This is a genomic window from Vibrio sp. bablab_jr001 (genome assembly GCF_016464285.1).
Lineage (GTDB): Bacteria > Pseudomonadota > Gammaproteobacteria > Enterobacterales > Vibrionaceae > Vibrio > Vibrio fluvialis.
Genome location: NZ_JACDWZ010000041.1, coordinates 1 through 57,671, shown reverse-complemented (window position 1 = coordinate 57,671; position 57,671 = coordinate 1). Strand labels below are relative to the sequence as shown.

At 46.8% G+C, this 57,671-nt stretch carries 55 protein-coding genes and 1 riboswitch (1 of these 56 running past the window's edge); of the genes, 25 read left to right on the top strand and 30 right to left on the bottom strand.

Annotated elements, in window-relative coordinates; all coding sequences use genetic code 11:
* Positions 1 to 738 carry the 3' portion of an ATP-binding protein gene (locus JIG40_RS06220; RefSeq protein WP_199464989.1) on the top strand. 993 nt of this gene lie to the left of the window's left edge, so the window shows 738 of its 1,731 coding nt (coding positions 994-1,731); its start codon lies beyond the left edge, outside the window; it ends in the stop codon at positions 736 to 738.
* A gap of 225 nt (positions 739 to 963) precedes the next feature.
* Here the strand turns inward: JIG40_RS06220 and JIG40_RS06215 are convergent, their stop codons facing one another.
* Positions 964 to 1,332 carry a DUF3693 domain-containing protein gene (locus JIG40_RS06215; RefSeq protein ID WP_199465042.1) on the bottom strand — a complete coding sequence of 123 codons (369 nt, stop codon included), beginning with the start codon at positions 1,330 to 1,332 and terminating at the stop codon, positions 964 to 966.
* A gap of 181 nt (positions 1,333 to 1,513) precedes the next feature.
* Here JIG40_RS06215 and JIG40_RS06210 point away from each other — a divergent pair, with 181 nt between their 5' ends.
* From JIG40_RS06210 to JIG40_RS06150, 13 genes are all read left to right on the top strand, one after another.
* Complete coding sequence (locus JIG40_RS06210; RefSeq protein ID WP_199464988.1) at positions 1,514 to 2,077, top strand: 3'-5' exonuclease; 564 nt, start codon at positions 1,514 to 1,516, stop codon at positions 2,075 to 2,077.
* A 3-nt stretch (positions 2,078 to 2,080) separates the two neighbouring features.
* Positions 2,081 to 2,338: a hypothetical protein gene (locus JIG40_RS06205; RefSeq protein ID WP_199464987.1), complete on the top strand. Its 258-nt coding sequence runs from the start codon at positions 2,081 to 2,083 to the stop codon at positions 2,336 to 2,338.
* A 2-nt stretch (positions 2,339 to 2,340) separates the two neighbouring features.
* Positions 2,341 to 2,541, top strand: coding sequence for a hypothetical protein (locus JIG40_RS06200; RefSeq protein WP_055453532.1), 201 nt, complete (start codon positions 2,341 to 2,343; stop codon positions 2,539 to 2,541).
* Complete coding sequence (locus JIG40_RS06195) at positions 2,531 to 3,643, top strand: replication initiation factor domain-containing protein (RefSeq protein ID WP_199464986.1); 1,113 nt, start codon at positions 2,531 to 2,533, stop codon at positions 3,641 to 3,643. Before JIG40_RS06200 ends, JIG40_RS06195 begins: the two co-directional genes overlap by 11 nt.
* Entirely contained in the window at positions 3,616 to 3,954 is a 339-nt protein-coding gene (locus JIG40_RS06190) for a DUF1293 domain-containing protein (RefSeq protein WP_055453530.1), read from the top strand. The genes JIG40_RS06195 and JIG40_RS06190 overlap by 28 nt, the downstream gene beginning before the upstream one ends.
* Positions 3,955 to 3,963: 9 nt before the next feature.
* Positions 3,964 to 4,191: a hypothetical protein gene (locus JIG40_RS06185; RefSeq protein ID WP_081035198.1), complete on the top strand. Its 228-nt coding sequence runs from the start codon at positions 3,964 to 3,966 to the stop codon at positions 4,189 to 4,191.
* A 28-nt stretch (positions 4,192 to 4,219) separates the two neighbouring features.
* Positions 4,220 to 4,435: a hypothetical protein gene (locus JIG40_RS06180; protein WP_244662642.1), complete on the top strand. Its 216-nt coding sequence runs from the start codon at positions 4,220 to 4,222 to the stop codon at positions 4,433 to 4,435.
* A gap of 431 nt (positions 4,436 to 4,866) precedes the next feature.
* Positions 4,867 to 5,952 carry a hypothetical protein gene (locus JIG40_RS06175; RefSeq protein ID WP_199464985.1) on the top strand — a complete coding sequence of 362 codons (1,086 nt, stop codon included), beginning with the start codon at positions 4,867 to 4,869 and terminating at the stop codon, positions 5,950 to 5,952.
* A gap of 8 nt (positions 5,953 to 5,960) precedes the next feature.
* On the top strand, positions 5,961 to 6,302 hold the full coding sequence (locus tag JIG40_RS06170; protein WP_199464984.1) for a DUF2523 family protein: 342 nt from the start codon (positions 5,961 to 5,963) through the stop codon (positions 6,300 to 6,302).
* Between the two features lie 5 nt (positions 6,303 to 6,307).
* Complete coding sequence (locus JIG40_RS06165; RefSeq protein WP_199464983.1) at positions 6,308 to 7,678, top strand: zonular occludens toxin domain-containing protein; 1,371 nt, start codon at positions 6,308 to 6,310, stop codon at positions 7,676 to 7,678.
* A gap of 135 nt (positions 7,679 to 7,813) precedes the next feature.
* The gene (locus JIG40_RS06160; RefSeq protein WP_061056524.1) at positions 7,814 to 8,053 is read left to right on the top strand and encodes a hypothetical protein; all 240 of its coding nucleotides are present in this window, start codon (positions 7,814 to 7,816) and stop codon (positions 8,051 to 8,053) included.
* A 991-nt stretch (positions 8,054 to 9,044) separates the two neighbouring features.
* On the top strand, positions 9,045 to 9,293 hold the full coding sequence (locus JIG40_RS06155; RefSeq protein ID WP_199464982.1) for a hypothetical protein: 249 nt from the start codon (positions 9,045 to 9,047) through the stop codon (positions 9,291 to 9,293).
* Positions 9,294 to 9,363: 70 nt separating this feature from the next.
* Positions 9,364 to 9,591: a hypothetical protein gene (locus JIG40_RS06150; RefSeq protein WP_199464981.1), complete on the top strand. Its 228-nt coding sequence runs from the start codon at positions 9,364 to 9,366 to the stop codon at positions 9,589 to 9,591.
* A 38-nt stretch (positions 9,592 to 9,629) separates the two neighbouring features.
* Here JIG40_RS06150 and JIG40_RS06145 read toward each other — a convergent pair whose 3' ends face one another.
* The 4 genes from JIG40_RS06145 to matP form a co-directional block, all read right to left on the bottom strand.
* On the bottom strand, positions 9,630 to 9,998 hold the full coding sequence (locus JIG40_RS06145; protein ID WP_199464980.1) for a phage protein: 369 nt from the start codon (positions 9,996 to 9,998) through the stop codon (positions 9,630 to 9,632).
* A gap of 113 nt (positions 9,999 to 10,111) precedes the next feature.
* Positions 10,112 to 10,441: a hypothetical protein gene (locus tag JIG40_RS06140; RefSeq protein ID WP_199464979.1), complete on the bottom strand. Its 330-nt coding sequence runs from the start codon at positions 10,439 to 10,441 to the stop codon at positions 10,112 to 10,114.
* Between the two features lie 122 nt (positions 10,442 to 10,563).
* Positions 10,564 to 10,881 (bottom strand): DUF3634 family protein, encoded by a 318-nt coding sequence (locus JIG40_RS06135; RefSeq protein ID WP_020331087.1) that lies wholly within the window; start codon positions 10,879 to 10,881, stop codon positions 10,564 to 10,566.
* Positions 10,882 to 10,892: 11 nt separating this feature from the next.
* The gene (matP, locus tag JIG40_RS06130; RefSeq protein ID WP_020331088.1) at positions 10,893 to 11,342 is read right to left on the bottom strand and encodes a macrodomain Ter protein MatP; all 450 of its coding nucleotides are present in this window, start codon (positions 11,340 to 11,342) and stop codon (positions 10,893 to 10,895) included.
* 166 nt (positions 11,343 to 11,508) lie between these two features.
* Between matP and JIG40_RS06125 the strand changes: the two genes are divergently transcribed.
* Both JIG40_RS06125 and fabA read left to right on the top strand, forming a co-directional pair.
* Positions 11,509 to 13,152: a Lon protease family protein gene (locus tag JIG40_RS06125; RefSeq protein WP_158151052.1), complete on the top strand. Its 1,644-nt coding sequence runs from the start codon at positions 11,509 to 11,511 to the stop codon at positions 13,150 to 13,152.
* Positions 13,153 to 13,223: 71 nt separating this feature from the next.
* Complete coding sequence (gene fabA / locus JIG40_RS06120) at positions 13,224 to 13,742, top strand: bifunctional 3-hydroxydecanoyl-ACP dehydratase/trans-2-decenoyl-ACP isomerase (protein ID WP_047456811.1); 519 nt, start codon at positions 13,224 to 13,226, stop codon at positions 13,740 to 13,742.
* Between the two features lie 132 nt (positions 13,743 to 13,874).
* Here fabA and rmf read toward each other — a convergent pair whose 3' ends face one another.
* The 11 genes from rmf to JIG40_RS06065 form a co-directional block, all read right to left on the bottom strand.
* Positions 13,875 to 14,048, bottom strand: coding sequence for a ribosome modulation factor (rmf, locus tag JIG40_RS06115; RefSeq protein ID WP_020331091.1), 174 nt, complete (start codon positions 14,046 to 14,048; stop codon positions 13,875 to 13,877).
* A 165-nt stretch (positions 14,049 to 14,213) separates the two neighbouring features.
* Complete coding sequence (locus JIG40_RS06110; protein WP_199464978.1) at positions 14,214 to 15,935, bottom strand: DUF3466 family protein; 1,722 nt, start codon at positions 15,933 to 15,935, stop codon at positions 14,214 to 14,216.
* Positions 15,935 to 17,851 carry an ABC transporter ATP-binding protein gene (locus tag JIG40_RS06105; RefSeq protein WP_061056531.1) on the bottom strand — a complete coding sequence of 639 codons (1,917 nt, stop codon included), beginning with the start codon at positions 17,849 to 17,851 and terminating at the stop codon, positions 15,935 to 15,937. The genes JIG40_RS06110 and JIG40_RS06105 overlap by 1 nt, the downstream gene beginning before the upstream one ends.
* Positions 17,829 to 18,071, bottom strand: a complete 243-nt coding sequence (locus JIG40_RS06100) for a glutaredoxin family protein (protein ID WP_143682736.1) — start codon at positions 18,069 to 18,071, stop codon at positions 17,829 to 17,831. Before JIG40_RS06100 ends, JIG40_RS06105 begins: the two co-directional genes overlap by 23 nt.
* 12 nt (positions 18,072 to 18,083) lie before the next feature.
* Positions 18,084 to 20,207, bottom strand: a complete 2,124-nt coding sequence (gene rlmKL, locus JIG40_RS06095; RefSeq protein WP_047456808.1) for a bifunctional 23S rRNA (guanine(2069)-N(7))-methyltransferase RlmK/23S rRNA (guanine(2445)-N(2))-methyltransferase RlmL — start codon at positions 20,205 to 20,207, stop codon at positions 18,084 to 18,086.
* A gap of 473 nt (positions 20,208 to 20,680) precedes the next feature.
* A complete protein-coding gene (locus JIG40_RS06090; protein ID WP_020331096.1) occupies positions 20,681 to 21,223 on the bottom strand; it encodes a cell division protein ZapC in 543 nt (180 codons plus the stop codon).
* A 188-nt stretch (positions 21,224 to 21,411) separates the two neighbouring features.
* Positions 21,412 to 22,422 carry a quinone-dependent dihydroorotate dehydrogenase gene (gene pyrD / locus JIG40_RS06085; RefSeq protein ID WP_020331097.1) on the bottom strand — a complete coding sequence of 337 codons (1,011 nt, stop codon included), beginning with the start codon at positions 22,420 to 22,422 and terminating at the stop codon, positions 21,412 to 21,414.
* 73 nt (positions 22,423 to 22,495) lie between these two features.
* A complete protein-coding gene (locus tag JIG40_RS06080) occupies positions 22,496 to 27,337 on the bottom strand; it encodes an NAD-glutamate dehydrogenase (RefSeq protein ID WP_143682735.1) in 4,842 nt (1,613 codons plus the stop codon).
* Between the two features lie 187 nt (positions 27,338 to 27,524).
* Positions 27,525 to 27,743: a DUF2835 domain-containing protein gene (locus JIG40_RS06075; RefSeq protein ID WP_080728434.1), complete on the bottom strand. Its 219-nt coding sequence runs from the start codon at positions 27,741 to 27,743 to the stop codon at positions 27,525 to 27,527.
* Between the two features lie 41 nt (positions 27,744 to 27,784).
* Complete coding sequence (pepN, locus tag JIG40_RS06070) at positions 27,785 to 30,391, bottom strand: aminopeptidase N (protein ID WP_020432249.1); 2,607 nt, start codon at positions 30,389 to 30,391, stop codon at positions 27,785 to 27,787.
* 216 nt (positions 30,392 to 30,607) lie between these two features.
* Positions 30,608 to 31,282 carry a hypothetical protein gene (locus tag JIG40_RS06065; RefSeq protein ID WP_020331100.1) on the bottom strand — a complete coding sequence of 225 codons (675 nt, stop codon included), beginning with the start codon at positions 31,280 to 31,282 and terminating at the stop codon, positions 30,608 to 30,610.
* Positions 31,283 to 31,563: 281 nt separating this feature from the next.
* On the opposite strand from JIG40_RS06065, the gene JIG40_RS06060 reads away from it, so the two are divergent.
* Positions 31,564 to 32,394 (top strand): HDOD domain-containing protein, encoded by an 831-nt coding sequence (locus JIG40_RS06060; RefSeq protein WP_165881036.1) that lies wholly within the window; start codon positions 31,564 to 31,566, stop codon positions 32,392 to 32,394.
* A 57-nt stretch (positions 32,395 to 32,451) separates the two neighbouring features.
* Here JIG40_RS06060 and prc read toward each other — a convergent pair whose 3' ends face one another.
* From prc to JIG40_RS06045, 3 genes are all read right to left on the bottom strand, one after another.
* Entirely contained in the window at positions 32,452 to 34,452 is a 2,001-nt protein-coding gene (gene prc / locus JIG40_RS06055) for a carboxy terminal-processing peptidase (RefSeq protein ID WP_199464977.1), read from the bottom strand.
* A 17-nt stretch (positions 34,453 to 34,469) separates the two neighbouring features.
* Complete coding sequence (proQ, locus tag JIG40_RS06050; protein WP_020331103.1) at positions 34,470 to 35,099, bottom strand: RNA chaperone ProQ; 630 nt, start codon at positions 35,097 to 35,099, stop codon at positions 34,470 to 34,472.
* A gap of 100 nt (positions 35,100 to 35,199) precedes the next feature.
* Positions 35,200 to 35,673 (bottom strand): GAF domain-containing protein, encoded by a 474-nt coding sequence (locus tag JIG40_RS06045; RefSeq protein WP_020331104.1) that lies wholly within the window; start codon positions 35,671 to 35,673, stop codon positions 35,200 to 35,202.
* 88 nt (positions 35,674 to 35,761) lie between these two features.
* On the opposite strand from JIG40_RS06045, the gene JIG40_RS06040 reads away from it, so the two are divergent.
* The 4 genes from JIG40_RS06040 (at position 35,762) to rsmF (ending at position 43,029) form a co-directional block, all read left to right on the top strand.
* Entirely contained in the window at positions 35,762 to 37,558 is a 1,797-nt protein-coding gene (locus tag JIG40_RS06040; RefSeq protein ID WP_055452237.1) for an ABC transporter ATP-binding protein, read from the top strand.
* A gap of 39 nt (positions 37,559 to 37,597) precedes the next feature.
* Positions 37,598 to 38,854, top strand: coding sequence for a paraquat-inducible protein A (locus JIG40_RS06035; protein ID WP_199464976.1), 1,257 nt, complete (start codon positions 37,598 to 37,600; stop codon positions 38,852 to 38,854).
* The gene (locus JIG40_RS06030; RefSeq protein ID WP_199464975.1) at positions 38,847 to 41,483 is read left to right on the top strand and encodes an MlaD family protein; all 2,637 of its coding nucleotides are present in this window, start codon (positions 38,847 to 38,849) and stop codon (positions 41,481 to 41,483) included. Before JIG40_RS06035 ends, JIG40_RS06030 begins: the two co-directional genes overlap by 8 nt.
* A gap of 121 nt (positions 41,484 to 41,604) precedes the next feature.
* The gene (gene rsmF / locus JIG40_RS06025; protein WP_199464974.1) at positions 41,605 to 43,029 is read left to right on the top strand and encodes a 16S rRNA (cytosine(1407)-C(5))-methyltransferase RsmF; all 1,425 of its coding nucleotides are present in this window, start codon (positions 41,605 to 41,607) and stop codon (positions 43,027 to 43,029) included.
* A 164-nt stretch (positions 43,030 to 43,193) separates the two neighbouring features.
* Here rsmF and JIG40_RS06020 read toward each other — a convergent pair whose 3' ends face one another.
* A complete protein-coding gene (locus tag JIG40_RS06020; RefSeq protein WP_032080168.1) occupies positions 43,194 to 44,030 on the bottom strand; it encodes a S1-like domain-containing RNA-binding protein in 837 nt (278 codons plus the stop codon).
* A gap of 102 nt (positions 44,031 to 44,132) precedes the next feature.
* Here JIG40_RS06020 and JIG40_RS06015 point away from each other — a divergent pair, with 102 nt between their 5' ends.
* Positions 44,133 to 45,482: a hypothetical protein gene (locus tag JIG40_RS06015; protein ID WP_020331110.1), complete on the top strand. Its 1,350-nt coding sequence runs from the start codon at positions 44,133 to 44,135 to the stop codon at positions 45,480 to 45,482.
* Here JIG40_RS06015 and JIG40_RS06010 read toward each other — a convergent pair.
* Both JIG40_RS06010 and JIG40_RS06005 read right to left on the bottom strand, forming a co-directional pair.
* Positions 45,479 to 45,958: a DUF4442 domain-containing protein gene (locus JIG40_RS06010; RefSeq protein ID WP_020331111.1), complete on the bottom strand. Its 480-nt coding sequence runs from the start codon at positions 45,956 to 45,958 to the stop codon at positions 45,479 to 45,481. The two genes, JIG40_RS06015 and JIG40_RS06010, sit on opposite strands and share 4 nt — an antisense overlap.
* A gap of 122 nt (positions 45,959 to 46,080) precedes the next feature.
* Positions 46,081 to 46,968, bottom strand: coding sequence for a putative PEP-binding protein (locus JIG40_RS06005; protein WP_199464973.1), 888 nt, complete (start codon positions 46,966 to 46,968; stop codon positions 46,081 to 46,083).
* A gap of 205 nt (positions 46,969 to 47,173) precedes the next feature.
* On the opposite strand from JIG40_RS06005, the gene JIG40_RS06000 reads away from it, so the two are divergent.
* Together JIG40_RS06000 and JIG40_RS05995 are read left to right on the top strand one after the other, a co-directional pair.
* Positions 47,174 to 48,232: a 3-deoxy-7-phosphoheptulonate synthase gene (locus JIG40_RS06000; RefSeq protein ID WP_020331113.1), complete on the top strand. Its 1,059-nt coding sequence runs from the start codon at positions 47,174 to 47,176 to the stop codon at positions 48,230 to 48,232.
* A gap of 19 nt (positions 48,233 to 48,251) precedes the next feature.
* The gene (locus JIG40_RS05995) at positions 48,252 to 48,734 is read left to right on the top strand and encodes a YajQ family cyclic di-GMP-binding protein (protein WP_020331114.1); all 483 of its coding nucleotides are present in this window, start codon (positions 48,252 to 48,254) and stop codon (positions 48,732 to 48,734) included.
* Positions 48,735 to 48,801: 67 nt separating this feature from the next.
* Here JIG40_RS05995 and msrB read toward each other — a convergent pair whose 3' ends face one another.
* The 3 genes from msrB to JIG40_RS05980 form a co-directional block, all read right to left on the bottom strand.
* The gene (msrB, locus tag JIG40_RS05990) at positions 48,802 to 49,248 is read right to left on the bottom strand and encodes a peptide-methionine (R)-S-oxide reductase MsrB (RefSeq protein ID WP_199464972.1); all 447 of its coding nucleotides are present in this window, start codon (positions 49,246 to 49,248) and stop codon (positions 48,802 to 48,804) included.
* Positions 49,249 to 49,369: 121 nt separating this feature from the next.
* Positions 49,370 to 50,101 (bottom strand): hypothetical protein, encoded by a 732-nt coding sequence (locus tag JIG40_RS05985; RefSeq protein ID WP_020331118.1) that lies wholly within the window; start codon positions 50,099 to 50,101, stop codon positions 49,370 to 49,372.
* 20 nt (positions 50,102 to 50,121) lie between these two features.
* Positions 50,122 to 50,280: a hypothetical protein gene (locus tag JIG40_RS05980; protein ID WP_020331119.1), complete on the bottom strand. Its 159-nt coding sequence runs from the start codon at positions 50,278 to 50,280 to the stop codon at positions 50,122 to 50,124.
* Positions 50,281 to 50,587: 307 nt separating this feature from the next.
* Positions 50,588 to 50,692: riboswitch (glycine riboswitch) on the top strand.
* 104 nt (positions 50,693 to 50,796) lie between these two features.
* On the opposite strand from JIG40_RS05980, the gene JIG40_RS05975 reads away from it, so the two are divergent.
* Positions 50,797 to 52,182 (top strand): sodium:alanine symporter family protein, encoded by a 1,386-nt coding sequence (locus tag JIG40_RS05975; RefSeq protein ID WP_020331120.1) that lies wholly within the window; start codon positions 50,797 to 50,799, stop codon positions 52,180 to 52,182.
* Positions 52,183 to 52,211: 29 nt separating this feature from the next.
* On the opposite strand, the gene JIG40_RS05970 is transcribed toward JIG40_RS05975, so the two are convergent.
* The 5 genes from JIG40_RS05970 to tssI form a co-directional block, all read right to left on the bottom strand.
* Positions 52,212 to 52,850, bottom strand: a complete 639-nt coding sequence (locus JIG40_RS05970; protein ID WP_020331121.1) for a LysE family translocator — start codon at positions 52,848 to 52,850, stop codon at positions 52,212 to 52,214.
* A gap of 154 nt (positions 52,851 to 53,004) precedes the next feature.
* Positions 53,005 to 53,718 carry a DUF2931 family protein gene (locus JIG40_RS05965; RefSeq protein ID WP_244662643.1) on the bottom strand — a complete coding sequence of 238 codons (714 nt, stop codon included), beginning with the start codon at positions 53,716 to 53,718 and terminating at the stop codon, positions 53,005 to 53,007.
* A gap of 37 nt (positions 53,719 to 53,755) precedes the next feature.
* A complete protein-coding gene (locus JIG40_RS05960) occupies positions 53,756 to 55,912 on the bottom strand; it encodes a DUF2235 domain-containing protein (protein WP_199464971.1) in 2,157 nt (718 codons plus the stop codon).
* Positions 55,909 to 56,703, bottom strand: coding sequence for a DUF4123 domain-containing protein (locus JIG40_RS05955; protein WP_199464970.1), 795 nt, complete (start codon positions 56,701 to 56,703; stop codon positions 55,909 to 55,911). Before JIG40_RS05955 ends, JIG40_RS05960 begins: the two co-directional genes overlap by 4 nt.
* Positions 56,700 to 57,671, bottom strand: a 972-nt coding sequence (gene tssI, locus JIG40_RS05950; protein ID WP_199464969.1) for a type VI secretion system tip protein TssI/VgrG, incomplete at its 5' end; no start/stop codon positions are given. The genes JIG40_RS05955 and tssI, both read right to left, overlap by 4 nt.

Here is a 57,671-nt window from a genome sequence, read left to right as displayed (position 1 = left end):
ATCATTGGCAATGCCATCAAATTTACTCATCAGGGGTTTGTCGATGTATCGTTGGTTACCGCCCGGGATCGTCTTGAAATCGAAGTCCGTGATTCCGGTATTGGTATCGACAACGAGCGTATTGAACATCTGTTTTCACCGTTTATTCAGGCTGATACGTCAATCACGCGTAACTATGGGGGAACAGGCTTGGGTCTGGCGATTACTAAACATCTGGTTGAACTCATGGGTGGCACCATAAAAGTAAACAGCAAACTAGGCGAGGGAAGTTTGTTTACAATCTCGATTCCGTTGGAATCGAGAAGCACTGCAGCCGCCAATGAGAATGCGGGCCAACTGAGTGATACCAAAACATACGATGCTCTTGATAACAGCAAGCACATTCTGGTTGTAGAAGACACAAAAACGAACCAGATGGTTATACAGTTATTGTTAAATCGAATGGGTTACAGCGTAACTATTGCTAACAACGGACAACATGCTTTAGAGCTCATTGAAAAAAATAGAAGTTTTGATCTTATTTTTATGGACATTTCGATGCCCATTATGGATGGAATTCAGGCAACCAGAATCTTGCGATCTCAAAGACTGACCACTCCAATCATTGCGCTGACCGCACACTCCATGAATAGTGACCATCAAAACTGTTTGGCCGCTGGTATGAACGATATTGTGTTAAAGCCCATTCGTAGCAAGGAACTACAACGAATCTCAGATCGCTACCTCAATCGCCGCTGATAGAAGATACCTATCCCGGTTATGTCGCCATTTTGATGCTCAACAAGAAAGAGCAGAAGCCATTAGATATGACCACATAATTACTGTATTGATTACACGTGTTTCACGTTAATCAATATAGTAATTATATACTTTATGGTAAATTGATTATGTTCAATGAGTTAGAGCATTATCAAGTAAGCTAGGGGCATACGTAATGTATGTTGTTATTTTCATATATTTAATTTAACATAATATACATAATGCGCACTGAAGTAGTAGCTCTTTAAGCTGTACCGCATACAACATTAGTCCGCCCAAAGCCATTGATATACTTGAAATTCCTAGCCCGTTAAACTTTTTTCCGATGCTTTGCCATAGTGCTTGGGCTTCGTAGGTTTTCGCTTTATCCATCGCTAAACCGATTAGAGCCTTTTCTTTGTCTTCGCCTACAGCTTCCGCCAACATAAGTATTTGATTTTCGCTAAGAAAAGTTCTGCCTTTTCTTACTTCCGTAATCATTTGTGGGCTTACACCCAAATCGTGAGCTATCTGCTTGTATTGCACATAGTTCATCTGCGTTTTGTACGCATCTAAGAGTTGGTTTGTGTACATTTTCATGCTCTCGAAATTTCCTCTCTGACCTGATTCTAGTCTTTTAATACAAAATTTGCTGTGTTGACAGTACATAGAATTCTGTATTCAATCACCACAGAAATTACTGTACTCGGCCGCCTTGGATGCTCGACCTTAACTCGACTCCTTGGTGGCCTCCCAACTAGTTAAGGTGGTTGCTATGTCTATTCACGCTTTACCTCTATCAGATGCTGTCATTCTCGACACGGAAACTACGGGCTTAGATTCGAGTGCACGTATCGTCGAAATCTCACTCATTAATGCTGAATCCGGTCGGACTCTCTACAGCGGCCTGGTGAATCCCATGATTCAGATTCCTGCTGAGGCTACGGCTATTCACGGCATCACCAATGAAGATGTTGCGGATAAGCCAACGTTTGATGTCGTTTGGAATGAAATCAAAGGGTTAATCTTTGATAAGCAAGTTATCGTTTACAACTTCAATTACGACTACCGACTCATCAAACAATCGCTCTCAGACTTCGACTACCCGTTGGCGAATTTGATTCATTTCTTTGGTGGCTGTCATTGTGCAATGGCTTGGTATGCGGAGTTTTATGGTGATTGGAATGATTTCCATGAATGCTACAAATGGCAACGTTTGACCACTGCCTGTGCACAACAAAATATCGATGTGTCTGATCTAACTGCACACCGCGCTCTGGCCGATTGCGAAATGACTCGCCGACTGATTCACGCCGTTAACGGAAAACTTGAGGGCTGAATCATGACTGGCGACTTCATCCTATTGACCACTGAGGACATTGAAAGCATCACGTTCATTCTGGCCGTGTATGTCTCGATGTTCTGTTTCGCTGGGTTCATGGGCGCACGCATCGTCAGTTTTATCCTAGATGCAATAGAACGTTACACCGTGACATTTGAAGTTAAGCGTTTGATTGTGCGTCGCAACCAGTTAGCCCGTGAAGTTTTTCAGCTTGAACAGCAACGTCACGCGCTTAAACGTCAAAGTCTGGATGCGTGATTATGGATACCATCTACTTCGACAACGAACCCAACATCGGACTCAACGTCTATTTCCCTTGGGGTCATCGCTTCTTCAAATCTCAGTTTGAGTTTGACCTGTATCTGTCGACGCATTACGGCACCGACCCATATCAACTGGTCGAAATCACTGATGAAAACTACCAGGAGCTGCTGCTCAAGGGGGTTTTCCATGCCATCTAAAGCGCATCCGTTCCACGATTCGATTCGTCCGGTCAAGGTTGATCACCTGGCGTTTACCTTTGCGTATTCCGACCTGCGTCACTTAGACCGTTCAAATGACCAGGACTTCGTGAATCTCCAGTTCCCTGAGTATCGAGAGCCACCACTCTCTACACCAGAGCAGCTGGAACACGCCATCACAAAATACAAGAACAAGGTGCGCAAAGTCTTAGCGCATCGCCTGGAGGAATTCATGCAAAAAGTCATGGGGTTCCGTCTGTCACCGATGCGTGGTCGCGGCCTGCATGGTTACAACGATTCTGCGGTGATCCTTGACCCAACGGGCACCCAAGAATGTGGCCTGATAGGTATCGGCGGCAATAACGACACGGTATTCGTGCAAATCAACGGTACGGGCTGCACTCGTCTGTTTGAGCGTATTTCCCACACCAAACTGCATTGGTGGTTGGCCACGATTTTGGGTGTCACTCGCCTAGCCCGTCTTGACCTGGCGGTGGATGACTACACCGGAATTTTCAACGCTCAGTACGCTGAGAAGTGTTTTTATGAAGGCGCATTTCGCACGGCCAATCGTGGTCGTGGTCCGTCAATGGTTCCTCATAAACGCATTACCGAAAGCGGCGAACTGATGGAAGAAGCCACCATCGTGGGCTCTCGTTCGTCGTCGGTGTACTGGCGTATCTACAACAAAAAGCTGGAGCAGAAAATCTCTGACCCTGAGCTGGTTTGGTATCGCAACGAAGTCGAGCTGAAGAAGTGCGACATTGATTTGCTGGCCACGCCCGCCTCGGCCTTCGCTGGCCTGTGTGATTTTGCCGCCTCAATTGAGCCAGCGGCACCAGTGAAATTCAGCAAGAACAAGAAAGCGCAAGGTCTGGAATTCTTCGCGCGTATCGCCTGGGTGCGTCGTCAATGTGGCGTTGCCCTGGCTGAAGTGATTGCAATGACGGAGGGTGACCTGGGCGAAGCCTTTGGAATGCTCATTCCTCATAAACATCGACGGGACGACTTTGACCAACTCGGCGTTCCCGACTCTTACACCCAACTGAAACACACCATAACGGAGTTAAGGCAATGGCAACCATTACAGGTATCGCAATAAAGACGTTCCCGAAATCGGGCACAAAAATCGCTGAACTGTGCGTATTACGTCCGGTGGAAACCGTGAACGCTGAGAAGTTTGAGCAATACGGCATCGGCTTTAACACCGATATTCCTTACAACAAACAACCGCTGCGCGTGAACCTGGAGTACGCCCAAAAGCTTATCCAGTCCCGCGCCTTTGTCCCGAACCGTGACTACGACATCAAGTTTGGCAGCAATCCGGAAGATCCGCTTGAAGTCGTGGTGACTGACCTGGTTCCGGTCGACGAAGACATTAAGAAATACTTTGCTGAACAGCTCAAGAAATAAGGGGCTGTCATGAGCAAGTGCGTAATCGACTACAACGGCTATGTGATGACGTCATCGACGGCCTGCGATTACGTGGTGTTAACGTCAGACGAAGCCAACAACCTACTCAATAACACTTCGTCTGATTCGTTAAATATCGACCCTGCTTTGTACTCCACCGTGTCGGGCTATCTGCTGTTGTCCCTCATTGGTGGCCACATCCTTGGTCGAATCGTTAAAGCCCTCGGTAGAGGGTGACACTGTCACTAACAACGGAGATACACCCATGAAATACATGAACCTTCTGAAACAACACTCTGCAAAAATCGCGGCGGGTACTGGTGCCCTAGCCCTGTCTGGTGCGGCTCGTGCTGACGTTGCCGAATCCATCACTACGGCGGTCTCGACTGGCCAGGCTAACTACACGCTGGTTGTGGTTGGTCTGATTGGTTTGGCGGCCATCGGTTTTGGTCTGCGTGCCATCATCGGCGCGATGCGTTAAGCCATGGTCGAGCTGATATCTAACGTCATCACCATACTCTTAGCCCTGGCTAATGGTGGGGCGTTCATATACGGCTTCTACACTGGAATCAACGCCTCCTAACGGGGGCGTTTTACTTCATGGGGTGGCTTATGCAAACTGCAATCAATACCTGTCTGACTCTCCTACTCTTGCTGACCACTTTTTTGGCCGCGTCTTCTTATGCATCTGAAGAGATAAGTTGTCCGATTGGTGTTAGCAGTGGTAGCCGAGTTTGGGACCGTGCTCTGTATGGCGATGCTCCTTACATATGTTTAGGTTCCTCGGGTAATTGTAAATATCGTCTCGATTTCACTTCTATTTGTCCTAATGATGGTAGTAACGAATGTTATGGTACGTTTGTTTCTACAGGTGATGTTTGTACAGAGTCCGAGGGCTCAAACGGGGATGTGATGTGGCCCGGTGGTGATTTCGGTGACCCTGATGGTGGTGATGGCGGTACAGACCCGACAGACGAGCTTGACCCTAAGCTGGTTTCCTATGACGTGGCGTGTGGGTCTTACTTCTATGACTACGGCAATACCAAAGGCTGGAACGGGAAATGTGACGGCACGCTGTATGTGCCCGATTACACGCAACCACTCAAGAACATTAAGAATACCATTGAAGAGGCTCGACAATTGTCTTTTGGCAATTCGGCCAAGCTCGATACCCTCAGCGAGTCAGTCACTCAGCTTTCAGCCGATACCGCGCAAAAACTGGCGGAGACTGAAGAGAACCTGTCCAAGAAAATCGATGAACTGTCTGTCCAAGTGGAGAACGTCGACCTGTCAGACTTAGACCCTAAATTTTCTGAACTGAAATCCAGCCTTTCCAGCTTGAACGGTATGTCAAATTACTACTTCAACGCGATCATGGGTAACGTCTCTGGCCTGAGTGGGAATTTCAATCAGGTTAACAGCAATATCAACGGCGTGTCAGGTCAACTGAACACACTCTACAGCTCTCTGAATAGCCAAATGTCCTCGGTCGCCGCTTCCGTGAATACTGCCAACGGTAACATCACAACCCTTTCTGGTGATGTCGCTGCATTGTCTTCTCAGGTTTCTGACCTGTCCGGCTCATTAGATGGTCTCGGAGAAGTCGACCTGTCCGGTGTTGAATCCAAACTGCAAGGCATCCAAGAAACACTCGACGGTAACGGTCTGGTTGGTCGTCCCTTTGAGGGGCAAGTCGATTTTGAAGGTAACGGCCTTTACGGTTCGGACGCGATTGACAAGCTCCAGGGCGAAATCGAACAGCTTCAGGAGCAATACCAGGAGCAGATGGGACAGTTTAAGTCCCTGTTCACGTTCGACGAATCTCAGCTTAACTCTGGCGAGTACGTCAAACACGAATGGACGTTCACCTTTGCCAATGGCCGCACCAACTCATTCAGTTCAGGTGTGTTCCCTGCACTACTCCAGAACGCCAACTTCATCGCCGCCGTGCTGCTGTTCCTGGCGGTACTGCTTGGCATCAAAGCCCTGACGGATTAGGAGGAAGTATGCAATTTCTCATTGATCTCATTAGCTCACTCGGCGACTTCGGCCAAACCATCGTCGACTTTCTGGACTTCGTCCCAACCTACTTCCAACAGCTCGTTGCCTACATCAACGTGTGGTACATCAAACTCAAACTCGTGGGTCTGATTTGGACAATGCAGGTCTACTACGCCACCGCCAAGATACTGCTGGAAGAAATCGGATTCACCCAGGCGATTGCCTCGGCCTTTAACGCGCTGCCGGATGAACTGCGCTACTACGCGCATGCCTTTGGCCTGCCTCGTGCTATCAGTGTCTATTTCAACTTCGTCGCCACGGGCTTCGTCATGAAAATGCTGAGGTAACACCGATGGCCATCACCATTCGCACGGGCGCGAACGGCGCCTACAAATCTTCCTACGTTGCCTACTTTGTTATCCTGGAAGCGCTCAAAGCGGGTCGCGTGGTCGTGACCAACATTGAAGGCATGCAACCACTGGAAGAAATCGCGCGCCGGTTCGATATCGAGTTCCCCAGTACGACCCGTTTGATCCGCATCTTCAGCCGTGACAAGAACGGCATCGACCTGTGGCAGCACTTCTTTTGCTGGTGCCCACTGGGGGCGCTCATTGTCATCGACGAATGCCAGGATATTTTCTCTAAGAACATCGGCTTTCGTATGGAGAAAATCACTCACCGTCCTTTGGCCGAGTTCCTGCCGCATCTGCCGAAAGACTATGAGAACTTCTTCAACTCGCGCCACGTCCCTGTCGATATGTCCAAGCTCGACGCCTCGGAGATAGACGACCGCGGCCAGGCAGAATTCGACGAAAACGGGCGCATCATCTACCCGCTCACGTTTAACGAAGGCTTCACCCGCCATCGCAAATACAACTGGGATATAGAGCTGCTCTCACCGGATTGGGCGCAGATTGATACCGTCATGCGCGCCTGTTCGGAGCAGTGCTTCTTTCACAAAGGCAACGACGGTATGTTCTGGGCGAAGCGCAAACCGCTTATCTACAAACACGCGAAGAACACCTCAACGCCTGTCATCCCCAAAGGCAAAGACCCCAACGTCATGTCGGTCAAAATCCCGCTTGATGCGTTCCTGCTGTACAAGTCCACGGCCACCGGAAAAGCGCAACAGTCCGGCGCCGTGAACGTCCTTTATAAAAACCCGAAATTCCTGACGGCCTTGGCCGCGGGTATCGGCTGCATAGGATACTTTCTCTATGGTTTATCCGGTTTGGTTCTTGGTACTTCTGAGGAAGTATCGGACGCGCCCACGGCGCACACTCAATCTCAGGTTTCTCAATCGACCCAAGGCGCTGGTCAAAAAGATGCTGAAGGTGCTGGCGTTCTACCTGCTCGTGGGGCTGGCCATCCGGCTAACAGCGGTGCCGCTGATTCAGTTGCTCTTGCATCAAGCCGGGTTGAACTGATGCGTCAAATGTTGGGACTCTATGAAATACAGAGCCTCTACTACACTGGCCACACAACCAGGCAAACCAACAAAGGCTTTAAGTTCATGGTCACGCTGGAAGCCAGGACGCCGGAAGGCACCTATTACTTTGATGACACCTTCCTCAAGGCCAATCACATCAGCTTTGTGCACTACGACGATTGCCTGTTGCAGCTGACTAAGGAAGCGGTCAATCTGAACGTGTTCTGCAAGCCTCGCCAGGAGCAACAACGCGAACCCGAACGCGCTGAAATCAAGCTGAACTCGATATTCTAGGACTGCTATCATTTTTCGAACCGGCGAAGTATTTTCCCGGCGAACGATGCAATCAAAACAGCGATTTTGCCTGGAACAATCGAGTTATTTTGCTATCATATTTCGACCAGGTAAAATCTGCAGAAAGGAAAAGTGATGGCGATAACCATACGAGATACAGAGCAGCATGAGAAAATGCTGTCAGACCTGAAAGACCTGACCAACATCCCCACCATGTCCAAGAGTCTTATCCAGGGCGGCTACCTCGCGCTGCGCTACCATAACCTGTACGAGCAAGAACGCCGAGAGAACGAGAGACTGAAAGCGGAGCTGCGAAGCCTTCGCGGTAAGGTCGATGTGTTCGTGACGGCCTTTGATGCGCTCAAAGCCAAATAACACGCCCTGAGCTGCTGCGAAGGGATAAGCGCCCTACTCAGAACGCCAAGAAACCCGCCAGGCCACTGGCGCGAGACAAGCCCACTTCGGTGGGCTTTGCTGTCTCCAGGGAGAACAAAAACAGCCGCCTCCCTGCCAGGCCATTGCTGCTGGCCAGCGAAGATGGATCTTCAATGATCTCTATTCTTAAAGCGCCTGGTGTTTTGGTGTTGGCGAAGGCCGCGGACGACGACGAAGACTGAGGAGGAGGAGCAGACGCAGCCAACCCCCGTTCTGTATCACGGGGGTAAATTCCACGTAAACTCATGGCGTTAAAGGGGCTCAGACAAAAGCTAACCGCCCTTTCGGGCGGTTAGCTTAAAGTAAGCAAAGGTTATTCAATTCTATTCAATAGGTAAAATATAACGACTATATAGATGACTAAGTCTATTAAATCTTCGGTATGTTCTGATAGATCCCACCGTCGAATTCAAATGTCAAACTTATTACATCCCCCCTCCACATTAGGTATTTTCATTTTCACTAATAAAAAACCACTATATAACGATATTTTTTTTGAAACCCAACTCATAATTTAAACTAATAAAAACAATAATATAACCCAAAAAGACCACAATTGAGGCACAAAAAGGGACAAAAACGCCCCAAAAATACTTGCATTTAACCCACTTTATGGTTAGAATGGTATCAGAACGTGAGAAAAGCGTTCTTAAATGCATAAATGTAAACCAGAGCATATAACTAAGTGCTCATTAAAAATGTATTTAGGCCAATAGTGCTTATTACATTCAAGCAATCAACTATGGAGGAAATTCTATTTAATGAAAAATATTAATGATCTAGCTGATCTATTTGTTCTTATAGCTTTTAGAGCAAAAAGAATATGTATATTTCGGGCCCTTAGTTCTCACATTAATTAAACACGCGGCGAAAGGGGCCTGAAGTACCTTTCTGCTGTGAGAACGATGCTGCTTATTATAAGGATAATCTTATGAAGCATAAGCAGTACAACAGTGAAGAATTCACCATCACAATCACCGTTTCCAAACAGGTTTGCCATGATGATGAGTTTATTGATTTGAACGATGTAAAGTCTGAAAAGATTTACCCTATTTCGGACGCCAACAATGGAGGGAAACCTAAAAAATGGTATAAGACTTACCTGTCACCTTTTGTACTGTATCAGGCTTTTTTGGGTGCATTCATTAGCTTGGGTTTGACTTATTTATTTCTTAGTTAGTTTGTAGTACACCGAGACGGTCGACATGCGGGTATCATGTCGACGGTGCTCTCGGAATAGGAGCGACATTATGGCAACAATTTCAAAAGTATCTTCCGCTGAAAAACGAGTAAGGATTACTGCAGAGTTAGAGGAAAAGATTTTAAATGTTGCAGGTACAAATAAATTTAACGATGCACTACCCACTCTTGATAGAGCATTGAACCTGTACAAGATGGTTATGGATGCCCAGAACTCAGGTTCAAAGTTCTATGAGGTGGATGAAAATGGTGAGAAATACACTGTTAAATTTGTATGATAAATAAAAAGGCAGTAGTTTTTATCTACTGCCTTTTTTTATCTTTTACAATTGCAGATAGCTCTACTTATTTTTAATACTCGAGTCATAATATTGTTTTCGATCGGTGAATTAATTTCCAATAAAGCTATTCCAATTAAAAGCTGCTGGGGAGAGATCATTGCTCCAGTTGGTAATTCGAGTTTATCGTAATGCATTTTAAATCCGTTCCATTCTTCTGATTTTGACAGCTCTCGGCCTTTCATCAACCTCATCAGCCTTTTGCACTCAGGTGGAATATTTTTCCCCTTATCCCATTCCGTGACTGTTCTCACACTTTTAAAACAAAGTTCCGCTGTCTGTTCTTTGGTTAGGCCACATTCAAATTCACGAAAAATGTAATTCTTGGTCATCTCGTGATACTTCACTGTCAATACTCCGAAAAGGAGTATTATTGCGATATGTGATATGCACCCAAGGATTATACATAATGACGCTAATGCGCACTAAAGTGGTGGAGCTTTAACATCGTGTATCTGACCTAAACATCGCCTGCACTGATGTGGATTCTTATAAATCGCTCTGGTATTTGATACTTGTACTTTGTTCCAGCCTTGATCACTTTCTTGATTCGCATGCACAACTGACCATCGCCTAATGTTGAGACTTTGACTATCTGTGTTTGCTTGTCGTTGTTGTGTTTCATCTCGATGAATACATCACAAAAACCCTTTGTATCGATGTTCTGCTTGGAAAGCACTTTGATTATTTGAGATTTTATTTGTCTGGCTACAGCGTTAGTTTCCGAATCATCCGCAAATGCAAACTGGGAATTCAATACGATCAGCGCGGTTAGTAACTTTACTTTCATTTGTCGCTCCATAAAAAACGGCTGAATACTACATTGAGCATTCAACCGTTTCAGTCTGAAGTTTCTTTGTTCCGTAACGCTTAACGCACTACTGAAAATTCGATGTATACAGAAACCTATATTCAGCGACTCTTTTTGGTTTTATCACCATTCGTCTTGAAACCTTGATGTGGGAAGACATTTCGAATTCTTTGCTGTACTTTTTTCGGTACCTGATTCGAGAACACCAACTTCATGCCACTTCTTCGATGATAGACTTTAAGCTCACCATCAAACGGTGCATGCTCACCAATTTCAGCCACATTGTGCTTAAACGATGGCGGGAAATGCCCTTTTGCATCGGTTACTGCTCCGTCTTTAAACTTAACTCTCAGAACAGGCCTGTCGACCGCAACCAACCAGAAAATGACGATTGCAGCAATCAAAATCACATACAGCATCTTGCTAACTCCTAATCAGACAGCAATTTACTCAAATCTTCTTTCAAACTTGAAACCGTTCGACTCGCTTTCTCGCTGCGAGATGCCTCACTCAAGAGATATTCAATGGCATCAGATAGCGTACATCCGAGTTCATTGGCTCGCACAGACAATTTTTCCCAAACCCGATAGTCAAGATCAATCGACTTCTTACGTGTATGAAGCTGTTCAGCATTAAAATGGCGCTTTCGCTTGGCGCGAATTGCCTGTTTGAGCTTATTTTCCAGCTCTGGTGCCATATGCTGCTCAATCCATTCAAGTACCAATGTCGGCTCATGTTCAATGGATTTTAGCTCACGGACAGCGTTATCGGCTTCACTGCGATCAATATGATTGGTGATCGCTTCGCCATCTTTCCATTTTTTGATTAAGTACTGCCACTTCCAACCGCATTCCAAGTTTTCGAGTTGTTGATATTTCATGTCTGGCAAACCTGTTAAAAATTAGGGTGACAGCGTAACCCAAATCGTACTTTGTTTTCAATTCAATCCGTTAAAAACAAGACTAAGATCATCCCAAATATCAAAGCTATTCGCGCTTTAGGTTTTTCTATATAATTTACGTCCTTTTCACCATTTCGATGATTCAATGACACAAGATATCTGGCGTTTAGTCACGCCCCAGTATGATCAATTCAATGCTGAGTTTTCTCAATACCCTAGCCTGCCTCCTGTTTCTCTGTTTGGTACTCAAACTAGGCTTTCACAAGCGATTGAAAGATTCATACACATCAATGGATTTAGTCGTGTTCTGTTGATTAATGCTCCAGACAATTCCATTTATCGCTCTCTGATAAAGGAACAAATGGATAGCCTCGTCACAACGGCTCCGGTTGTCGTCACTGAAACATTGAATATGGTGACTATTTTTGGCCAGGTTAAAGCCGAAAATGGCCAAGTCGTCAATGAGACAAGCGGATTACTGGACCAAGCAAACAATGGTTATCTTATTGTTTCAGCGAACCTTTTACTGGCCAATCCTGCCACTTGGCCAATGCTGAAATCAGCCATTCTTGGTGATCCCGTTTCGCCACTCAACTGTGACCCTAAGTCACCAATCCAAACACCATTAAACAAGCGCTATAACATTAAGTTAGTGGTGGTTGGCGATAGAAATCAATTGGGTGATGTGGACTTCCTTGATGCCGATATACACGCAGGACTTTGTTTGTTCAGTGAACTCGAAATGGATATCAAGATTGAGCCAGAAACGATTACAACCTATCTTGGCTATTTACGATGGATCGCTAATCGATACCAGCTGCCGGATCTTAGCCAGAATGCCATCGAAGCCGTGATGACTGCCGGAGCACGTTATACAGAAGATCAGCACTACGCTCCGTTGTGTGTCATGTGGCTACGCGCTTTACTCGAAGAAGCATCACTCATCAGCAGTGGACAGCGTATTGAGGAAAACCATGTCGAGCTAGCGCTTAACCAACGTTATTATCGTGAGTCTTATCTGCCTGAAAGAGCGCTCGATGACATTCTTGACGGTCAAGTAATCATTGAAACTCAAGGTGAACAGATAGGACAGGTAAACGGCTTAACTGTCATTGATATTGCTGGACACCCTGTTTCTTACGGCGAACCTGCACGTATTTCGTGTGTTATCCACTTTGGTGACGGCGACATCTCAGATGTTGAGCGCAAAGTTGAACTGGGTGGCAACTTACACGCCAAGGGTATGATGATTATGCAGGCGTTTGTAAGCAGCGCCCTGAACCTTGACGTACCACTTCCTTTTTCAGCATCCGTTGTGTTCGAACAGTCGTATAGCGAAGTCGATGGTGACAGCGCATCGTTAGCTGAACTGTGTTCTTTAGTCAGTGCTCTGTCCGAGTACCCTATTGATCAGCAAATTGCGGTAACTGGCGCTGTTGATCAATTTGGCCGTGTTCAGGCCGTAGGCGGACTGAATGAAAAAATTGAAGGCTTCTACCGTGTTTGCCAACATCAAGGTTTTACAGGGGAACAAGGTGTGATTCTGCCAAAAAGCAACCTTAAACACCTTGCGCTTCATAAATCTGTCGTCGAAAGTATTAAAAATGGTGAATTCAATATCTGGCCAGTATCCAATGTTGATGAAGCTGTACCGGTGCTCATGAACAAGCCGTTCCGTGGTGATGATGAAGAGAGCGTGATCAGCCGGATAGCAGAACGAATTGAAAACTTTGAAAAACACGTTCAGCCACAAGGATTTGTGGAACGCGTCAAAAACTGGTTTGTCTAGTACTGATCGGAGTTGTTTGGCGTACACGTGTTCACTAACATGCACCCTATCAAAAATTGGAGTAATTGATAATGCAGAACAAACGCGACTCTTATAACCGTGAAGATCTTTTAGCTTCTAGCCGTGGCGAACTTTTTGGCCCTGGTTACCCTCAACTACCAGCACCAAACATGCTGATGATGGACCGAGTGACTAAGATGTCTGAAACTGAGGGTGAATTCGGTAAAGGACTTATCCTTGCTGAACTAGATATCACTCCGGATCTATGGTTCTTCGATTGTCACTTCCCTGGTGACCCAGTCATGCCTGGCTGTCTTGGTTTGGATGCCATGTGGCAGCTGGTTGGTTTCTTCCTTGGCTGGGTTGGCGGTAAAGGTAAAGGCCGCGCTCTGGGCGTTGGTGAAGTAAAATTCACAGGGCAAATTCTGCCAACAGCCAGAAAAGTCACTTACGAAATTCATATGAAACGTGTTGTGAACCGTAAACTGGTTATGGGTCTTGCTGATGGCCGCGTACTGGTGGATGGAAAAGAAATCTACGTTGCTAAAGATCTGAAAGTTGGCCTTTTCCAAGACACTTCAGCATTCTAAAACGCTGCGATTGAATCTAGCCGCTCAGTTGAGCGGCTTTTTATTAGTGCAATATTTAGTTATAGTGCGTCAGGGTGTGTGTCTATATAAAAAGCCCCTTTCGGGGCTTAGATCCTGTGTTGTATGTGGAGGTTATTTATAGAGACCAGTCTGTTTGTCTTCTCTCGCTTCACGCCAACCACCTAGCCAGAAGGAACGAGCTTCCATTTGCTGATAGGGACACTCTTCTTGCGATCGACCATTCAGGCCAGCTTTGTATCCCTGAGATTGTGCTCTTTCCAGGCGATCACGCTTTTGTCTCTTCATAGTGAAGTCCTCATACAGTAGCTTGTGTCTAACTTACAACTATTAAAATGGCGTGGCATTTTTATTACCACACCATTAAGAATTGCTCAAAAAACCACCTTCATCAAGGCAAAAAAAAGCACAAGTCCAGATCTGTGAACTTGTGCTTCGTTTGACAAAAATTTGCTATTTTCTACGGAACCCTAAAAAACCTAGTACAGCAAGCATCCATAAGCCGATGCTACCACCACTACGTTCAGTCGAAGTATCATCTGTACCACGCTCAGAGATGTCGTCACTTGTCGCTCCAACAATAGGTACTAGCTTAATCGCTACCGTAGTTTCGTCCTGACTGCCTCCACCACAAGTGGCATTGTATGACGTTGTATCATAACCACCGTCACATTTTAGAGCGGTCGCAGAAATCACACCGGCATCATTAATGTCCGTTGCGTCAATGATACGGTATTGGTTATTGTTGCTTGAATAGGTGCCACCGTTCGTCAGGTTATCCAACCACCAGCCTTGATTATTAAACACCGCGCGGCGATCAGAATCGGTGCCAGTGCCGTTGTATGGATAGATGAAGCCACGTTTACGACGAGGTTTACCACTCGCTTCACGAGTTGACTCAGCATCAATTTGCCCAACAATTTCGTTGTAGTTGTTAATCGCGCCGGCTTTACCACCAGCACCATCAAAGAAAATGCCATCAGACAGGAATGTAGCAGATGGTGAAGAAGCCGAAACATCTGAAACGACAAACAGACGGTTTGCTGCTGCACCGTTTGATGGAGCGCTACCTTGACGTTTGGCTTCGCCGATTGCAATTAGGTTACTGTTAACCGATGTTAAGCGAGTGTTTGAATAGATGTGGTCACCACTGGTTCCACCATTGGTATACACTTTTGCATTCGTTACACCCACAGTTGTCCAACTCGATGCTGTATCAAAACTTCCTTCCGCTACTTTGGAGATACTTGCTTCCATATAGTTGCGATTGCTGTAGAAGCTGTTATAACCCACGGCATAGATGGTCCCATCTACAATGACAAAATCACGTAGACTGCCTTGTGCGATAGAGCTGTTATTGTAAACTTCCGTCCCACTTGGCCAGTTTAACTCAACTATATCACTAGCATTCCACATTGCCGCCTTTGAGGAATAGTAGGTGCCATTAGTATTTGTTGCGGAAGTCGAAACACTACCTACAGTATACGTACCATCAGTTTTCCAAGCGCGAGATTGCAGATAGCTGCTAGTTGTAATGTTGTCCGCCAATGCATCAACTGTATTGCGGCGGTAGCTGGTCACGTCACCCGGTGTCAACTGAATACCAACAGGATCACCGCTGCTATCAATACTGTTGATAACAGTATTATAGGTAGAGTTCACTAACGTTCCTGATGTTGAACTACCTGTAAAAGCGTAAGAGTTTACCGTTGTATCACCAGTAATCTCTTTGTTCCACAGGTTCCAGCGCAATGAAGCCCAGGTTTCACATGTTGAGTACAACAATTGGTTGTCACAGTAGTTCTCAAAATCGTCAGAGTCTTGGATGTAGTAAAATGCGTTGTCCATGGCGAATGGAGCTTCTTCACGGAAGCTCAGACCGTCAACCGCTTCGCCAGCATTGGTTTCAGTCACTCGGGTTTCACCACCGAGAGTATAAGCGGAACAAGTTACACTGTCACCAGAAACCGTCGAACTATTAAAACAGTTATCAGAAGCACCAGTAGTTGTGGCAGACTGAATTGCGACGCCATAACCACTGACATAATCACTGTTGTAAGTGAGATCAGGCGTGACTTCCACCACCTGATACAAAGCTGCTGACGCGGAAGTCGACGATAAGATCGCGGCGGTAATAAAGGTCAGTTTAAAAGTGTTACTACTCATTGGTTTCATTAACTTTCCTGTTGCATTGCTTCAAGCTCTTCCCAGCGCTCGAATGCAATTTCAAGCTCCTGCTCTGTTGCAGCTAACTTGTCTAAAATGGGTTGTGTTGCTTCTACAGGCTGACCAAAAAAGTCCGGGCTATTCACCTGTTCCTGCAGAGCTTCAATCTCAGCTTCTAATTCTTCGAGTTTGACCGGCAGAGTTTCCAGCTCGCGCTGAAGTTTATAAGATAACTTCTTAGACTTAGCCTTAGAAGACGCGGTTTTGGGAGATTCCTCAACCACTTTCTCTGCTTTGACTACTTTTTCGGCATTACGGGACTGCAGAACCTGCTGACGCTGTTGCTGGGCATCGTGATAGCCTCCAACAAACTCTTCAATGACACCGTCGCCTTCAAATATCCAACTCGATGTTACGGTATTATCAACAAACTCACGGTCGTGGCTTACTAACAATAACGTGCCTTGGTAATTGGCAAGCAAATCTTCCAAAAGTTCCAAGGTTTCGATATCTAAATCGTTAGTTGGTTCATCGAGCACCAATAAGTTGTTCGATTTCAGGAAAATTCGCGCTAAAAGCAGACGGTTTTTCTCACCACCAGACAGAGCCTTAACTGGCGTACGAGCACGTTTGGGAGCAAAAAGGAAATCCTGCAGGTAACTCAGCGCATGACGCTGACGGCCTCCAATCGTGACCTCTTGCTTACCATCTGCCAGGTTATCAATGACCGACTTTTCCGGATCCAGCATTTCACGATACTGGTCAAAGTACGCCACTTCCAATTTGGTGCCGCAATGCAGACGGCCCGAATCCGGTTGAAGCTCACCAAGCAGCAGTTTCAGCAATGTACTCTTACCACAGCCGTTAGGGCCAACCAGCGCGATACGATCGCCACGCATGATGTTAAAGCTGAAATCTTTAACAATAGATTTACCATCGATGGAATACTGCAGATTCTCCGCCTCAAAGACGATCTTGCCTGAACGAGCCGCGTCATCGATTTGCAGATTTACTTTACCTTGCACTTCACGACGCTCGCTACGCTCTTCACGCAGCTTTTTAAGCGCTCGTACGCGGCCTTCATTGCGAGTACGTCGAGCTTTGATTCCCTGACGGATCCAAACCTCTTCCTGAGCCAGTTTCTTATCAAACTCGGCATTCTGCATGTCTTCAACGCGAAGCTGCTCCTCTTTCTCGACCAGATATTTATCATAGTTGCCCGGGAACGAGTTCAGCTTGCCGCGATCCAAATCAACAATACGCGTCGCCATTGATTTGATAAAGGCACGGTCGTGAGAAATAAAGATGATAGAACCACGGAAATCTTTCAGAAAACCTTCCAGCCACTCAATGGTCGTAACGTCCAGGTGGTTGGTTGGTTCATCAAGCAGCAATACGTCCGGATCACAGACCAAGGCGCGCGCCAGAGCCGCTTTACGCTGCCAGCCACCTGATAAATCCGTCAGTTTCGTATGGCCATCAAGCTTCAGAGCACTCAGAACATTCTTGATTCTGTCTTCGAAACGCCACGCGCCAGCATGCTCAAGTTGTTCTTGAATCGCAGATAAACGCTTTATATTGGCTTCTGTCGGCTCTACCGCCACCAGATCCAACAGATCCTGATAGATCTTCAGTTGCTGACCGACTTCTTTTAGGCCACCAGCGACATAGTCGTAAACGTTACCTTCCTGATCGCGAGGCGGGTCCTGCTCCAGGCGCGAAACGACAACATCCTGCATAACCTGCATTTTGCCATCGTCCATGATGGTTTCACCCGCCAGCACTTTCATCAATGTCGATTTGCCCGCGCCATTGCGGCCAACAAGACAGACGCGTTCATTTTCCTGCAGCGCAAAATCTGCATGGTCCAGCAATGGGTGATCACCAAATGCCAGTAACCCGTTATGGATGGTAATTAATGCCATTATTTTCTAACCATTGAGTTAATTCGTTGATATCAAAAGGCCAATTCAGTTCAGAGTTCTGATAGGAAAGTACGGGGATTGTGACCCCGTAACGAGAAAACAGTTGGTCGTCGAACGCAATGTCGACGACGTTAACCTCTTGAACTAATTGAACTTGTTTAAGCAAGTCATAGGCCATTTCACATAAATGACAGCCTTCCGTGCTGTAGAGAGTTATCACATCCGTGCCCTATTAGTTTTTGTGCGTCACGATCCAGCAGTTGTGAATGTGTTTGTTACGCTCGAAATCAAGAGGCAGTGTCTGAGATGAAATATTCTGAGCCTGAAGACCCAGCGCCTCCATCTGATCCATATCCATCTTGAAGTGACGTTTATTATTTGAGAACACAATCGTGCCCTCTGGACGCAAAATACGCTTCAGGTTCGTCATCAACTGGATATGGTCGCGCTGAACATCAAAAGACTGTTCCATGCGCTTTGAATTCGAGAACGTCGGAGGGTCAATAAAGATTAAGTCATACTGACCAGTCGCCTTCTCCAGCCACTGAAGACAGTCTGCTTGCACGTACTGGTGCTGACGACCCACCTGACCATTGAGTGCCATATTCTCTTTTGCCCAATCCAGATAGGTTTTAGACATATCCACGGTAGTCGTCGATTTTGCACCGCCACAAGCTGCGTGCACGGTGGCAGAACCGGTGTAAGCAAACAAGTTCAGGAAATCCTGACCTTTCGCCATTTGGCCCAAGCGGCGGCGAGTCAACTTGTGATCTAAAAACAGGCCGGTATCAAGATAATCAAAAAGGTTAACAATCAGTTTTACACCGTATTCTTGGGCATACATGGTTTCTGATTGTTGGCCAAGCTTCTGGTATTGCGAGGCTCCTTTCTTCTTCTCACGAACTTTCAGCACGACTTTGTTAGCATCAACACCCGTCACCTGAATGGCAGCGCGAATGATGTCAGTCAGACGGCGTTTTGCCGTCTCTTCAGGAATGCTTTTCGGAGCTGCATATTCCTGAATTACCAGATGATCGAGATAGATGTCGATGGCAACATTGTATTCCGGTAAATCGGCATCATAAATGCGGTAACAATCCAATCCTTCGCGTTTAGCCCATTTACCGATCTTGCCCATGTTTTTCTTAAGACGGTTAGAAAAATCAGGAGCAACCAACGATTCCTGGCGACCTTCTGTTAGCTCCGATTCTGCTCGAACGGCAATACTGTAGTTCTTTTGGTGACACGGTAACGCACCGTTGTTCAATTTGAACTGCTTTTCAGCACGCATGCGTAAACACGCAAGCAGCTCATCAGAGCTGGAGAAGATGGAAGCTTGGCAACCACCAAACTGCGCCTTCAACTGGGCGCCAAAAGCGGTGTATAGCGCGATGAGACCGGGATGCGTACCTAAACGCTCACCGTATGGCGGGTTACAGATGATCACGCCGTTCTCAAAGCCTGTAGGACGCACCAGTTTTGCTGCATCACCGACCGTGAACTCAATCAAATCACTCACACCAGCACGACGCGCGTTATCTTTAGCAACCTGAACCACTCGAGAATCGTTGTCAAAGCCATAAAACTTAGCGTCAACTTTTTTGGCGCCTCTTCTGGCCTGTACATTCGCCTCAGATTTAATGGTCGCCCACAGCTCTTCATCGAAGTCTTCCAGCGCTTGGAAGCCCCACTTCTCGCGCTTCAAACCAGGGGCAATATTAGCCGCCATCATGGCAGCTTCAATCAATAGCGTACCGGAACCGCACATTGGATCGAGCAGAGATTTAGACTCATTCCAACCACTGCGCATAACAATCGCGGCAGCCAGTGTTTCACGCAGTGGCGCTTTGCCCGACTCTGGGCGATAGCCGCGCATGTGCAAGCCACCACCAACCATATCGATGCCTAGAAGTGCTTTGTCATTGTGTAGGCGCACATGGATACGAAGATCTGGATGATCTTTACTGATCGACGGGCGTGGTAGATTTTTCTTTTCAAAACAGTCCACTACCGCATCTTTAACTTTCATTGCGCCATATTGGCTATTACGAATTTCGCGGTTGGTACCATTAAAGTCGACCACAAACTTTTTAGTACTGTGGAAATGATTTACCCAATTGATGGCTGTCGCTGACAGGTACAAATCCATGTCGTTCTGACAGTTAAACTCGGCAACCACACGTACGAATCGAGAAGCAAGGCGGCTCCACAAGCAACAACGGTAAATCTGCTCGTTGGTTGCTTTAAATTTCACCCCTGCCTGTACAGGCTTGGCATCGACAATCCCTAAATTTGTTAATTCTTCGACTAATAGGTTCTCAAGACCGTTTGAGGTAACCGCTAGATACTGATTCATAGTGTTCTTTGACTGGTAAAAATGGCCTCAGATTATAACTGACAATGCGGACCATTCCTAAATCTAAACGAATCATTTCACTAAAAATCCCTACAAATGGCGATTAGTCCAACAGACGTAACTGGCGAGCTTCCTCAGTGAGAGTTTCCGAATCACCTCACCTATTTACAGCACTCAGAGACGAAGTGAGTATTTATTCACCCTAAAATTGGACTATACCAGAGAAACTTTTACACTGTAAATTAGTTACAAAATGACGTAAAACGGGAATAAATAGGTGGAAAGATACGCAACAAGCACCAGAAAGCCTGTCACTTTTGCGCTAAAAAATATTCGATTTTTGCTTAAATCTCAGACGTAAGACGCCACTATTCCATCGAAGATGAGAACTTGGACCTAGATTGGAGGCAAAAAAAAATCGGCTTACGCCGATGGGAAATGAAAAAAGGAACGAAAATAACTTAGGGAAAAGATTAACCGACCAAAGCCATTGGCTCTGATACAAGAATATGATTAGCGTTGGCCATGCGATCATGCATCACCTTAATCACCTGACCAAAATCGAGTGACTTAGATCCATTCAGCACAAATGCCTCGAGATCAACCAAAGCGCACAAGCTAGCGTTATCGCCCACTTCAAGCACAATAAAGTATCCTTGGTTGAAACTATTCACGAGACTGACAATGTCACCCTCTTCCGGAGCGACATCCCCGCCCTGATAATCAAAGAACCAACTCTTAGGCTGAACTGGTTTGTGAAAGCGTTTTGCCGCTACACAATACAGCGCCAGCTCAACTTTGCGCGGCTCACTCATATCCAGGCAGCTGATTCGTTCTTTGTAGGTTTGGTAGTCAGACGCATCGTCAACAGTGAAGTGATTGTCAGAAAAGGCGCAATCGACTAAAAGGTTGCGGCTGAGATTCGTGCGAAACACCATCTCCTCGCCCAGGTCTAGCATCAAATAGCCTTCGCTATCTGAGTAGTACCAACTCCATTTGTCACTTGGTTTAAGCATTGTTCCGACTCTCAATTTACTTATTATCAAACGATTAGGTAAAACGCTTAAATTACCTTTGCCAACGAATATCTGTAATTCTAAGAACGGAAAATCAAAAAAAAAGAGGAAATGATTATCTCATTCCCTCTGTTTGTCACCTTGTCACTTTTTCTAAATGATCATGAAACTCAATATATTGCGATCATTTATAGATTTTTGACGATGTCACTGACCAGTTTCGGACCGTGGTAGATAAAACCGCTGTATACCTGTACTAACTTCGCACCAGCCATCAGTTTCTCTTTCGCCGCAACATAAGAGTCAATACCACCGACACCAATGATTGGGATCTCATCACCCAGCTCCTGATACAGACACTTGATCACTTCAGTACTGCGAGATTGTAACGGACGACCACTCAGCCCACCCGCTTCGTTGGCATTTTTCATTCCTTCCACCAAAGAGCGATCCAGTGTGGTGTTCGTTGCGATAACACCATCAATCTTGTTCTTCAGTAGTGACTGGCAGATCTGTTTGATCTCATCATCGCTAAGATCTGGTGCGATCTTCAGAGCCAGCGGTACATACTTGTTATGCTTTTCAGCCAGTTCCGCTTGTCTTTCTTTCAGCGCAGCCAGAAGTTCATCCAGTGCCTCACCGTATTGCAGCGTTCTCAGCCCAGGGGTGTTTGGTGATGAAATATTCACCGCAATGTAACCGGCATATGGATATACCTTATCCATACAAATCAGGTAATCATCCGCACCTTTTTCAATCGGTGTATCTTTGTTCTTACCGATGTTAATCCCGATGATACCGTCGTAGTTCGCCTTCTTAACATTCTCAATCAGGTGATCAACACCTTCATTGTTGAATCCCATGCGGTTGATAATACCTTCTGCTGGGATAAGACGGAAAAGACGCGGTTTGTCATTGCCCGGTTGTGGACGAGGAGTCACCGTCCCTACTTCTACGAAGCCAAAACCCATTGCGCCAAACGCATCGATACATTCACCATTTTTGTCCAGACCAGCGGCCAAACCAACAGGGTTTTTGAATGTGAGTCCCATGCATTCTACAGGACGGTTTGGAAGGTGTTGACGATAGAAGAGATCGAGAGGAGTACCAGTGAAACGTTTGAAGTTTTGAATGGCGAGTTCATGCGCCTTTTCAGCATCCAGTTGAAAAAAGCCAGCTCTGGCTAAGCGGTAAAGCATTGTGCCTCCGAAAGAAAAAAGCCCCGAATAAACGGGGCGTTATTATTGACGTATTTGTCTAACAATTCAATGCTTATTCCGCCGCCTGGCAGTTTAAGTTGAGGAGCATCAATTCCCGCATGGCAACTGAGAACTTCGCGAACTCATGAACCGTACCAACTTTGAACTCGTTCAGAATGTTTTCCCAACGATGCAGAGAGGTTTCGTTGTTTTCGATCCACTCTTCCAGCGCTTTCATGACGTCAAGTTTTTCTGGTTCACATGCACAGTTAAGCACTTGCGCAGTCAGCTGGCGTTGCTGCCAATCCAGATCTTCACGGAATGCCGCACGGGCCAGAGCTTGCCAGTTGTTATCCACAGCCTGGCCATTGATCTGTTTCAGGAACCAGTGCAGTGACAAACGGTCGCCCAAGTTGAAGTACAGCTTCGCTGTTTGTTCAACGGTTTTGCCTTTTTCACGAGATACTGTAGAAATATCCAGTACTGAGTACAAGCTAGACAAACGAGCAACATAGTTGGCCAGTTCAGCATCGATACCCTGCTCGGTCCATACTTGAGCCATGGCTTTGTGTTCTGCGACTTCATCAGAAACCAACAGTTGATCCAGCTCTTTCGCTATCGCTTTCACATCTGACTGGTAGCAATCGATCAACGTTTGCACTGACTGTTTACCCGGACGGTTGCGCAGGAACCAACGAGACAGACGACGCAGCGTACGACGCACATGGAACATAACGTCATATTGTGCGTTCGCAGTGGCTTTGTTGTCGTGCGTGCGAACTTGTTCCAGAACTGCGCCCAAACCGTAGATCTCGCGAGCTGCCGCATAGGCATTAACGATATCCACTGGGTTCGCGCCAGTTTCTTCTTGAAGACGAGTCACGAAGTTACAGCCCATTTCGTTAACCATCTGATTTGCAAGCGCTGTTGCGATGATTTCTTTACGCAGAGGGTGATTCTTCATTTGATCTGAGAAGTTACGACGTAACTCAGATGGAAAGTATTTCACCAGTTGAGTCGCATGGAATTCATCATTTGCGATGTCATCACACGCCAACTCTTCTTTCAGCACCATCTTACCGTAGGCAACCAGAACAGCCAGTTCGGGACGAGTCAGACCCATGCCTTGTTTTTCGCGTTCCAGCAGTGTTTCGTCATCTGGGATATACTCCAGTGCACGATCCAGGTGACCTGCTTTTTCCATGTGGTGGATAAAGCGAATCTGCTCTTTCACCACATCAACACCTTGTTGCGCGGTTACAGAAATCGACTCAGACTGGGTGTAAGCGTCTTCAATAACGATTTCGCCGACTTCGTCTTCCATTGATTCCAGGATCAGGTTGCGTTGTTTAATGGTCATATCACCATTTGCAACCAGGCCATTCAGGAAGATCTTGATGTTCACTTCGTTATCCGAACAGTCTACACCACCCACGTTATCGACGAAGTCGGTGTTAACTCGGCCACCAGTCAGTGCGTATTCCACGCGACCTAGCTGAGTCATACCTAAGTTACCGCCTTCACCGACAATCTTAGCGTTCAACTCACGACCATCAATACGCAGCGCATCGTTTGCACGGTCACCAACGTCAGTATGGGTTTCAGCCGACGATTTCACGTAAGTACCGATACCTCCGTTCCACAGCAAATCCACTTCCATTTTCAGGATCATTTTAATCAGATCGTTTGGCGCTGCAGATGTCTTCTTCGTGCCAAGCATCTTCTGGATTTCAGGACTCAAAGTGATCGACTTCGACTTACGAGAGAAGATGCCGCCGCCTTTAGAAATCAGTTTCGCGTTGTAATCTTCCCAGCTTGAACGAGGCAGATTGAACAGACGGTTACGCTCTTCCCAACCGCTTGCTGCATCTGGTGTCGGGTCAATAAAGATGTGCAGGTGGTTAAATGCGGCCTGGAGACGAATGTGTTTCGACAGCAGCATACCGTTACCAAATACGTCACCAGCCATATCACCGATACCAATCGCGGTGAAATCCGTGGTTTGGCAGTCAATACCGATTTCACGGAAGTGGCGCTTCACTGATTCCCAACCACCTTTTGCCGTGATACCCATCGCTTTGTGGTCGTAGCCGTTTGAACCGCCTGATGCAAACGCATCCCCCAACCAGAAGTTGTATTCAGCAGAAACCGAGTTAGCCAGATCCGAGAACGTTGCTGTACCTTTATCCGCTGCAACAACCAAGTACGGATCATCTTCATCGTGACGAACAACGTTTTTCGGTGCGATCAGTTCGCCTTCAATGATGTTGTCAGTCACATCCAGCAGCGCACGGATAAAGCGTTTGTAGCAACGTTGGCCTTCGGCAAAGATCTCATCGCGCGTTGTAAACATGTACTGTTTCTTACACACAAAGCCACCTTTCGCACCCACAGGTACGATAACGGTGTTTTTCACTTGTTGCGCTTTAACCAGACCTAAAATCTCTGTACGGAAGTCTTCCTGACGATCCGACCAACGCAGACCACCACGTGCAACTTTACCACCACGCAGGTGCACACCTTCGATATCCGGTGCGTACACGAAGATCTCAAACGCAGGCACTGGTGCTGGGATATCCGGAATCTCGCTCGGCTTCATTTTCAGAGCCAGCCAAGGCTTAGGTTGCTTGTTTTCGTCCAATTGGAAGTAGTTGGTACGCAGGGTTGCTGCGATCATTTCCATGTAACGACGCAGAATACGATCGTCATCCAAGCTTTCCACATGATCCAACTGCTCAGTCAGTTTCGCGACTAGATCAGCCTGACCTTTCTGCGCGCCTTTGAATTTAGGATCAAAGCGACGAACAAATAGTTCCACCAGCCCTTTCGCCAGATCAGGATAATGGTTCAGTGTCTCTTCGATGTACTGCTGACTGAATGGGAAACCAACCTGGCGCATGTAACGAGCATATGCACGCAGAATAGAGACTTCACGACCAGTCAGAGATGCGCCCAGTACCAGACGGTTGAATCCGTCATTCTCAAGACCACCATTCCAGATTGCGGCAAACGCTTGTTGGAAACGATCGCGCGCTTCGCGAAGATCCACTTCTTTGTCGCTCTTATGCAGCATTGAGAAATCCAGGATCCAGTATGTCTGGCCGTTAGATTTCACTACTTCGTATGGTGATTCACCAATGACGCGCAGGCCGAGATTTTCCAGCATCGGCATAACATCCGACAAATGGATAGGCTCATCGCGGTGATACAGTTTCAAGCGAACCGCTTTAGAATCTTTCTTCTCTTCCTGTGGGCGGTAGAACAACATGCCAAGCTTGTTATTTTCGTTCAGCGCTTCCAGGCTTTCGATATCAGAAACCGCAGAACCCGGCATCACATCTTCTTTGTAAGAACGAGGGAATGCGTGCAGATACTCTTTAGAAAGCGGTAGACCTTTGCTCTCGCCAAAGTTTGCCACGATCGCTTCAGATAGGCGATCATCCCAAGTTGTTGATGCTTCCATTAGGTTTTGCTCTATTTTCTTAACATCGACGTTCATGTTGTTGTTATCAACACGAACAATGTAATGCGTTCTGGCAAGTGGGCTTTCTGAGAAGTAAGTGGTGAACTCCACTTCTTGCTGACAGCCAAAGTAGTGTTTCAGAATTCGTTGTGTATGGCGGCGCAGTTCGGTGTTGTAACGCTCTTTGGTGACATACACCATGCAGCTGAAGAAGCGACCAAACGGGTCTTTGCGCACAAACAGACGGATCAAATCACGATCCTGCATTTGTACCACGCCCATACCGACTTCCAGCAATTCTTCTTCACGCGCTTGAAGCAGTTCATCACGCGGGTAGTTTTCCAGAATATTATGCAGCGCTTTATAAGCGTATGAGCCGACGCGGTAACCGCTGGCTGCCAGAATACGCTCAACTTTCTCGCGGATCAGTGGAATGCTTTCCACGGCCTGGTTGTACACCGCCGAGGTGTAAAGGCCAGTAAAGCGATGCTCACCAATGACCTTACCTGTTTCATCAAACTTCTTAATGCCGATATAATCGGTGTATGCCGGACGGTGAATACGTGACTGCTTATTGCCTTTTGTCAGGATCAGCAGGAACGGTTTTTTCGCTTCCAGACGTGCAGAATCCGGGAAGTGGGATAGCTTAACCGTACGAACACGTTTCGCATCGGAAAACAGGCCAAGGCCCGATTCTTCTGTTGGACGCAGCTCGGTATCGCCTTCAACATTCACCAGGTCAAATTCTTTGTAGCCCATGAACGTAAAGTTGTGGTTACCCAACCAGCGCAAGAACTTCAACGTTTCTTCGCAACGATCCGCTTCTACCGGAATACGATCTTTTTGCTTTTCCAGTTGCGCGATCACTTGATCCAACTTGCTCGCCATTGGTTTCCAATCCTGAACCACCAGCGAGGTATCATTCAAAATATCCAGCAACTCATCCTTAAGTGCGGTCATCTCTTCTTTGCTGCTCAGGCGGTCAACTTCCAGATGGAACAGTGACTGCAGCGGACCTTCGCCGTCGTTGATGCTTTTAATTGTGCCATCGGCGTTTCGCGCGATTTGAGTCGGGCCATTGAGCATCAGGTGAGAAGTCAGATCCAAACGGCTCAGAGCCATTTTGATGGAGTCAACAAGGAAAGGACTATCCGGGATAACGATTTCGACGATGGTATGGGTTGATTGCCAACCTTGTTTACTCACCGTTGGGTTAAACACTCGAACTGAGCGCTCTTCCGGTTTCTTCTCGTTGATATGGTGCCACAGGCTGACGACCGCTCCGTATAAGTCGGATTCATTTCGTTCGATCAGATCGTCTTGTGCAACATTACTAAAAAGGTGTTGTGCGAGTTGAGTGACTAGGGGTTGATGAGCAAGCTCAAGTTTGTCTTGAATTAGCTGATACACTTTTTCAAGCAGAACCGGCATTAAACTTTCACGCGCGGTCATAGGCGACTCCAGAGATTAGAATTATGGCTTTGTAGGGTATGGCGTAAGCATAGAACTTACACTTGGTAATGCAGGACTATTGTAAAAGCTTTATTGACAAAAAGTTAATGATTTTACGGCTGGTAGGAGGTGAAATGTCTGAGAATGTGACTAATGTACCTATTTAAATTACTGCAAAAAACCGAACTCACAGAACTTCTAACTTTAGGAACTTATTGTTTTGGTCAGTAGTTAGGCGAAATCGACCTTTTACTCCAATCTGGCTAAGAAATGGCCGAAATTTTGCTGCCGGCAATTGGAGGCGCAGGCCACATTCTGTTAACACTAATACCGTGCTGGCGGCACCAGAATAGTGTGACAAAAATGCCTGATAAGAAATGTTGAGAGAAAAGAGATAACGGTTCATCGTTTGAAAATGGTGACACCGAAGTGCCACCTCATCATTTGTTAGTCTTCGAGCGCTTTGGTAACTTTCTCGTACAGATCACGAGCCAGATTATCCATCGCTTTCAACCCTTCCAGTTCTGCTTTGATCATAGCTTGACGCTCTTCATCGTACAGACGGAATTTTAGCAGCGGATCAATCAAGCGTGATGCAACTTGCGGATTGCTGCTGTTCATCTCACGCAGAATCTCACCGGCAAAACGGTAACCTTCACCACTCTTCGCGTGGAATCGAACCGGGTTCGCACTCAAGAATGAACCAATCAGGCTGCGCGTACGGTTCGGGTTTTTCAGGCTGAACGCTTCATGATTCATTGTCTGCTTGATCACTTCCAGCGCATTTTCCGCAGGGTTAGAACCTTGCAGCACAAACCATTTATCCATAACCAGACCATCGTGTTTCCACTTATCGCTGTAATCCGCCATCAGTGATTCACGACATGCCAGGCCAGCAGAGTTCGCTGCAGACATGGCCGCGATAGTATCAGTCATGTTGTTGGCTTGCGCATACTGAGTTTTCACCAACTCGTTGCCTTGCTCAGTGTAAGCCAAATAGGCCAGACAAGTGTTGCGCAGTGCACGACGTCCAATCGCCGCATGTTCAATGGTGTACTCTGCTTGCTTTAATGTATGGTAAGTGGCGCTCAACTCATCTTCCAGCTCCGTAGCCAGAATCACTTTGATCGCTTTTAGCACTTGAGCAATTGCATCAACGTCGACACGTTTGTACCAGCCCGACACTTCATTGTGGCTTGGAAGCGACAGCATCTCCGCCACAAACGCAGGTTCCAGAACATCGCTCAGCAACACACCGCGGAATGCATCCACTACCGCTTCAGACAATTCCACGGACTTGCCCTGCTGCACGTTGTCGACGTTCGCGCGAATGTATTTCGCCAGCAACATCTGTCCTGCATCCCAACGGGCAAACTCGTTAGTCGCATGCACCATGAGGAAAGTCAGCTCTTCATCACTGTAGTCGTATTCCAGTTTAACTGGCGCAGAGAACTCACGCAGCAGTGAAGGAATTGGTTGCTCTGGAACATTTTCAAACACAAACGTTTGTTTCGCTTCCTTCACGTCCAGTACATTCGCTACCATCTTTTCGTGACATTGTAACGGAATGATTTCACCACTCTTTGTATACAGTTCGACATCGAATGGGATGTGCAACGGCTGTTTCTCTTTCTGCTCGTGCGTCGGCTCAGTGTGCTGTTCAATGGTCAGTGCATAAGTTTTCGCTGATGCATCGTACTCACTGCTCACTTTCACCGTTGGTGTGCCCGATTGGCTGTACCATAGACGGAATTGTTTCAGTGAAACGCCGGACGCATCTTCCATTGCAGAAACGAAATCTTCACACGTCGCCGCCGTGCCATCGTGACGTTCGAAATACAGCTTCATGCCCTTCTGGAAGCCCTCTTCACCCAACAAAGTGTGCATCATGCGAATCACTTCACTGCCTTTCTCGTAAACGGTCAGGGTGTAGAAGTTATTCATCTCGATCACTTTATCCGGACGGATCGGATGCGACATCGGGCTCGCATCTTCCGCAAACTGTGGACCGCGAATAATGCGTACATTGTTGATTCGGTTTACCGCGCGAGAGCCCAGATCCGATGAGAATTCCTGATCACGGAATACGGTTAAACCCTCTTTCAGGCTCAGTTGGAACCAATCGCGACAGGTTACTCGGTTACCCGTCCAGTTGTGGAAATATTCGTGTCCGATCACCGCTTCGATACCCAGATAATCGGTATCGGTCGCCGTTTTCTCGTTGGCCAGCACATACTTGGAGTTAAAGATGTTAAGACCTTTATTTTCCATTGCGCCCATGTTGAAGAAATCAACCGCCACAACCATGTAGATATCGAGGTCGTATTCCAGATCGAAACGCTCTTCATCCCACTTCATCGCATTGATCAACGACGCCATCGCGTGATGCGCACGATCCAGATTGCCTTTGTCGACAAAAATTTCCAGATCAACATTGCGGCCAGATTGGGTTACAAACTTGTCGCGCAGTACATCAAAATCGCCAGCCACTAAGGCAAACAGATACGCTGGTTTTGGATGTGGATCCTGCCATTTTACCCAGTGGCGACCATTTTCCGCTTCGCCCTGTTCAACTTTATTGCCGTTGCTGAGCAGGAATGGGTATTGTGCTTTATCAGCAATGACTGTGGTGGTGTATTTCGCCAGCACGTCTGGCCTGTCGAGATAATAAGTAATGCGGCGGAAGCCTTCTGCTTCACACTGAGTACAGAATGCACCACCAGACTTGTACAAACCTTCCAGCGCGGTGTTCGCTTCCGGATTGGTTAAAGTAACGATGGTGAGTTCAAAAACTGCCGGTAATGCGCGAATCTCAATGCCCGCTTCCAACAGTGTATAATCTTGCCAGTCTGCGCCGTTAACTTGCAGCGCTTTTAATTCCAGTCCTTCGCCATCCAAAACTAACGTTGTACTGTCACCTTGCTGCTTAACTTGAGAAACAGCGGTCACTGTTGTCGCTGTGTCATGAAGATCGAAGGTCAGTTCAATGTCGGAAATGGTATGTGAAGGCTCTTTATAATCTTTACGATACTTGGCCTGTGGAGTTTGAGCCATTGTCGGAATCCTTTTGACGTAATGATATGTGACTATTCCCAATTACTTGGTGATACAGATCTTAGGCTTGTTGGCGCTAATAACAACCCCTGAAAAGAAAAAACGAGGTATTTGCATTAAATACCTCGTTATCTTGCTAGCGAGTAAGAACGGAATAACAGATTTCTCTAATCATCAACGACTAGGCAGTGGTTCAGAAAACTTCTGGCGTTGCTGTTAACGGATGCGATCCATCACCGCATACATCGAGCCATCTTCCACTTCCAACGTCAGCTGGTCCTGATTTAGGGTGTAGCGTGTGTCCTGTTCACCATCTTCATACATCAGTACAAGATGATTCCCCTCTGTGTAATAGACTCCACGGTGAATGGCTTCGATACCATTGCTCCCACTGGCCCGGAACAGAAACACAAAATCGGGTTGGAGAATCAGGTCAACACTCTGAATGTTTCCTGAAGAGAGATCATCACCAGACAGCGACGTACTGGACCAAATTCCTGCCAGCGCATTCGATAAAGCTTTAGTGAACGTAACGCCATTGAGATGCAACAAATTATGATTGCCTTTATAGGCATAAACCTGAGGTTCGTCGGAGTTCAGCCCAAGAATAATGGTGTCATTGTTGGCTGCGTACATACCTTCCCAATGATCCACACTGTAGTCTTTCTTTTGTATATCAATAGCAAAGGTGTAGTCAGACTCTAAGTTGAGCTTAATCGCCAGAAAATTCTCCCGCGATTCTTCCGGATTAGGATTAATCAGATACCAGTCACCCAATAAAAAAGGCTGGTCAAACTGTGTTAAATCTCTGTTATCAGAATCATTTACGCTAAACGCTGGGCCGGTGGAAACCAAGCTCAGACAAGCGAAAATCATCATTACCCATTTCATCGCGCTTCCCCTCACTTTTTTCTTTAATCTTAGGCTGACCGTACACATAACGCTAAATTATTTGACATAAATCACAATAACCATTCTTTTCAACGACTTTTTACTAATCTTTCTGTTGATAAATGGGCCTGTCTAAGTGGATATAAAACTTGGTTTTCTTCTCCGTTTTAAACAAAAGATAACGGCCGAACTATTGTTAAAAAAGTGTAACCGTCAATTTTGTCTTATTGAGAACGGCTGAACTATAGTCAGAAAACTAAATCCTCAAGGAGACAACAAACATGAGTCAGGTGGCACTAATTTCTCGTTTAAACGAACTTCCCCGCATTCAAAGTCTGCTGCACGAATTACTTGAAATGGTGAATCAGGACGATGTCGATTTTCACCAACTCGCCCATAAAATTGAAATGGATCAGGTACTCAGCGCTCGCTTGTTACGTATGGCGAACTCTGCACATTTTGGCGGCAACAAAACCATTGCGACCGTCAATGATGCCTTAATTCGAGTGGGAACGGGGCCAGTCAGAACTCTGGTCGTAGCGTCCGTGCTGTCGAGCGCTTTCCCGCATATCACGACACTGGATATGGAAAAGTATTGGACAGACACCTTTGAAGTGTCGGTGATTTCAAGCAAGCTTGCAGCGGAAGTCGGTATGGACACCAACGAAGTATTCACCACTGGCATTCTGCACAACATCGGCGAGCTGATGATTCATACGCTGGTTCCGGAACAGGCCATGATTATCAATCAAAGAACTGAGTTAGGAGAAGAGCCGTTTTCTGTTCAGGAAGAGTTATTGGATGTCTCCTCTCCGACCTTGGGCGCACGGCTTGCACGCAGTTGGAAATTTCCGGAAGAGATGGCCGATGCCATTGAACATTTCAACGAACCGAGAGACGCCGAGGTATCACCCAAACTGGCAACGATTCTGCACTTTGCGCGATCCATCAACGAACGTTGGGATTCGTTTCAGCAAGAGTTGGATAAAGCAAACTTTCTTGCCGAACATCCGGATTCACGACTACTCAGAGTATCGGCCAGTTTCGCGGCAACGATTGATCGTATTCGCGGCAATGGCCGCGATATCGCGATGCAAATGGTGCATATCTAATAAAACTCAACGGACAAAAAAAGCGGGCTTAAAGCCCGCTTGTTCATTATTTGCATCTTACGATTGCTTGATCATGTCCACCATGATGGCGACCGATTCATCCAGATAAGCATCTGGTGCTTCGTAATCTTTTGGCACATCTTGCAACGTCTTAAACTCTTTCTTGCCCATCGCTTTCTGACGAGCATTGATACGATCTAAGCGTTCCTGATCAGATTTCTCACTCTGAGCTTTACGTACTTTCTCATTTAAAGACAGGTAGTTATCGTCTTTCTCTGCTTTGTACTTCGCAATATCCTGCTGGATAAAGCTAAACTCCATATCCTTAGCGATGCGCATCTGATGTTCCGCACTCAGTGTCGTGATCATCTTGTGAAAATCATGCAGCTTTTCATACTTCGCTTTATCGATACTGTCCCAAGGCAGCGCATTCGATTCCATACTTTCACCCGTTTCAGCAGCATCAACCGCTGTCGGGAAAGCAATATCCGGAATGACACCTTTGTTCTGAGTACTGCCACCATCAATACGGTAGAACTTTTGAATGGTGTACTGTACGTAACCCAGCTCTTTATCAAACAGATCGTAAATATGATTTAACGAGCGATGTTGCTGAACCGTACCTTTACCAAATGAGTTTTCACCCAAAATGATCGCACGGCCATAATCTTGCATGGCTGCGGCAAAAATTTCAGACGCTGAAGCACTGTAGCGGTTGATCAGAACAGTCATCGGGCCGCTGTAACTCACCTTGCCGTCCGTATCACTGTTCACATTCACTCGGCCGTAGCTGTCTCGTACCTGAACGACCGGACCACTGGTAATAAACAGACCAGATAACGCTGTTGCTTCTGTCAGCGCGCCGCCACCGTTATTACGCAGATCCACAATGATGCCATCTACATTCTTTGCTTTCAGCTCAGTGATCAGCTTGTCAGTATCTTGAGACAGACCAACATAGAAACTCGGAACTTCAAGCACGCCGATTTTCTTGCCATCTTTTTCAATGATCTCTGACTTAACTGCGCGGTCTTCCAGACGAATCTTGTCACGCACAATTGTGACAACGTGACTTTTTGCATCTTTGCCGTCAGGCAGAACCTGCAGCTTCACTTTGGTTCCTTTCGGTCCCTTAATCAGCTGTACAACATCGTCCAAACGCCAGCCAATGACATCGACAATATCTTCACCGTCTTGGCCCACACCGATAATGCGGTCACCCTCACCCAACTGTTTGCTGTTCGAAGCCGGACCACCGGCTACCAGTGAACGAATCACGGTGTAATCGTCTGTCATCTGCAGCACAGCACCAATACCTTCCAGTGAAAGATTCATCTCAGACTGGAACTGCTCGGCATTACGAGGTGATAAGTAGCTGGTATGCGGGTCAATCTGACGCGCAAACGCATTCATGTAAAGTTGGAATACATCTTCACTGTGCGTTTGAGTCAGGCGTTTAATCGCATTGTTGTAACGTTTCGCCAGCGTTTCTTTGATTTCCGGCCACTCTTTACCCGCAAGCTTGAGGTTCAGCGCGTCGTATTTAACGCGTTTACGCCACAATTCATCGACTTCTGCCTGATCTTTTGGCCACGCCGCTTTTGAACGGTCAAGCTCAATCGATTCATCGGTATCAAAGGTGATTTCGTGGTCTAACAGAGACAGCGCATATTGAAAACGGTCAAAACGCTTTTCCATCGACAGGTTATACAAATCAAAGGCGATTTGGTTATTACCTACCTTGAGTTGGTCATCAAGTTGAACTGACCAGTCATTGAAAGAATCGATGTCAGCCTGAGTAAACAGGTTGCGATTGTAGTCCAGCATTTCGATATAACGTTCAAAAATCGCTTGGGAAAACTGATCGTCGAGATTGAAATGTTTGTAATGAGAACGAGTAAAACGAGACGTAACGCGTTTGCTCGCGGTTTCATGCTGAACTTCAGGGGAAAGAAGAGGAAGATCCTCTTTGTGGATATTGGCTTCGAGAGCCTGAACTGAAAAGGCTGCTAGCCAAAGGCTAGCAGCAATCAGAGATAATTTTGAACGGCATTTCATGCGTAGGAATTTCTCCTTTATGCGCGCAAGTGCTCCGCTTTCACAACCATTTGCAGGCCGTTGCCGAGTTGAACACGCACATCTTCCTTATTGATTTCAACGATGGTCGCAGCCATGTTGCCTTTGCCCATGTTCACGTTCACTTCTTTGCCAACATTCAGTTCATCAGCTGTCAGAGCACGTGTTTCTACAGGCTTTTTATCCGCTTTTGGTGCCGCTTTTTGCTGAGGACGACGAGCTTGAGGCTTTTTCGCTGCCTTCGGCTTCGCTTTGGCGTCTTCACGCACCTTTTTTCCTTGCTCTTTACGACGGGCGTCTACACGAGCTTTGCTCTCTGCCAACGCCGCTTTTGCGTGTTCTACATGTTGCTCTTCCAATACACCACATGCATTACCATCTAGATCGACACGAACCGCACCAGCTTTAACACCGTGCAGGTAACGCCAAGACGAAGTGTACTGTCTTAGTGCTGCACGAAGTTGAGTTTTGCTTACTTTAGAGTCTTCACTTAGGCGCTCAGCAAGATCTTGAAAGATACCAATTTTTAGAGGCTTAGCCTCACCTTCTAAAGTAAAGCAGTTAGGGAAACATTCAGCAATGTACGCAATCACTTCTTTGCTGTTTTTTAACTTTTCAGTGTTTTCCATGAGGATTCCTGGTTGATGCGGCTGGTCCGCGAAGCATTAAGTATAAATATGTTCGGTATTATAGTGACCTGACTACGAAAAACCACAGGCAAAGACCAATTTATGCCTTGTTCGCGTGTGAATTAAGCAGCTTTTCTACTTCAGTCATCAAAAACGTGAGTCCTTCTTCGTCAGTTTCTGAAAAACGGCCAACACTTGGGCTGTCAATATCTAACACGCCTGCAACTTCACCGTTGATAGAAAACGGAATCACGATCTCAGAGTTGCTTGCCGCATCACAGGCAATATGACCTTCGAACTCATGGACGTCATAAACACGTTGAACAGAATTGGTGGCAACCGCAGTACCACATACACCACGTCCGACAGGAATGCGCACACACGCAGGTTTACCCTGGAACGGACCAAGTACCAACTCACCGTCACGCATCAGATAGAAACCCACCCAGTTCAGGTCTTCTAACTCCATGTTGAGCAGTGCGCTTAAGTTCGACAAGTTTGCGATCATATCCGGTTCAGACTCTAATAACGCAACAGCTTGCTTGGTTAAGCGGTGGTAATGTTCTATTTTCATATTAACTTCCAATTGAAAAATAACGACTTCACTAAAGGTTCTACGTACAATGGCACCCAGAAGTTAAATAGGATGCATTCTCATTATAATGACGTATACCAGTGACACTATTAGCCGTTCTTGGCTCATAACTCAAGTTAAAAAACATAAGTCTAAGTTGTTGTACGCTAATGCGATTGCGATCGCTGCAACTTTAATCAGTGTACCCATCCCGCTACTTATGCCACTGATGGTTGATGAGGTTCTTCTCAATCAGCCAGGCACAGGTCTGGCGGTCATGAACAAGTGGCTCCCATCCGACTGGCAAACGCCAACCGGTTACATCATGTTTACCCTGCTGCTGGTGGTATTGATGCGTGCGGCCAGCCAACTACTCAATATCGTGCAGAACCGGCAGTTTACTCTGGTTTCCAAAACCATCACTTTCCAAATGCGCAGCAAGATGATTGATAAATTGGGGCGCATCAGCATAAAGCAATATGAAACCCGGGGAAGCGGCGGGATTAACGCCCATTTAATTACCGATATCGAGACGATCGATCAATTCATCGGCACGACATTAAGTAAGTTCCTCATCAGTTTCCTCACCGTCATTGGCACCGCGATCGTTTTGCTGTGGCTCGAATGGCGGTTAGGTTTGTTTATTTTGCTGGTCAACCCGATTGTGATTTATTTTTCTCGCAAGCTCGGTAGCAAGGTCAAACACCTCAAGAAACGAGAGAATCAGGCCTTTGAACGTTTCCAAAATCGTCTGGTCGAAACGCTGGATGGCATTTATCAGTTGCGCGCGGCGAACAAAGAGCGGGAATTTCTCGCCCAACTGACCTCGCATGCAGACGAAGTTCGCAACCACGCTGACAAATATGCCTGGCAATCGGAGGCCGCTGGCCGTCTGTCCTTCTTATTATTTCTGCTGGGCTTTGAACTCTTTCGCGCCGTCGCGATGCTGATGGTAGTTTTCAGCGACTTAACTATTGGCCAGATATTCGCAGTGTTCGGCTACTTATGGTTTATGCTCAGCCCGGTTCAGGAACTGCTCGGCATTCAGTTTTCATGGTACAGCGCCAAAGCGGCCCTCACTCGCATCAACGAGTTGCTTCAGCTAGAAGAAGAACATCGTCCGCCCAGTAAGGTCAATCCGTTTACCGATGATCGCGAAGTGGAAGTGTCCATTTCACACGTTAACTTCTCTTACGACGGCGAACACAAAGTGTTAGATGATCTGTCACTTGAGATCCCGGCTGGTAAAAAGGTCGCATTGGTGGGTGCCAGTGGCGGTGGCAAATCCACCCTGATTCAATTGCTGATTGGCGTATACCGGGCAAATTCCGGAGAGATTCGCTACAACGGAGAGACCTGCGATGACATCAGCTTTGATGTGATTCGAAGCCAGATAGCCGTGGTATTACAACAACCTGTACTTTTCAATGACACTTTAAGGCATAATCTCACCCTCGGAAGCGATTACGACGAACTGTCCTTGTGGCGTGCGTTAGATATCGCGCAGATGCAGGACGTGATCACTAAACTCAATCAGGGCCTCGACACCCAGATCGGACGCAACGGCATTCGTTTATCGGGCGGCCAGCGACAACGCTTAGCGATTGCGCGTATGATTTTGAGCAATCCGAAATTTGTGATTTTGGATGAAGCGACCTCAGCGCTCGACACCGCCACCGAAGCGGCATTGCATAAAGCGTTAACGGAGTTTCTGCACGGAAGAACAACACTGATCGTGGCGCATCGTCTGTCAGCAGTAAAACAAGCCGATTTGATTTACGTGCTGGAAGATGGTCATGTCAGTCAATCCGGCACTCACGGAGAGCTGGTTGAACAAGAAGGTTTGTATCAAACATTGTATGGTTCAATACAATCGCACGCATAACGGTGACAACGTCACCCTGTATAATAAGGAAACGCTGCGATGAAAATCAAAGCGTTAAAGCAACATTTAACTGACAGCGGCTCTGTTCGCTTGTGTCAGGGATGTGAGCTGCCCGTTGATGTCATCTCGGTCGAACGAGGGAAAAGCGCTTATTGTCCGCGTTGCGGCACTCAGCTGTACCGCGGCGGCAGCCCTTCGTTATCCGGCAACTTAGCCGTTGCGATTACTTGTTTGTTACTGTTTATTCCGTCGCAGTTTTTCGATTTTATCAGTATTCGCCTGGTCGGTGTTATGATCCCGGCCTCATTGCCTGCCGGCATCATCGCATTAAGTAATGAAGGTTACTTCGCCCTCGCCTTATTGGTTTTCTTCTGCAGTACGCTGGCGCCGTTTCTCGTCTGTGGTTCGGTCGTGGTAGCACATATATCGCTTCACCATCGTTGGTTTACCGGGCTTCGTTACTCGCTGACCCTGATACAGAAACTCAAATCATGGGCGATGATGGATGTGTTCCTGGTCAGCGTGGCTGTTTCTTGTTTCAAACTCAAAGACTATTCCGATGTGTTTATCGGCCCAGCCCTGTATAGCCTGGTGCTGTTGCAGCTGTTTACGGTGCTGCTCATCAGCCGCATCAGCGTGCGCCGCTACTGGGAAGCTTGGAAACCGGAGCGTGATTACGACGCGCACAATAAACAGGTTCACTGCCATAACTGCCATTTATCTCAGGAAGAAGGAGCTCGCTGCACTCGTTGCCATAACAAACTTTACCATCGCAAACCGCAGTCGATTGAACGCACTTGGGCGTATGTGATAGCAGCCAGCGTGGCCATTTTCCCCGCCAATATCATCCCGATTTCAATCCTGATCACCAATGGTCAGCGTTTGGAAGACACCATTTTTTCCGGTGTTGCCTCATTGGTGAACAGCGGCATGATCGGCATTGCTATTATTATTTTCGTTGCCAGTATTGTCGTCCCGGTAGCGAAAATTCTCGGCCTCATCTATTTATTGCTGGCGATACGCTTTAAGCGGCAGGTTTACCACCGCCAGAGAATGTTCATTTTTTATGTGATTAAATGGATTGGCAAATGGTCCGTCATGGATCTGTTTGTCATCTCCATCATGCTGACTTTGGTCGATCGCGGCCAGATTCTTGATTTTACGCCCGGGTATGGCGCCGTTGCTTTTGGTATGGTCGTCGTATTGACGATGCTCGCCGCAGAAAGCCTCGACCCTCGTCTGATATGGGATAACTATCCGGGTGCCGTTTCTAAGAACGAGTCTGATAATGAGTAACGAACCAACAAAACAAAAAGCCTACTCGCCGGACGTAAGGCGTAATAAGGGCATTTCACCGTTATGGATTTTGCCGATTCTGACCATGATTCTGGCCGGATGGCTGGTGGTTAAAGCCATTCACGACGCAGGCGATCGCATACAGATCTACTTCTCCGATGCGCAAGGCCTGGTCGCGGGCCGTACCACCATTCGCTATCAAGGTCTGGAAGTGGGTATGGTCAGAGACATTAAGCTCTCCTCCGATCTTAACAGCATCTATGTGGAAGCCGATGTCTACCCTGAAGCTACTCGCCTGCTCTCTGCCGATACGCGATTCTGGCTGGTCAAACCGACCGCCAGTCTGTCCGGAGTTTCCGGTCTTGATGCGCTGGTGTCAGGTAACTACATCGCAATTCAACCTGGCAGCAACATTGATGGACAAAGTGATCATCCCGATGAATATCATGCTTTAGACTCTGCACCCTCGGATCTGCTGGCCAACAGCGGGCTGACCATTTCCCTGAAAGCCAGCGATCTCGGCGGTATTTCTATCGGCTCTCAAATCGTCTACAAGAAAATCCCGATTGGTGAAGTCTACAGTTATCAGCTCGATGAAAGTGCAAAATCCGTCATCATTCAAGCCTCCATCAAGAACGAATATCGCCACATCATTACCAGCGAAAGCCGCTTCTGGAACGTCAGTGGCGTTGGAACCACGGTTGGTTTTGATGGCATCGATGTTCGTCTGGAAAGCCTGAGCGCTCTGATTGGTGGCTCAATTGCGGTCGACTCCCCCGATGGTGGTGAACCCGTCGAACAGAATACCCAGTTCCGGCTCTATCGCGATTTAAAAACTGCAGGCCGCGGTATTCCGGTCAAAATTGATCTGCCGGATAACAACAACATTAATCCGTCAGGTGCGCCGATCATTTATCGCGGAATTGAAATCGGTCAAATCACTAACCTTCAACTCAACAACGACAAAATTGTCGCATCAGCGGCAGTTCAGCCTGCGTTCAGCGATTTGCTGAATTCAGGCAGCCATTTTGTCCTCGAAGAAGCTAAAGTATCGCTGACTGGCGTAGAAAACCTCGCTAATTTGGTGAAAGGCAATTTTCTTACTCTGGTGCCAGGCAAAGGCGACCGTGCGCGTCATTTTACCGCCGTGCGCAAAGCTGAATTTAGCCAGGAGCAGTCACGCTCAGTCGCGCTAAAACTGATTGCTGAAAGTTCATTTGGCTTGGAAAAAGACGCACAGATCCTCTATCGCGGTGTCGCCGTCGGCTCGGTAACCGCCGTGAAGCTTGCCGCTGATAAGGTGGAATTTGATGTGCTGATTGACAAGCAGTACGCCTCGCTTGTTCGATCGCAAAGCCGTTTTTACGTGACAGGTTCCGCCAGTGCTGCATTGACGGAATCTGGCCTGAGCGTTTCGATTCCACCGGCCAAACAGTTGTTAACCGGCTCAATCAGTTTTGTCAGCGAAGGCAGTGAGAAGACGCAGCAATCTTACCGCCTGTATCAGAATCAATCTTTGGCTGAAATCGCCAAGTACAATCAGTCTGGTTCACAAACCCTGCAGTTATTCGCGCCAGAACTGCCTCCGGTGAACGCAGGCAGCCCGTTGTTGTACCGCAATCTTAAAGTCGGCACGGTATCCAGCTTCAAGCTGACACAAAGCGGCGTTGTGATTGAGGCAAAAATTGAGAATCAGTACAAGCACTTGATTACATCACAAACCGTGTTTTGGAGCCGATCCGGTGTTGAAGTGAACGCATCTTTGTCCGGCGTCAGTATCAAAGCTGCTCCCCTGCAAACGCTGATTCAGGGCGGCATAGAGTTCGACAACATCAACGGCGTCGAAAACAAACAGGGCGAACTATGGAAGCTCTACCCGGATTATCAACAAGCGCAAAAATACGGTGAAGAGATCATGCTGGTCGCCCAAGGCAATACTGGCATTACCATCGGAACACCAATCAAATACAACGGTGTTCAGGTGGGCGAAATCACCGACGTGCTGCCGGATTTTTCTTCACCACAAGTGCGCTTCAAAGCCCGGATTCAACCGACCTACGCGCCCTATATCACTAAAGCGGGATCCGTATTCTGGTTGGCTGAAGCGAAGGTAGGACTCAAAGGCGTCTCCAACTTGCAGAACCTGATTTCAAAGGCGATTGAAGTGAAACCGGGCAGCGGCAAAGCGACCAAACAGTTTACGCTGTCTGCTATGCCCTATCAGGCAAAAGGCATCACCTTTAGCCTGCAAAGCGAGACCCGAGGTTCAATTGATGTGGGTACGCCTGTACTTTACCGCGACATCGAAGTCGGCCGCGTAACGGATATTCGCCTGGGCAACTTTGCGGATCGCGTCATCTCCACCATCGAAATTGAGTCGAAGTACGCTTATCTGGTGCGTGAGAATAGCCTGTTCTGGAACACTTCCGGTTTAGACGTTTCCATCGGCCTGAGTGGTGCCAATGTCAAAGCCGGCACGCTAGACAGTATTGTGCGCGGCGGGATTACCTTTGCCACCCCAGAACAAAAACAGCTGACTGCCGCAGCCAAAGCGGGTCAATCGTTCTACCTCTATCCGACCCCTCAGGAAGAGTGGAAAAAATGGCGAACTGCCATTCCTAAGCCCTGACGATATGAGCTAAAAAAGGCAGCCTGATGGCTGCCTTTTTATATCCAGCGTCTCTGTAACTTCAAGTACGGCAATGATAGGTATATAATTCCGCCCCAAAATCCAAGACTGAGACACCATATTGCATTCGAATATCTCTCTCCCAGAAGAATTTCTTACTACGATCGCTGATATCCTTCCGGCATCCCTCAACATGGAAGATTTTATCGCAGCTTGCCAGCGACCACTGCGCAAAAGTGTTCGCGTCAACACGTTAAAAATCAGTGTGGAAGAGTTTCAGCAACGCGCCAGTGAGAAAGGATGGGCATTAGAGCCTGTACCGTGGTGCGAAACCGGATTCTGGATCGAAGCCGATGAAAGCGAAGTGCCACTTGGCAACACCGCCGAACACATGGCTGGTCTGTTCTACATTCAGGAAGCCAGTTCCATGATGCCAGTTTCAGCGCTGTTTATGGATGAAGCAGACGCTTTCCACTCAGTACTGGATATGGCGGCAGCACCGGGGTCCAAAACTACTCAGATGGCTGCGCTAATGCACAACCAGGGGGTTCTGGTCGCGAACGAATTCTCAGCCAGTCGCGTAAAAGTGCTGCATGCCAACATCGAACGCTGTGGTATTCGCAATGCAGCGCTGAGTAATTTTGATGGCCGAGTCTTCGGCGGATGGTTACCGGAACAGTTCGATGCCGTATTGATTGACGCGCCCTGCTCTGGCGAAGGCACGATCCGTAAGGATCCGGATGCCATGAAAAACTGGAGCAAAGAGTCTGTATTATCGATTGCAGATACGCAGAAAGACTTGATTGAAAGTGCTTTTCAGGCACTGAAGGTCGGCGGTGTCTTGGTGTATTCAACCTGTACATTGAGTTGTGAAGAGAACCAGCAAGTGTGCTGGCACTTGAAAAACACCTACGGCGATGCGGTGAGTTTTGAGCGCCTCGACTCTCTGTTCACCGATGCCGACAAAGCCATTACTGAAGAAGGTTTCCTGCACATTTTCCCTCAGGTTTATGACTGTGAAGGCTTCTTTGTAGCGCGTATGCGTAAGCTTGCCGCCGTTGCGGCTCCACCAGTCAAAAAACGTTTGGGCAAGTTCCCGTTCGAGAAAGCGAGCAACAAGATCCAGGCCGATGTGGAGAAACAGCTGCAAACCACTCTGGGTATCTCGCTACCTGCTGACAGCAGCATCTGGCTTCGAGACGCCGATGTGTGGCTGTTCCCTAATGCGTTGGAACCGATGTTGGGCGAACTGCGCTTTTCCAGAATGGGGATCAAAATCGCCGAAACGCACAAGAAAGGATACCGCTGGCAGCATCAGGTGGCGACCGCACTAGCTACCGGGCAAGAAACCCGTTGCGTTGAACTTTCGGTTGAAGATGCACGCGAATGGTACATGGGACGAGATGTCCGCCCACAAGGTCAAAGTGGCCAAGGCGAAGTGATTGTTCGTTATGGTAACGATGTGATTGGACTGGGGAAATGGGTGGGCAATCGCGTCAAAAACGGTCTGCCTCGTGAACTGGTGAGAGATAAAAACTTATTCTGAACCGCTAAACGCCAGCATGAAATGCTGGCTGCTTGTCGCGAAAAAATGAGTCTGTACTACACTTAACGTTAAGCAGTCTCAGACTCAATTCTATTAGCGCAGGCTCTTTGGAGCCATTCCCCTAGGCCCGAAACGCCTTACGTTTCTGGCCTTTTTTTTGTGGATTATTCAGCCAGACGAATGCCGTCTTTTTCAATCAGGATTTTGCCCTGTTTGAACAGACCGCCAATGGTCTTCTTAAACGTGCCTTTACTGGTACGGAAAGTTGCGAAAATTGCTTCTGGAGTTGATTTGTCACTCAGTGGCAGGAAGCCACCTTTCTTCTGCAACGTTTCCAGAATTTTCTCGCTCAGATCATCCATCTTCGCTACGCCCACTTTCTGCAGCGCCAGATCGATTTTGCCATCTTCACGAATATTCTTGATGTAACCTTTCAGCTTCTTACCGATGAAAAGCTTACCAAATACATCGGATGGGAAAATCATGCCCCAATGCTGGCCATTGATGATCGCTTTGTAGCCAAGGTCCGAGCGTTCAGCGATGATCAAATCAACCTGTTCATTTTGCGCGTACTTCGCTGGCGTTTTATCCAGCAGTTTGTTGAACTTCGTTGTTCCCACAATACGGCCCGACGCTTTATCGGTGTACACGTAAACCAGAATGTTCTGACCCGCAGCAAAACGCGCACGTTGTTCACTGTAAGGCACAAGCAAATCTTTGTCTTTGATTCCCCAGTTGACGAAAGCACCCGTGGTGTTAACGCCTTCAATTTTCATCAGGCCCCATTCACCCACTTTGGCGATTGGCGTTTCTGTCGTTGCCGCCAGTTGGTTTTCTGAATCAAAGTACAGGAACACATCAACAAAGTGTCCCAGTTCCACACCTTCTGGTGCAAATCGTTTTGGCAGTAACGTCGTACCAAACTCCCCGGCGTCCAGGAAGACACCAAAATCGGTAATTTTTACGACTTCTAGATTGTTAATCTGACCAACGTTAATCATTTAAAACTGTCTCACATCAAATTTGCAGAGATTATACGTGATCTCTGTTATGCTTTCCCCCATTCAACAGAGAAAATTAAGCAATTTTTTCAGGAGTTTTCGTTGATCACTGTCGATAAGCAAGATGCCGTCACCCTAAAGATTTCGTCGGAGATGTCCGACAGTAAAAAGCTCGATCTTGATATGTATCTGTTTATCCCCGGGGAGTTGGGACTGACACCGGAAGTGATATCAGAGTCTGAGTTTTTTTACAGTTCTATCCATCAAAAGCGTTCCTATTACAGTGACCAGATTCTGTTGCCACTGGTGCACAGCCGACTGGCGCAGCGCGGCCGACTCTCTTCTACCCAATACCGGGTCAGCTTAAGTTTGTTTGCTTATCAATACGTTATTGCACTCGATAAGGCCGTCAATCAGCTCAACAATACGAGTGACAGCGTCACCTCTGAAGAAGTGGATACGGTTATAGAGTTGGCTTTGGATATTCTCAAGCGCCTGCGCAGAACAATCCCTTATGAAGAAACACTTAAACGTTACTACGCCAACATCGACAACTACCTTTCGTGGTACACCGAGCAGAAGTTCCTTTCGATGGTGTCGAACCTCACACGCGATAACGAATATAAAACCATCAAAGAACGCTTGATCACGCTGGTGGAAAAAGAACAGGCACATCGTGCCTTGAACCACTATAACTCAGATAAAGCCGATAACGACATCACCAGACTCAGCAACAAAATGCGTCTGCTGCGTCGTCTGATTGAGCACCCAATCATTCTCAACGAGAAAATCACCTCCCTCGGCAAAAATATGAAACGGGCCGTGAAAGGGATTGCGACCGGTTTGGTCATGGTGGTGGTGACCATCACGGCAATTTCCGCACGTGACTACTGGGGAGAAATCACCGCTTCTTTCATCATCGCGATGTCATTTATTTATGCATTGCGGGAAATTTTTAAAGATGACTTGCGCGACATGTTGTGGCGCTGGATCCGCAAGGGCAAACCAAAGTGGCGCCGTCGCTATTTCGATCCCAGTACGGGTAAGCAAGTCGGTCAGAAAGATGAATGGTTGGATTATAAAAGCCTGAGCAATTTACCCGACAGCATTCAGAACATTCGAAAGAAGCGTGTTGTACAGCGCGAAGAGCAGATTCTCCATTACCGCTCAGAAACCGAGATGACCACATCGCGATTTATGAGTGGCTATGAAGCCACTCGCGAAAGCATGTTGATTGATCTTCGGACTTTAACCCGCTTGATGGATAAAGGCTCAAACCGGATTTATCAGCTCAATAACGGACAAGTCAGCCGCGAATCGGTAGAAAAGCGTCACTTGATTAATCTGATCGTTAAAGAGAAAAATCACAAAAGTAAACCGCGCTATTACCGTTGGAAAATCGTGCTAAACCGAAGCAAGATCGTGGATATCGAATCCATCGAACTGAGTTAACGCTTCGAGCATTTCAGCGACAGCGTGAGCCAGAATTCCGCCATCGGTTCATCACCATGCAGAGATGGGCAAGTGGCGGTAATTTTTACCGCTTTGTTTACCCGCTCCCCGGTTTGAATGGTTTCATCGAGCATCGCATCGATGGCCTCACCTTCATCACAATGAAAATACACATCCGCTTCCGGACGTTTTAGAAATTCACCTTTCACCGCTTTGAATGCCAGTGAAACTCGCTCGCCACGCTGTTGCGCTTTCTGCATCGCCATAAAACCACCGGCAACGTCTGCACCGACCGCGAGAACACCAAAATACATGCTATTGAGGTGATTCTTGTTACGACGCTTCAGCGGTATACGGACCACCACCGATTGGTCATTGAGCGTGATGAGTTTTGGCCGGCAATACCAGATGAGTGGAACTTTCATTAAGCCAAAGTAATTAAGGTAAAAATTCGCTTTTGTGAGTGCGGAGAGCATAGGTCAGACCTTCGTTTATAGTTGTCAGACCAGTTGACTAAACCGCATTTGAATTGTCAATGAGATGTTACAGAAAACAAGAAGCCAGCCTTCTTATTGGCTGGCTTTTGCATTGCTTAACTTCAGAAGTTGAAGATGGCTTCCGCCTGAGCGTTTTCCAATAAGTAGTTTTGCAGTTTCGGGTACTGTTCAAGTGATTGTGTGACCACTAATACCGGCTTCTTAGCTTGTTGCGCAGCTTTAATCGCAATATCCGCCAGTTGAGTAATCGCTTCGCTGTCCGGGTTGTAGAGGTATTCCAGCGACGGGTTCAGCTTGTCGATGCCAAGCGTAAACTGCGCCAACGATTCCCAATCTAAAACAACACCGTCGAAATAGTGCAGCAGGCGATCCGCGACCATAACGCTGGACGGCACATTACAAACGTAAAGTACCTTCAGGCCGTTCAAGCCACGCGGTAAGCCCTGGACTGCCAAACGGTCAATAATCGTGGCTGCATCACTCAGTGTGCGGACAAACGGCACCACAATTTCAATATCCAACCCTTTCGACCGAAATTGTTTAATCACTTCACACTCAAGTGCAAATGCTGCAGCGTAAGACTCAGAAGCATAACGCGAAACCCCTCTCAACCCCATTGCCGGGTTGACTTCATCAGCCTCCAGAGAGCCGCCCAGCAGAGTCTGATAGCCGTAACTATCGGCACAACTCAAACACACGCGAACCGATTGATGATGCGGTTCAATGGCCTGTTCGATTTGCGTAACCAAGGTTGCAACAAAGTGCTGCTCCAGCGGAATGCCACCTAACATGGCATCCAGTGAACTTTTTTCCAATTCTGACAGTTGGTCTGTGCCACTCACCAAAGCCGGATGATAAAACACACTTTCCGCAATGAGCTCAGAAAGAGAGACAAACAAATAAGAACTCGGTGCTTGTGCCATCGCCTTTGGCAAGGTGTTTCCGAGAGCCAACTGTTCATGAATGGTGGCGTTATGTTCTAAACTCATTACTGCTCCGATTATCATTATGATGTTTATGTCGAAAATACCGAGAGAACTCCAGAAAAACAAGCCAAAAATCAATATTTATGAATTTATTTTGCATAAATTTTCACTTTACACTTTACGAAAAATTCCTTTTTTGCTTAACAGTTTATTCTAGTAGGTAAATTCGTTATCTTTAGGGCCTCGCAATAAAAGGACAGGCTATCCTATGCCATTAAAAACAGATGAATTAAGAACCCAAGCATTGGGCCCAATGCCTACACCGGCAGAACTTAGCCACGCCCATCCCATCACGGATGAAGTTGCAGAACGTATTGCTAACTCTCGACGTCAAATCGAGCGCATTCTGACCGGAGAAGATGACCGCCTGTTGGTGATCGTCGGCCCATGTTCTGTACACGATACCATCGCTGCGATGGATTACGCGCGCCGCTTAAGTGCCATTCAGGATCAATACGCGAACGAGCTGTTTATCGTTATGCGTACTTACTTCGAAAAACCGCGTACGGTTGTCGGCTGGAAAGGCCTGATCACAGACCCGAACCTAGACGGCTCTTATGCACTGGAAACGGGCCTGAATAAAGCTCGTCAACTGCTGCTTGATATCAACAAGCTTGGTCTGGCTACCGCGACAGAATTTTTAGATATGATTACGGGTCAGTACATCGCTGACCTGATCACCTGGGGCGCAATTGGTGCACGAACGACCGAATCTCAGATTCACCGCGAAATGGCCTCCGCGCTTTCTTGCCCGGTTGGTTTCAAAAACGGTACCAACGGCAATGTTAAAATCGCCATTGATGCGATTCGTGCATCCAAAGCCTCACACTACTTCTATTCACCAGATAAAAATGGCCGTATGACGGTGTACCGCACCAGCGGAAACCCATTCGGGCACGTTATTCTGCGTGGCGGCGATACCGGACCAAACTTTGATGCCGCGTCGGTTGATGCAGCCTGTGCTAAACTGGCAGAGTTTGATCTTCCAGAGCGTTTGGTGGTGGATTTCAGCCACGCCAACTGCGAAAAGCAACACCGCAAGCAATTGGATGTCGCCAAAGACATTTGCCAGCAAATTGAATCTGGCAGCCACAAAGTGGCGGGCGTCATGGCAGAAAGCTTCATTCTTGAAGGTAATCAGCCGATGCATGATCTGAACAACCTGACTTATGGTCAATCGATCACCGATCCGTGCCTGAGTTGGGAAGATACAGCAACAATGCTTGATATGCTGGCTCAATCGATTAAAGTACGCCGCGCAAGTTAACCATAAGGAAAACATTAAGATGCCTTCTTTTGATATTGTTTCTGAAATCGACGTTGTAGAAGTCCGTAACGCGGTTGATAACTCCAACCGTGAGTTGGCCACTCGTTTCGATTTTCGCAACGTAGAAGCCAGCTTCGAGCTGAAAGAAGAAACAGTAAAATTGGCTGCTGAAGGTGACTTCCAACTGCAACAGCTGATGGACATTCTGCGGAACAACCTGGCGAAACGTGGTGTGGATCCTCGTTCTATGGACGTGAAAGCTTCCGTTCATTCAGGTAAAAACTGGTACAAAGATGTCGTTTTCGTTCAGGGTATTGAAACCGATCTGGCGAAAAAAGTCGTGAAAATGATCAAAGATGCCAAGCTGAAAGTTCAGGCGTCGATTCAAGGCGACAAAGTGCGTGTAACAGGTAAAAAACGCGATGATCTACAAACAGTCATCGCTCTGCTACGTGACAGTGACTTGGAACAACCATTCCAATACAATAACTTCCGCGACTGATTACATCGCCACGAAGTAAAGAAAATCCAGCCCTTGGGCTGGATTTTTTACATTTGGAAGAATGCGATTAATCGCGCTGCTTTTCTATCGCAATCGAGTTAACACAATAACGCAGCCCGCTCGGCGGTGGACCATCAGGAAAGACATGGCCAAGATGTGCGTCACAACTGTTGCAGCGCACCTCGACTCTCGGCGTCGCCAGTCTAGTGTCGATATGATACGAAATCGCGTTGCTTTTCACAGGTTGAGAAAATGAAGGCCAGCCTGTATGCGAATCGTACTTGGTATTCGAATCAAACAGCACGGTTTTACAGCACACACAGTGATAAATGCCCGGCTCAAACAAGCTGCACAATTCTGAAGAAAATGGTCGTTCCGTTCCGCGTTCACGCGTGACGTAATATTGCTCTTCGGTCAGTTCTTTTTGCCACTCCTGCGCCGTTTTTTCAACGCGACGCGTTGGTTGCAAATTCCCATGATTTGCAAATTCAAAAATGTCTTTCCAACTCAGCATAGCTGCCCTCTCTTACTGATTGCCTCTTGTCTGCCTTAGACCTTAGCGCGAGGCAAAAACTTTCACCGCCTTACGTCGCTTATAAAAAAATAGCTCATCAATGATGAGCTATTTTTGCTTTTTACAGGCCGATTTCTTCGGACAACGATTTTATCTGTTCCAGATCCATCTGATGGACCCGAATCATCTGGTCCAACTGACTGATACGTGAGTTTGCTTCATCTTGTTTATCACAAGCATCCGATTTAGCGTCCCAGGATTTGCCTTCCAGATAGATATCACACTCTTTCTTAAGCGATTTGACTTGAGGAACCAGCGCATCACGCTCCTTCTGCATCGCTTCCATCTCTTGCTTAATTTTCAGCTCTTTCTGGAATAGTTCACGAGAGCGCTCAAACATGGTCGCTTGCATATCAGCCTGACGATTCAGCTTGCTATTCTTGGCATCAGCCGCTGCCAGCGCATCTTTCTGTTCGGATAACTCGCTCTCCAGCGTCGCATTCACTTTTTCCAGCTCAGTGATCTGCTTTTCCAATTTACTCAGGTTGGTTTTGTGTTGTTCCGTCTGTTCATTAAGCGCTGCTTGAAGCTTATTTTCCCACTCGCTGTTCATAGCGATGGTTTGCTGCTCAGCGTCGGCCTGCTGAGCCGAATCATCACTCTTCGATTGCTGATATTGTGTTTCCAACGTCTGATAGGCTTTTTCCCATTTCGACGCGGTGACCGATGAGCCAATCAAGCCACCAAGAGCCAAACCCAACACGGCTGCGATACCAATATAGAGATAACTGCGCTTATCGCGCTCTTCAATGACAACTACATCTTCGTTATCGTCTAACTGTTTCTGGTTCAAGTTTTACTCCTAAATCAACATCAGCGAAATAATTCAGCAACGACCACAGAGACAATGTAAATCACAAACGCCGCCCCCAGAGTCATCACCACACCTTTCTGAACTTTCTCACTGGTTCGATAACGGATCAGAAAGTATGCCAGCACAATCAATAATCCAATGGTTATCAGTCTGATCATGGCTCGCTCCCTTTATAACGCTCTATTTTATACCACTTATACCGTATGAAAGGTCAGAGAAAAGTTTATTCCTCCACATCTTAGGGAAGATTTCTGACTTCGATTGATTTTGTAGATGACATCACACTTTGTTTTGGTTAGTATCGCAAAGCAAATTACCTGATTACACAGGTAATTGTTCCGTTGAAGACTGCAGGAGAGAGGTTGTTAACCTATTTTTAACAAAATAGGCAAACATACCCGCCGAAGAAGTAAATCTTTCAGGTGCTTTATTCTTCACCAAGAAGAATTAGCGAGGACTGTAGTTGGAGGAACCTCTGGAGAGAACCGTTCAATCGGTCGCCGAAGGAGCAAGTTCTGCTTATCCACTAAGCGGAGTGAAACTCTCAGGCAAAAGGACAGAGGAGTGAAAGGTAACCCGTATTGTAAATAGCTTTTGGCTATTTACTGTTTGATCCATTTTTTTGATCCGCCCTTTCCCTCTTCTCCTTAGATGTTGTTTATTAAGGGGAAAACATGACTAACCTTCTTTCATTTTTACAAACTATTGATAGCTTCGTTTGGGGCCCACCACTACTCATTTTGCTCGTCGGCACTGGCGTGTATTTCACTTTTCGTTTGGGTCTGCTGCAATTCCGCCACCTGCCAACAGCACTGAAAATGGTATTCAGCCGCGATAAATCTGCGGACAAACAAGGTGACGTATCGAGCTTTGCGGCGCTGTGTACCGCACTATCGGCAACGATCGGTACCGGCAACATTGTCGGCGTGGCAACCGCCATCAAACTGGGTGGCCCGGGTGCGCTCTTCTGGATGTGGCTGGCAGCGCTGTTTGGTATGGCAACCAAATACGCCGAATGTCTGCTGGCGGTGAAATACCGTAAAGTCGATGATAAAGGCCAGATGGTCGGCGGCCCGATGTACTACCTGCAATACGGTGTCGGATCTAAAGCGCTGGCTATCATGTTTGCTGTTTTCGCTCTGGGTGTTGCCTGCTTTGGTATCGGTACCTTCCCACAAGTCAACGCCATCATTGATGCGACAGAGATTTCATTCGGTGTCTCTCGCGAAGTCTCCGCTGTCGTACTGACACTGCTGGTTGCCTTCGTCACCATCGGCGGAATTCAGTCAATTGCAAAAGTTGCTGGTAAAGTGGTACCAGCTATGGCGCTGTTCTACATCGTGGCTTGTTTAAGTGTGATCGTGACAAACGCTGACCAACTAATGAATGCAGTGGAGTTGGTTCTGACTTCCGCCTTTAGTTCCTCTGCAGCGACGGGTGGTTTCCTAGGTGCGAGCATTATGTTGGCGATCCAATCTGGTATTGCACGCGGTGTGTTTTCCAACGAGTCTGGCCTCGGCAGCGCGCCAATGGCCGCCGCCGCAGCAAAAACCGATTCTTGTGTGAAGCAAGGCCTGATCTCGATGACAGGTACATTCTTCGATACCATCATCATCTGCACGATGACTGGCCTGGCATTAATTCTGACCGGCGCATGGCAAAGTGATTTCTCCGGCGCGGCCATGACAACATATGCTTTTGCCGTTGGTCTGAACGCAGAAACAATTGGTCCAATGCTGGTCTCTATCGGCCTGATGTTCTTTGCTTTTACCACCATTCTTGGCTGGAACTACTACGGCGAACGATGCATCGTGTTCCTGTTCGGCACTAAAGCCGTATTGCCATACAAACTGGTATTTATTGTTCTGGTTGCTTCAGGTGCATTCCTGAAACTGGATATGATCTGGGTCATTGCGGATATTGTGAATGGTTTGATGGCAATTCCGAACCTGATTGGTCTGATTGCGCTGCGTCACATCGTGGTAGAAGAGACTAAACAGTTCTTTGCTAATGCCGTGAATGAAGTTCAACCCGCGTTACATGCACAGCAATCAAGATAAGAAAAAAGCGCCCGATGGGCGCTTTTTTCTTAAACAGTTTCTTTTTCGAGCAACAGCTTTAAACCCAGCGCGACTAAAACAAAGCCCGTTGTCCCTTCCATCCAACGCATAAAAGATGCGTTCTTCAAAAGATTCTTGGCTGAGCTTAGCGCGCCAGCAAGGCCACATTGCCAAACCATCGCGATCACAAAATGAATTCCTGCCATGAGCAAAGACTGCATTAAAGGAGAATGCTCAGGATTAATAAACTGTGGCAAAAACGCGAGGTAGAAGACCGCCGTTTTAGGGTTAAGAACATTAGACAGGAAACCTTCACGCAGAGAACGCTTAACGCTGAGCTGTGAATGAGACAAAGTCGCCACATTCATACCCTGCCCAGTTTTCAACAAGGTACGTAAACTAGAGATACCCAGCCAAATCAGATACGCCGCACCAATCATTTTCATAAAGTGGAACAGCTCAGCCGACTGAGTCAGGATCGCAGAAATACCAATCGCGGAAAAAGTTGCGTGCACGAATAAGCCCGCACAAATACCAAGGCTGGTCACACAGCCATCCACCATCCCCGCTCGGGAGGTGTTGCGAATTACCAGCGCAGTATCAAGACCGGGCGTTAAAGTAAGAATAGTAATGGCGATAAGAAACGCTTCAATGTTTTGGATGTACATATCAATCCCTGAAAAGTCACAAGTGGTTAACTTATACCGTAAAGTGTGATTTGTGTCTCTAACAGATTATCGTCAGATAAGAAAACGCCCAGCTGTGGGCTGGGCGTTTACAGTCGAGGTAGTATTCGTCAATAATTCACACGAAAACTATATTCTATCGTGCTAATGCTTCTTCCAAAGATATAATCGGTTCTTTAGCGTAGACTTTGTTCACTTTGTCCCAAGGGATTGGGTCTAAAGAAACGCCTTTATCTGCGGCTCTTTTGTGAATACGGCCTATATAGGAAGAACTTTTATATGTATCTGCCGCAAATCCATTGCTGTCATGGTCTAAAATTCTATCCGGTGCTAATTCTTTTAGAAACACAATCTCACCACATCCCCGCAGATAGATCTTAGCTTGCCCATTGGGCAACAGACCAAAAACAAACTCCGTGCGATAACATGTAGAGCCTAAGGATCCATCCATACGTCGATATTTCGCAGACTTAGCCATCAAGTCTCTTACTCTCATTGGAACCTCATACTTGGTCACATAAAACTGAGTATTGAGTAGTGATACCCAATATAAATAAAGGGTATCTGGAGGCAATTTAATCGGAGAAATTTGCCTTTTCTGGTTCATAGCGTAGTCAGCAATAGGTAGTCCAAAACCTTCATACTCTGGAAATCGAGGCGAAATATTTTTGAAATCACTAATCCTCATAAACTGAGAAAAGTTATGTAATAGTGATGTCCAATCTTGTTCTTCGTTGACGCCATAAGCTTCTGTTACTTTAGCGGGATACAATGTAGGTACTGCAATGCTAACACTCCAAGGGCTCTCAGGAAGATCTGAAGCATATGATGTGCATGCACTCGTCAGCATTACTGCTGAAAAAAGAAATATTCTACTAATGAACAACTTATTCACCTTCCTTACATTCATAACTTGCCCGCCTGTAACACCCTTCACTTTCGTTCCATAGGGGCCCCATCCCAATACTATCAGATGAAGAATGATGGAATAGATTCATCGACATTAAGTTTCTTTTCAGTTTTGGATCTTTAAATTCTGCATCTAAACCTTCATAGTCACCTTGCTTTGCCATCTTAAGTATTTTCTTATTAAATGCCTCAAAACTAAATGATGTACGATTAGATAGATACGAGTCCTTAACATTGTAAAACCCCATATCAGGATCAGACCAAACAAACTCTTCATCATCCGATATTGGTACACCATGAAACTCAGCCAATCCGTACATTAATCGTAGATACAGACGAGACAGATCACCTTCAACTCTTCTTTTTATAAACAACGAGCCACTAACATGACCGCCTTCGCCTTTCCCATTCTTAACAGTTTTAATGATTGGCGAATCGATGTAACTTTTAGGATCCCACCCAGTTAATAGATCTCGTTGTTTATATAGATCAAGTTTTTTTTCAACATACTTAATAGCTCGTTCTTCAGACCAACGATCAGAAAAATGTCTATGTACTTTCTTTATTAGCTGTTTTTCTAATACAGGCAATAAATAGTCATCCTTTTCTTTATAACTTAGGCGAGATTGATATCCACCTCCAATATCCGAGTGAGCTCCGGGTAAAACAAATTCGTAAAAGTGTTCTTCATCACGAGAATTTAGATGGTTTAAACTAAAATTATCACGACATTCAATTGTGGAATCTGCAGTCAAATGAACCGCTTGTCTTACACGTTTTGGATCTAACCAAAGCTTAGCAGCGCCATTATCCGTGTGTGTTGAGAAGTCAAAATCAAGCACAGTTTTTGAACTTAATGATACCAGATGTACAACTGATGCAACGGTATCAAACAGCCCTGCAAATGTAATTTCACAACTCGCTTTATTTTTTTCAGTTTCATTCCAATCAAATCGATAAGGTAAATATGTGTTTCCCTGCAACACTTCCTTTTCAACAAACTTAGCAAGCTGCCCTGCTTTTCCATTAGCTACTACATTGATAAAGTGCCTTGCTGCTGCGGCCCCCCGGCTAAAACCAAAGGCATCAAATTGGATTTTACATATCCCATCAATAGGATTGTTCGGATTTTTCTCAAACTTGGTTTTCTGCAATTTTATTAGGCTTATAAACTGTTCTATTCCAGTGTTCACCTTTTCTACAACACCGTATTCACCTATACCCGCACCTTGCCCCCAAATTACTGATTCGTCAGCTGGTGCAATGTTAGTTAAATTTCCTGTACCAATACCCGTTACGTATATCGAATCGGTAAATAAGCCTTCAATAATCGAGCCATCGCTTTGTATATAAAGATCACTTAGCTTCTGAACATTAGTGAGCTCATTGGTGGCACTGCCTTCCACGGTTTCGATTTCCCCGTCATCGTTTTTAAACAATGAGATAAAGAAGTTATCTTTCTTAGGATACGCAAAACAGTCATCAGAAAGCAGCACTTCTGGTATATCATTTTTGGGGTAACCGGTTTTTCTGGAAAGAATGTCGCAGTCTGCTTCGTATTTTGCCTTCCAAGTGGAATAGTATTTTTCCAGTTCCTGCTTACCCCATATCGCACCATAGGTATTGTTGGCAGTGCCATCGAAGAACATGCCGACACGCAAGGTGATAAACTTGTATGCTCTGACCTGAAGAACATACGTTTTATCGACGATCAATTTGACTGCGTCACCTTGCCCTTTTTGGTGGTAAGTCGGCAGTGTTACTTTCTCGGGTAGCAGCGTGAGATCGCCAGTGGTAATTTCTGCATATTTCACGACGCCACCATTGTGACCGCTATAACCAGCAGCAAAATCTTTGGTCGGCTTATCCGTGTTATTTCGCGGATGAGTCTCCGCTTGAGCTTCGAGAATCCATGGCTCTGCGTCCAAAACCAGTTGTACCGGGCCAGGCGGTAGCTGCTCAATCAAAATGGGCGCATCACTCAGTTCGACAGGATGTTCAACTTGATTGGAGTCAACCAGTACACCAGTCACCCCCGAGAATGGTTGATTGTTTTCGTCTCGAACAAGAATTTCTATCCAGTGAGTTAACTGTTGGCATGGTAAGCAATAAGCATTGGTTCCTGTACTGCTCATACAAATTTCTCCTGAATATTCAATAACTGTTCTTGTTCTGGACTAGATAAGTGAAAAGCGAGGCATACTTCCGCCATCGATACCGGAGTACGTTGAACCAGCATGTTCAACACTGCCAGTTCTCCTTGTTCTGGGTTAAATCCTTGCGATTGAGCCTGAACCAAAGTCTGTTTGATGGTCTCCACGGGTTGGTCAAGCGCTTCCATCGATTCGGGCAACACTTCCCAGAATCGCTTTTCTAAAATCACGGCATGAGTTTGAGTGGCGTACAATGGCTTAAGATGTGCCTCTTTCATTCGCCACCAAGGCGCTGGTTGTAATTCGAACGGCGTCACTCGGGTTGACGACCAGGTTTGCAATTGGTCTGTTTCGGTACAAAAAGCCGTCAACTCCTTGATATTGCCGAATAGCGCGTTGAGATCGCTCTCGTCCATTACCGTGAGCATTGGCAATAACACTTTCGGATCGTAAAAGCGAAATACTACTTCTTCACCATCCAACCCTGCGGTCAACAAGCTACGCAAATGGTCAGTGAGATCCTGTAGATCTGCCGACGATGTGAAGAACAACCCCTGCTGCAACGCCTCTTTAGAAACCGCAGCCAAGGATTCATCGACAGGCACCAACCAAGGTGACAATGGCATCGCATTGGCAAACATATCCCCATGAAAAATTGGGATGGAATTCTCAAACGCAAAACCGCCATTTTCGCTTACGGCTTGTTTAAAAGGGTCTGCTTTGGCAAGCCAAAAGACGGGCAAGCTTTGTGTGTCTAGCCACTCAGAAATCATGAATTACCCTCCGCGAGTGGACAAGGTTTCACTGCAGGCACATTGGCTTTCTCTGCCTGCAGCAAAGCTTGGTAAGAAACCGTTTTCGGAGCATCCAGTGGCGGCGCATCGTCCAAATTGCCCGGTAGTGTGGCAGCTTGGCCACTGAAACCACTGCCACTGCCCGGGCTACCGCCAGAGTTCAGGTTCACGCCTGCACCAGAAAGATGAACCCCTGCCGGGTCGACTTTCACAAAGCTCCCGCCCGCTTTCACGGTGATTTCGGAGCCAGCTTCAATAACGACCTTTTGGCCCGCTTTAATATGGACTTCAGTACCCGATTCATTCACCCAAACACTGCCGGTTTTCACATGCAATGAGCCTTCAACCATCAGAGTTCGATTCCCGGTCACTGATTCACGGCTTTCCCCGCCCACCGTCAGATGCTGATTGTTTTTGATTTGAGTAAAGCGGTCGTTCTCTACCGTGAGGTGTTTGTCGTGCTTAATCACGCTGGTGTGGTCGTTTTCAACCACTCCGTCAAAGTCTTTCTGTGCGTGCAGGTAAATTTGCTCACTGCCCGCTTGGTCTTCAAAACTGAGTTCGTTATAACCCTGACCTTGATGGGTTTCGGTGCGCAGCACAGTTTTGGTTTTGTTATCCGGCAGCGTATACGGCGCGGTGTTGGTGGCGTGATAGGTACGGCCGGTGACAATCGGTTGGTCGGGGTCTCCGTTGAGAAACGATACAATCACTTCATGACCAATGCGCGGAATGGCGATCATGCCGTATTGGCTACCCGCCCAACCTTGCGAGACACGCACCCAGCAGGAGCTGTGCTCATCACCGTTGGAATAGCGATCCCACGGGAAATGCAGTTTTACACGGCCGTGTTCATCGCAGAAGATCTCTTCGCCTTCTGGGCCAACGACTGTGGCAATCATCGGGCCATCAACCTGAGGTTTGGCTTGCGGCGTGGCGCGCCAGGT

What these genes read in the sequence shown, in the direction of transcription:
- JIG40_RS06215 (WP_199465042.1), bottom strand. Translation starts at nt 1,332, where the DNA reads ATGTACACAAACCAACTCTTAGATGCGTACAAAACGCAGATGAACTAT.
- JIG40_RS06210 (WP_199464988.1), top strand. Translation starts at nt 1,514, where the DNA reads ATGTCTATTCACGCTTTACCTCTATCAGATGCTGTCATTCTCGACACG.
- JIG40_RS06205 (WP_199464987.1), top strand. Translation starts at nt 2,081, where the DNA reads ATGACTGGCGACTTCATCCTATTGACCACTGAGGACATTGAAAGCATC.
- JIG40_RS06200 (WP_055453532.1), top strand. Translation starts at nt 2,341, where the DNA reads ATGGATACCATCTACTTCGACAACGAACCCAACATCGGACTCAACGTC.
- JIG40_RS06195 (WP_199464986.1), top strand. Translation starts at nt 2,531, where the DNA reads ATGCCATCTAAAGCGCATCCGTTCCACGATTCGATTCGTCCGGTCAAG.
- JIG40_RS06190 (WP_055453530.1), top strand. Translation starts at nt 3,616, where the DNA reads ATGGCAACCATTACAGGTATCGCAATAAAGACGTTCCCGAAATCGGGC.
- JIG40_RS06185 (WP_081035198.1), top strand. Translation starts at nt 3,964, where the DNA reads ATGAGCAAGTGCGTAATCGACTACAACGGCTATGTGATGACGTCATCG.
- JIG40_RS06180 (WP_244662642.1), top strand. Translation starts at nt 4,220, where the DNA reads ATGAAATACATGAACCTTCTGAAACAACACTCTGCAAAAATCGCGGCG.
- JIG40_RS06175 (WP_199464985.1), top strand. Translation starts at nt 4,867, where the DNA reads ATGTGGCCCGGTGGTGATTTCGGTGACCCTGATGGTGGTGATGGCGGT.
- JIG40_RS06170 (WP_199464984.1), top strand. Translation starts at nt 5,961, where the DNA reads ATGCAATTTCTCATTGATCTCATTAGCTCACTCGGCGACTTCGGCCAA.
- JIG40_RS06165 (WP_199464983.1), top strand. Translation starts at nt 6,308, where the DNA reads ATGGCCATCACCATTCGCACGGGCGCGAACGGCGCCTACAAATCTTCC.
- JIG40_RS06160 (WP_061056524.1), top strand. Translation starts at nt 7,814, where the DNA reads ATGGCGATAACCATACGAGATACAGAGCAGCATGAGAAAATGCTGTCA.
- JIG40_RS06155 (WP_199464982.1), top strand. Translation starts at nt 9,045, where the DNA reads ATGAAGCATAAGCAGTACAACAGTGAAGAATTCACCATCACAATCACC.
- JIG40_RS06150 (WP_199464981.1), top strand. Translation starts at nt 9,364, where the DNA reads ATGGCAACAATTTCAAAAGTATCTTCCGCTGAAAAACGAGTAAGGATT.
- JIG40_RS06140 (WP_199464979.1), bottom strand. Translation starts at nt 10,441, where the DNA reads ATGAAAGTAAAGTTACTAACCGCGCTGATCGTATTGAATTCCCAGTTT.
- JIG40_RS06135 (WP_020331087.1), bottom strand. Translation starts at nt 10,881, where the DNA reads ATGCTGTATGTGATTTTGATTGCTGCAATCGTCATTTTCTGGTTGGTT.
- matP (WP_020331088.1), bottom strand. Translation starts at nt 11,342, where the DNA reads ATGAAATATCAACAACTCGAAAACTTGGAATGCGGTTGGAAGTGGCAG.
- JIG40_RS06125 (WP_158151052.1), top strand. Translation starts at nt 11,509, where the DNA reads ATGACACAAGATATCTGGCGTTTAGTCACGCCCCAGTATGATCAATTC.
- fabA (WP_047456811.1), top strand. Translation starts at nt 13,224, where the DNA reads ATGCAGAACAAACGCGACTCTTATAACCGTGAAGATCTTTTAGCTTCT.
- rmf (WP_020331091.1), bottom strand. Translation starts at nt 14,048, where the DNA reads ATGAAGAGACAAAAGCGTGATCGCCTGGAAAGAGCACAATCTCAGGGA.
- JIG40_RS06110 (WP_199464978.1), bottom strand. Translation starts at nt 15,935, where the DNA reads ATGAAACCAATGAGTAGTAACACTTTTAAACTGACCTTTATTACCGCC.
- JIG40_RS06105 (WP_061056531.1), bottom strand. Translation starts at nt 17,851, where the DNA reads ATGGCATTAATTACCATCCATAACGGGTTACTGGCATTTGGTGATCAC.
- rlmKL (WP_047456808.1), bottom strand. Translation starts at nt 20,207, where the DNA reads ATGAATCAGTATCTAGCGGTTACCTCAAACGGTCTTGAGAACCTATTA.
- JIG40_RS06090 (WP_020331096.1), bottom strand. Translation starts at nt 21,223, where the DNA reads ATGCTTAAACCAAGTGACAAATGGAGTTGGTACTACTCAGATAGCGAA.
- pyrD (WP_020331097.1), bottom strand. Translation starts at nt 22,422, where the DNA reads ATGCTTTACCGCTTAGCCAGAGCTGGCTTTTTTCAACTGGATGCTGAA.
- JIG40_RS06080 (WP_143682735.1), bottom strand. Translation starts at nt 27,337, where the DNA reads ATGACCGCGCGTGAAAGTTTAATGCCGGTTCTGCTTGAAAAAGTGTAT.
- JIG40_RS06075 (WP_080728434.1), bottom strand. Translation starts at nt 27,743, where the DNA reads ATGAACCGTTATCTCTTTTCTCTCAACATTTCTTATCAGGCATTTTTG.
- pepN (WP_020432249.1), bottom strand. Translation starts at nt 30,391, where the DNA reads ATGGCTCAAACTCCACAGGCCAAGTATCGTAAAGATTATAAAGAGCCT.
- JIG40_RS06065 (WP_020331100.1), bottom strand. Translation starts at nt 31,282, where the DNA reads ATGAAATGGGTAATGATGATTTTCGCTTGTCTGAGCTTGGTTTCCACC.
- JIG40_RS06060 (WP_165881036.1), top strand. Translation starts at nt 31,564, where the DNA reads ATGAGTCAGGTGGCACTAATTTCTCGTTTAAACGAACTTCCCCGCATT.
- prc (WP_199464977.1), bottom strand. Translation starts at nt 34,452, where the DNA reads ATGAAATGCCGTTCAAAATTATCTCTGATTGCTGCTAGCCTTTGGCTA.
- proQ (WP_020331103.1), bottom strand. Translation starts at nt 35,099, where the DNA reads ATGGAAAACACTGAAAAGTTAAAAAACAGCAAAGAAGTGATTGCGTAC.
- JIG40_RS06045 (WP_020331104.1), bottom strand. Translation starts at nt 35,673, where the DNA reads ATGAAAATAGAACATTACCACCGCTTAACCAAGCAAGCTGTTGCGTTA.
- JIG40_RS06040 (WP_055452237.1), top strand. Translation starts at nt 35,762, where the DNA reads ATGACGTATACCAGTGACACTATTAGCCGTTCTTGGCTCATAACTCAA.
- JIG40_RS06035 (WP_199464976.1), top strand. Translation starts at nt 37,598, where the DNA reads ATGAAAATCAAAGCGTTAAAGCAACATTTAACTGACAGCGGCTCTGTT.
- JIG40_RS06030 (WP_199464975.1), top strand. Translation starts at nt 38,847, where the DNA reads ATGAGTAACGAACCAACAAAACAAAAAGCCTACTCGCCGGACGTAAGG.
- JIG40_RS06020 (WP_032080168.1), bottom strand. Translation starts at nt 44,030, where the DNA reads ATGATTAACGTTGGTCAGATTAACAATCTAGAAGTCGTAAAAATTACC.
- JIG40_RS06010 (WP_020331111.1), bottom strand. Translation starts at nt 45,958, where the DNA reads ATGCTCTCCGCACTCACAAAAGCGAATTTTTACCTTAATTACTTTGGC.
- JIG40_RS06005 (WP_199464973.1), bottom strand. Translation starts at nt 46,968, where the DNA reads ATGAGTTTAGAACATAACGCCACCATTCATGAACAGTTGGCTCTCGGA.
- JIG40_RS06000 (WP_020331113.1), top strand. Translation starts at nt 47,174, where the DNA reads ATGCCATTAAAAACAGATGAATTAAGAACCCAAGCATTGGGCCCAATG.
- JIG40_RS05995 (WP_020331114.1), top strand. Translation starts at nt 48,252, where the DNA reads ATGCCTTCTTTTGATATTGTTTCTGAAATCGACGTTGTAGAAGTCCGT.
- msrB (WP_199464972.1), bottom strand. Translation starts at nt 49,248, where the DNA reads ATGCTGAGTTGGAAAGACATTTTTGAATTTGCAAATCATGGGAATTTG.
- JIG40_RS05980 (WP_020331119.1), bottom strand. Translation starts at nt 50,280, where the DNA reads ATGATCAGACTGATAACCATTGGATTATTGATTGTGCTGGCATACTTT.
- JIG40_RS05975 (WP_020331120.1), top strand. Translation starts at nt 50,797, where the DNA reads ATGACTAACCTTCTTTCATTTTTACAAACTATTGATAGCTTCGTTTGG.
- JIG40_RS05970 (WP_020331121.1), bottom strand. Translation starts at nt 52,850, where the DNA reads ATGTACATCCAAAACATTGAAGCGTTTCTTATCGCCATTACTATTCTT.
- JIG40_RS05965 (WP_244662643.1), bottom strand. Translation starts at nt 53,718, where the DNA reads ATGCTGACGAGTGCATGCACATCATATGCTTCAGATCTTCCTGAGAGC.
- JIG40_RS05960 (WP_199464971.1), bottom strand. Translation starts at nt 55,912, where the DNA reads ATGAGCAGTACAGGAACCAATGCTTATTGCTTACCATGCCAACAGTTA.
- JIG40_RS05955 (WP_199464970.1), bottom strand. Translation starts at nt 56,703, where the DNA reads ATGATTTCTGAGTGGCTAGACACACAAAGCTTGCCCGTCTTTTGGCTT.